The sequence below is a fragment of the Mogibacterium sp. CM50 genome, assembly GCF_000293155.1.
GTDB lineage: Bacteria > Bacillota > Clostridia > Peptostreptococcales > Anaerovoracaceae > Mogibacterium > Mogibacterium timidum.
Window position 1 is genome coordinate 1 of sequence record NZ_ALNL01000011.1, and the last position, 57671, is coordinate 57671.

A 57671-nucleotide genomic window follows, 5' to 3' on the forward strand; every position below is an offset into this window, starting at 1 on the left:
CCCCATAAACTGTCATAGTGTAGAGACTAGGTCTCCTTAGAAAGGAGGTGATCCAGCCGCTCGTTCTCGAACGGCTACCTTGTTACGACTTCACCCCAGTCATTGGTTTTGCCTTAGGCGATAGATTAATTAACCGACTTTGGGCACCCCCAACTTCCATGGTGTGACGGGCGGTGTGTACAAGACCCGGGAACGCATTCACCGCAGCATTCTGATCTGCGATTACTAGCAACTCCGACTTCATGTAGGCGAGTTGCAGCCTACAATCCGAACTGGGATCGGTTTTGGTGTTTCGCTCCACTTCGCAGTATTGCATCTCATTGTACCGACCATTGTAGCACGTGTGTAGCCCAGAACATAAGGGGCATGATGATTTGACGTCATCCCCACCTTCCTCCGAGTTGACCTCGGCAGTCTCGCTAGAGTCCTCAACTGAATGTTAGTAACTAGCGACAAGGGTTGCGCTCGTTGCGGGACTTAACCCAACATCTCACGACACGAGCTGACGACAACCATGCACCACCTGTCTCTGCTGTCCGAAGAAAAAACCGATTAAGGTTCTGTCAGCAGGATGTCAAGCCCTGGTAAGGTTCTTCGCGTTGCTTCGAATTAAACCACATGCTCCGCTGCTTGTGCGGGTCCCCGTCAATTCCTTTGAGTTTTACTCTTGCGAGCGTACTCCCCAGGCGGAGCACTTATTGCGTTAACTGCGGCACTGAGTCCTAACGGACCCAACACCTAGTGCTCATCGTTTACGGCGTGGACTACCAGGGTATCTAATCCTGTTTGCTACCCACGCTTTCGTGCCTCAGTGTCAGTTACAGTCCAGAAAGCCGCCTTCGCCGCCGGTGTTCCTCCTAATATCTACGCATTTCACCGCTACACTAGGAATTCCGCTTTCCCCTCCTGCACTCAAGTAGCCCAGTTCGCAAGGCATGTAGAGGTTGAGCCTCTAATTTAAACCTTGCGCTTAGGTAACCACCTACGCACTCTTTACGCCCAATAATTCCGGATAACGCTTGCCCCCTACGTATTACCGCGGCTGCTGGCACGTAGTTAGCCGGGGCTTGCTCCTAAGGTACCGTCATTTCTTTCTTCCCTTAGAACAGAAGTTTACAACCCGAAGGCCTTCATCCTTCACGCGGCGTTGCTGCATCAGGCTTTCGCCCATTGTGCAAGATTCCCTACTGCTGCCTTCCGTAGAAGTTTGGACCGTGTCTCAGTTCCAATGTGGCCGATCACCCTCTCAGGTCGGCTACTGATCGTCACCTTGGTGAGCCGTTACCTCACCAACCAGTTAATCAGACGCAGGCCCATCCCTGACCGATAAATCTTTGACCGATGTAACATGTGCTACTACGGTGTCATGAGGTTTTAATCATCGTTTCCAATGGCTATCCCTCTGTCAGGGGCAGGTTGCCTACGCGTTACTCACCCGTCCGCCGCTGTCCGCTTGGAAAATCAACCGAAGCGTCATTTCCAAGCTTCTCGCTCGACTTGCATGTATTAGGCACGCCGCCAGCGTTCATCCTGAGCCAGGATCAAACTCTTAATAAATGTTATCTGAAGAATCTTTCGATTCGTCCAAATCCTGTTATGGATGACGCTTTCGCGTCTCGACTCGTTATTTCCGAATCATTGTTGTTTGTGTTTGAATTGTACAGGGACATACGACATATTGTACATCGTTTGTCTCTTATACGATCTTGAGATCTGATCTCCAGCTTTCACTGTGTCGATCTCTTGACCAGTTTCTACACTATGAAGTTGTCATGGTTCTGCTGACTGCGTTTGAGCGATTTTTGCACCCGCTCTCTCGCGACAGCTTAATCATTATAGCGCACCAACTTAGCCTCGTCAAGCACTTTTCACTTCTTTTTTGAAAAAGGCTTGTGCGATCTCCGCTAAGAGGTCTGCTCCCTCGCTACTGCTTGATAGCGAGTGCTGTTATTATAAGAAAATCCCCCCGCCTGTGTCAATAGCTTTTTTGCTTCTTTTGTTCTATACATTTTATTTCTATCGCGCTCTTTTTCATTCATCCTCTTATTGTCTATATATATGTACTTAGTCATTATTTTCTTCTATATCTGTTACTGCATATATTGCTGCCCTTATAATTTCTTTTTTACCTTTATCTTCCTTCGCATCTACTACGGCAATGTCAAGGAGTGTCTGGCTGTTCAATATACTGCCGAATAATATGTGGCAATTCTTTTCCCCGTCCAGCGCCTATGGTGGCTTTTTTTTGTGATGCTTCCGCTTCTGACTATTAACTCCTCAAACTTATGCTTGACTTTTTATTATTAGACTTTCCATATATATGATATTTATTCTTTGGTCTTACCACATCTATTTATTACACGCTTTCCACTTTATTTTTTATTTCTTTTCTACTATTTTTTACTATTCTGCACTGCTCCTTGTTAAGGTTATGAGTCATTATTTAATTGTTGCACTTAGAGTGTAAATTCAAGTTACAAAAAAAGGATGCGAAATACTCCACATCCTCTGTTTTATGACTCTGTCACCTTCGTCTCTTGATATCTATTTCTTATTTCTTCTTAATCTTGAAGAATTCTCTCTGTGAGCTCTCTCCTTTTGGATTTCCTCCTCAAGCTTCTTGATCTTATTTCTCTGCTCTCTAGATCTACGTGTAGCCTCAATAGCTATCCTCGTGTTGCGCTTTTCTTCACGCTTAGCTCTCTCGATCTTCTCTTCGTTCTTGCTTAAGAACTCCGGTTTATTGTAATCCAGGCTCATTCCGATTCTGAATCTATCTACTCCTATCAGAACGGATGCAATACCAATTAATAACATTACGTGAAAGTTAAATGCACTCTTGTTGAAAAACATATAAGCGCCCAGCAATGTCATTGCCGTGCCAAGAAGGAAGGTTCTCTTCTCGCTTGTCGAATTTGACCTTATATCCATGTTAATGCTGGAGTCTGCAGCTAAGCCGTTCGTCATAAGCAGCATAGCGAAGATTGCCGTTACCGCAACATCTTCATTTACCTGCCCTGACAGAAACATTATCCCGAGGAAGGCTCCTATAACAGCCTGCACCACATATGTCTTGGTTATCATATTACCTTCGTATCCGACATTACGGAATACTATCAACTCGATGACTCCCATAGCCAGAAGCGCACCTCCCACGATGAAAGCAACAGAAGTGAATGCTGCCGTAGAATTTGCAATACAAAATGTCCCTACTATTACCATTAACGCACTAGAAACCATTGCTAATGTTCTCATCTAGCACCTCCTCATATAACCAAGTGTTAATTATTGAAAACTCAAGGGTTTCCACCCTGTTTATCTCAGCGAATGAGCCTCAGCTCCTAATTGTTCCTTTAGCTTATCTATACTATCACATAGGCAATTTTGTCGCAATCAGACATTACTGTTCATCTCAAAAGACAGATTTCACATTCTACAGATTGTCAATTCCACGCAGGATGCCAAGTTACGGTCGATTTCCAGGATGCCAGGCTACAGTCGATCGGCGTTGCACTTAGGGCAGCCTTGAACTCTACAAAAGGCGTGCTGACTGATTTTTCAGACGCTATTACCAGGCGTGTGTGCCGGATCATAAGGTTCCTTCACCCTAGTGTAACGGGTCTCGTATTTAACTCGATTTCTACGAGCGGGATCGAAGCACTTACGAAGTACGCAACGCTTATTTTATTGCCGGTAGGGACAATGGTATTTATCGCACTGATTGTGAATCCGCTGATTGTATTTATCGCAATTTATCGCAACTCACCAGACTCCATACCCGCTCGTGATTAAAGGTCTGAGCAGAAGTGGCGTAACCGCGTTCTTTACTCGCAGCTCTGCAGCTAACATTCCTGTCAATCTTGAGCTGTGCGGGGAGCCTATCGACAGACGTACTGTTGGCTATAACTGCAGAGCTGCATGAATATCGCAAGAGGGGGCGAAAGGAAGGTCATTAATATCTAATAGAGACTAAATAGAAACATTTAACAGAGAGCTCTTAATATCGATTTTCATATGAACCAAAAAGCTTGGAACGTCGGCTCCAAGCTTTTTGGTTGGATTTTGGTTTCGTTTTGTTCTTTAATACGATTATCCGATGGTTAAACGGCTAATCTGTTATACGGTAAATAAACTCCTACTTGAGCATTAGAAGCGCAATCTGTCCGCCACGCGCCAGTCCGTCTCTCCTGTGAGAGAAATACTTGTCTCTCTGCTCATATGTACAGGAACCGTCGATCTCGATGTGATCCGCAGGAACTCCTGCACTCATGAGCACAGCCTTGTTGATATCAGGCATTGACACGTTAAACTTGCCTTTCAGCGGATTGTACGTATATGCATGAGGAATATTTCTCACGTTCATGTTGGAGATAGCATCGATCACATCAGAGTCGCATTCAAAATGCTTGATGGAAATGCATGGTCCTATCGCTGCGTATAGATCTACCGGGTCAGACTCAAATTCATCAATCATCCTGTTGACTGTGCGTTCCGCTATTTCGTGGGTAGTGCCTCTCCAGCCCGCATGGCAAAGTCCTATCGCTTCATGAATTGGGTCGTATACGTAAATCGGCGTACAATCCGCATGAGACGTCACTAAAGCAACTCCCCTTGCATCTGTCACCATTCCGTCTATTCCCCTTCTCCGAGGCGAATACAAACCTTCTCCGCAATTCTCTCGGCTGACGCGAATCACCTCGTTACCATGCGTCTGATGCACCATGACGAGCTGACGAGGATCTACGCCGAGAGATCGGCACCAAATTTCGTAATTTGCAAGAATATTTGAAAGGGCATCGTCTGTCGTCAAACTGAGGTTCATCGAATCGTAGCAGCCCGTGCTGACACCGCCAATACGCGTGCTATACTCGCAGATCAGCTTGTCATTGAACCGTTCAAACATCTCAAAAGCAGCTTATTACTTGGAAGCTGCAGCCGCGAATACGATAGAGTAGAATTTCTCATCTGCACCGGAGCCACGGGAAGTCAGAACGATTGGAGCCTTTGCGCCAACTACGAGGCCCGTCATTCTACCGCCTCCCTGAATTACCCAAGCCTTACCTATGAAGTTGCCCGCTGCCATATCAGGAACGAGCAGAACATCCGCATCTCCGGCAACAGGACTCTCGAAGCCCTTGAAGTCAGCGATTTCCTTGCTGAGTGCGATATCGTAAGAGATCGGTCCCTCTACTACGCAACCCTTAAGCTCGTCTTTTTCGTTCATCTCCTTGAGAGCTGCTGCATCAACAGACTCAGGCGCCTTCTGATTGAGCTTCTCTGCTGCGCAAAGTGCCGCAACCTTAGGGTTCTCGTATCCCATATTGCGCAGTGAATCTACAGCGTTCTCGATAATTTGAGCCTTCTGCTCCAGGGTTGGGTGAAGAAGCATTCCGCCGTCTGTCAGAACCACAAGCTTGTGGTAGTTTGGAACCTCAAACAGACCAACGTGTGACATAACCTTGCCCATGTTGAGGCCTGTCTCTTTATTTACAACCTGCTTGAGAAGGTCAGCTGTCTGCATTCTGCCCTTCATGAGGAAATCTCCCTTGCCTTCGTTGATAAGTCTTACTGCGGTCTTAGCTGCCTCAACGTCGTCGTCCTCGTTGTAAATTGTTGCGTTCTCCAGAGTAAATCCGTGTTCCTTGATTATAGCCTTGATTTCCTCTTCCTTACCCACGAGAACTGCTTCAACGATACCTTCCTTAACTGCCTCATTAACAGCCTCCAGGGAGTGCTCGTCATGAGCACAAGCTAACACAATTCTCTTTTTAACCGGATGGCTCTTAACCATTTCAGCCATTTCTGTAAAGTTTTTGAACATACATTACCTCCTTAAAATACATATGATTCCATTGTATGTCTGTCACTGGATTGATTATCCACTAAACTCCTATATTATAGCATACCACGAGCGCAATGCAGCAAATTTAGGGGGCTATACGCAGCATGGCAAAAATATATATGTACTATGTCTGTGGTTCTCCCGGTCTGTGGTTCTCCCGGAGAATAACTATAAAAAGGGAGAGGGCATCACCCTCTCCCAACAGCTTGTTTCATTATCAACAGATATGAATAAACTAAATATAATATCTTACAGATCGTATCCGGCCTTGAATGCCTTCTTGTTGAGCTCGACAAACTTAGGCTTGACATTCTTCTCAATCTGAGCATCCCAGTCTACATCGTCGAGAGTGCCGATAGCCTTAACGAGCGCTCCGAGAAGTACGACGTTCATAGCCTTGGCATTTCCAAGCTCTGTAGCGATTTCGCCAGCCTTTACAGCTGTTACCGGGCACTTTGCCTTGAGATCTTCAAGAATTGCTTCCGGATACTCCGCCTTACCCAGGTTGACCGGAGCAGGGTTGATTTTGAAATTGTTAACTACCATCTTGCCGCCAACCTTGAGGTATTCGAGCCATCTGAGAGCCTCCATAGTCTCGAAAGCAACGATTACGTCAGCCGATCCCTTTCCAACGATTGGAGAATGAACCTCATCACCGTATCTAACCTGAGTGCTTACACTTCCGCCACGCTGTGACATTCCGTGGATCTCACTCATCTTAACATCATATCCGGCTTCCATCAGACCGCTCGTAAGAATCTTACTTGCAAGGATTGTTCCCTGTCCACCTACTCCTACGAGGAGAATATTCTTAACTTCACTCATTATCTCTGCACCTCCTCAATAGCATCAAATGGGCATACCTGCTTGCAGACTGTGCAGCCTACGCAGCTATTAACATCGATAACAACATCATCCTTTGAGGACATGAGAGCCGGGCAGCCTGTTCTTACACAAGCCTTGCAGTTTCTGCACTTATCCTGAATGATGTGACACTGAGTCTTGTGGAGTCCTGTGAACTCTTCGAGATCCTGCTGGCTGAACTTCTTAAGTACGCATGGCCATCTTGTAATAATTACAGTAGGCTCATCCTTCTCGATGCAAGCATCAAGCGCCTTATCGACCTCATCAAGATGAAGAGGATTTACAACGTAAATGTTCTCTTCCTTGATTCCGACAGCCTTAACAAGCGCAGGTATATCAACCTCCGGTGCCGGCTTGCCCATGAGAGTGAAGCCTGTTCCGGGGTTCTGCTGGTGACCAGTCATACCTGTGATTCTGTTGTCGAGGATCACGCTGATGCTGTCGCTCTGATTATATACCGCATCCATTAAGCTTGTAATGCCGCTGTGGAAGAATGTGGAGTCTCCAAGAACACCTACTGCCTTAGTCTTTGCACCGGCTACCTTGTACGCCTGCGATGCACCGTGAGCCATAGACAGGGAAGCTCCCATACAGATTGCTGTATCAAGAGCACTTAGCGGCTCGTTTGCTCCGAGAGTATAGCAACCGATGTCTCCATTGATCATAAGGCCCTTTTTCTTCTTGATAGCCTGGAAGAAGCCTCTGTGCGGGCATCCTGCACAGAGCGTTGGAGGGCGAACAACCGACTTAAGCTCTGACTCATAGGATTCAGGTTTAACTCCTGTGAGTGCCTCTCTAACGATATCCGTGTTGAGCTCATCGAATTTAGGAATCTGCTGGTTGCCAATGCACTCGATTCCGTGTCCCTCGAGGAACTCCTGCAGGTAAGGATCCATCTCTTCGATTACGTATACCTTGTCTACCTTGCTGCAGAAATCCTTGATAAGATCTGTTGGCAGCGGGAAGGTCATCCCAAGGTTGAGATATGAAGCATCCTCGCCAAAGGTTTCCTTTGCGTACTGATACGAAATACCGGATGTAACGACACCAATCTTAGTCGAATGCCATTCAGGCTGGTTGATCTCGATTTCATTTGCATATGCTTCCATATCAGCAAGCTTCTTCTCGAGATTAACTCTCATCTTCTTAGCATTTGCCGGAGCGGAAACATACTTGGCAATCTGCTTCTTATATGGAACGTACTCGTGCTCTTCTCTATCGCCGAGTTCTACGATTCCCTTTGAATGACAGACTCTTGTAGTTACATGGAAAAGAACCGGAGCATCGAATCTCTCGGAAAGACCGAATGCCATCTTCATGTAGTCCTTGCACTCCTGAGAGTTGGATGGTTCCAGCATAAGGAGTCTGGCTGCCTTAGCGTAGTTCCTGTTATCCTGCTCATTCTGGGAGCTGTGCTGACCCGGGTCGTCAGCAGAAACGATTACAAATCCGCCTGTTACTCCTGTGTATGCAACTGTAAAGATTGGGTCTGCAGCTACGTTAACACCTACGTGCTTCATCGCGCAGAAAGATCTGACACCTGCAATAGATGCACCGATAGCAGCCTCTGCAGCGACCTTTTCATTAGGAGCCCACTCTGAGTACACATCATCCTTGTACTGAGGCATATTCTCGAGGATCTCGGTGCTTGGAGTACCGGGATAAGCCGAAGCAAACTGGCAGCCGCCTTCGTATGCGCCGCGAGCAATAGCTTCGTTGCCCGACATAATTACTTTCATCTACTTACCTCCTTAAGTTTAACGGTATTAAACTTGTCATAAATATAATTGAATTATACAAATGAATACATTTCCAGTCAAACAAAGTCTTTTTGTGTATTTTTGCATTTTTTTGACATTAATCACAAACATTTTTAGTTTTGTGGATATTTTTTTGTTACAAACTCCTGTTTATCTTGTTTTTGTGTTATAAATTTATATTTTTTTTATAAATTATTATGAAATAATTGCACTTTCCGCTGCGCACAAACTTGCTGTTTTTTACGCTTATTTTGTTTGATAGGCTATGCATTGTTCCCGCTCCATAAAGAAGTGGATTCCTCTTGATGAATCCTTCCATCTGTCAGGTTCAAATCCGTTTGCAGGCACCATCCACTTACCCTTTTCATAATAGAAATCCGGATCTACTGTCGACTGTGCCCAATCATAACTGATACTTTCGTCTATGCTCTTGATAGAAAGGACTTTGGCCTTATCACATCTGCAGGTCTCCATTGTCGCGGATACTCTTCTGGCATCTGCCGGTACAAGCAGTTGCACTACTCTAAGGTCAGTACAGCATTTCCAAGCTATAAAGGGGCCTTCTTCCGGAGGTACCTGTCTGAACCACTTGGTGTCCGCATCTGATATGACGCCATCGAGATTGGCATCCTCGAGGACAGCGGCGTATAAATTTGCTCCACTGATGTCGCTGTCCGAAAGATCTATATCGCGAAAGATGGTTTCTGTCATATCGGTTCCGACGAAGCGGCAGGCGTGCATCGGGCAATTCAGGAATAACGTACCCGAAATACTGGAGTCGCTGAAGTCGGCACCGGCAAGGATGCAGTCCTCGAAGCGGCATAGTCTGAATGTGGTGTTGGTTAAATCGCAGCCTTCGAGGTCTGCGCCCTTGATTACGCTTTCCTCTATCACTAGCCGTTCTTTTTTATCCCTGTTATTTATTATTTCTGTAATTTCTTCCGCTGTATATTCCTTGATCATTTTGCGCCTCCTTAATGTTTGCAGTCATCCATACAAAAGAACTAGCAGTACCTACGAATATCAATTTGCGCCTGCGCCTTAAGGTAATTATACCATTCGAGCAAATTTTTGTAGAAGCTAATGAATAAAATTGAATGGGTTTTGTGAATTTCCGGGATGATTAGTTTTATTATGTGATGCTGCTGCGCAGATGAAGATTAATGTTAAGGATATTTTTATTTATAGTCTATTTGTGGAATTGTGAAATTGTACAAATTTATTAATTATTTTTGGATTTTACTTGACTTTTTTGTTGAGATATTATTAAATCAATGTAGCTTTTGAATAAGACTGACTCGATAGAGGTCGCGGAGCTCAATAGTATCCTGTAGCTACAGCTTGGGGAAGCTGCTGCTTGAGAAAGGGAAATCCGCCGAAGGTCATATCTACCCCGAGATATTTCCTGGGCCGGTGCATAATATGCGCCGAACTGTCACATCGTAAAATGTGGAGCGCTATCAATGGTATATAGTTGATGCATTTTTGTATTACTAACGTACGAACCATGGATACGTTTCAGACGTTATTCATGGCTATTTTATTTTCACGGAGGTTTTACAAATGATACGCATTAACAGAAACAGAATTTTGTACGTATTCGGACTTGCTGCTCTATTTATCACCGCGATGCCTATTATCGCCATGGCGGCTGACAGTAAACCGGCACTCTACGCTACAGGCTGGGCTGTGCTGCCACCAATCGTCGCTATCGGCTTGGCGCTGATCACCAAGGAAGTATACAGCTCGCTGTTCATCGGAATACTCGCGGGCGGCCTGCTGTATTCGGGCATGGATTTCTCAAAGTTTATGAACCACGTCATGATCGACGGATTTGTAACGTCGCTGTCAACTCCCGGCAACGTGGGAATACTCGTCTTCCTCGTAATCTTGGGAATGCTCGTATCCATGATGAATCTATCCGGCGGCTCGGCTGCGTTTGGCAGCTGGGCTGCTCAGAAAATCAGAACCCGTCGCGGCGCAGAGTACTCTACTGTAGCTCTCGGTCTAATGATTTTCGTTGATGACTATTTCAACTGTCTGACGGTTGGAAGCGTTATGAAGCCGCTCACAGACAAATACAACGTATCGAGAGCTAAGCTCGCTTATCTGATTGACGCGACTGCTGCTCCGGTCTGCATCCTTGCACCTATATCGTCTTGGGCTGCTGCTGTCAGCGGTTTCGTTCAGGGCAAGAACGGTCTATCCGTATTTATCCAGGCTATCCCTTACAACTTCTACGCTCTCCTGACTATCGCTATGATGTTCATGATTATCACGATGAACTTCGACTATGGCAAGATGGCTGTATACGAGAAGAATGCGGCTGAAGAAGGAGATTTATTTACCGTAAAGGATGCTGCAGCTCTCAAAAACGACGACGCTGCCGATACTGTTCATCAGGGCACCGTTATGGATTTGGTATTCCCTGTAATCGTACTAATTATCTCGTGCGTCATCGGAATGCTGTACACCGGCGGCTTCTGGAAGGGTAAGGCATTCGTCGATGCATTTGCCGGCTGTGATGCAGCTACATCGTTAGTGCTCGGAAGCACGGTAGCTCTCGTCATCACTGTAGTTTACTATTTAATCAGAAGAGTGGTTCCATTTGCGGAGCTCATGGAGTGCATACCTGAAGGCTTCAAATCCATGGTATCGCCTATCCTCGTACTCTCGATGGCTTGGACACTCAAGGGTATGACAGACTCGCTCGGACTAGCCAGGTTCGTTGCAAATATGATGGATAAGGTTCCCGGCGGATTCGTCGTTATCATACCTGCGCTGTTCTTCGTAGTATCCTGCGCACTCGGATTCGCATCGGGTACATCGTGGGGAACCTTCGGAATATTGATTCCTATCGCCCTCGCTGTTACATCGAACAGGCCTGACATGATGATTGTTCTCATCTCGGCTTGCATGGCCGGTGGAGTTTGCGGAGATCACTGCTCACCAATCTCAGATACAACTATAATGTCGTCCGCAGGTGCTGCCGTTAGGCACCTCAGCCACGTTGAAACACAGCTGCCTTATGCTGTTACCGTGCTCTGCGTATCCACAGTGTCATACATAATTGCAGGAATCATGGAGTCGCCATGGGTTGCACTCGCTGTTGGACTGGTACTTCTCTACATCGTGCTTCGCTTCTTCAAGAAGAGAGAAGGTTCATATGTTGTGGATGAAGCTAAGGCGATAGAGACGGCTACTTCTCAAACAAATTAGCTCTATTACTTTTAGATATATTTAGATATGGACCGGAAACGAAAAGAGGTGATTCGATTGAAGCACCTCTTTTCGTTATCAAGCTCTGATATGGCTCTAAGTCTCTTCGCTACCACCGTAAAGAAAGCACTCTTATATCGATTGCCGCCATACAGAATGAAGATGGGTGAAGTAAAAGCTTGGATCTTCAGATATGTATTGAGACCGTAACAATTAAGCTACGGTCTCATTTTTTGTATTTTCTTGTAAAGCCACTGGGGGCTATTACTCAATTTATTCTTTTTGAAATCTTTACCCAATTTTGTCCCAGTTGCTCATTCAAACGGGCTATAGCCCTTGAAAATAAGCCATTTTCAGTAAAATATCTTCTATTCAAACTCTATTGTTCTATCCGATTATCTCTTTCTAATTATTCTGTACCAACGCAATCAGAGTTTTGTACGCCACCGGTCCCGCAACCTTGAAGCCCGTGCCGCCATGACGCACCCACGAAACAAACGCATACGGATGCTTTGGATCATCTATAAAGCCCACAAACCAAGCATCCGGATCTCCATCCCCTGTCTCCGCTGTTCCTGACTTGGCATAGATATCCAGTCCTCTGAAGTTACTCTCACCATATGTGACCTTGACGTCGTTCTTCATCATGCTCTTAAGTCTATCTGCAGTCGCTTCGCTGAGGTATTTCCCAAGCGAGTCGCCGCCTGTCACCTTCTTGAGGAAGCTTGATGAGCCGATGAGATATGGATTTACAGCCTTGCCGCCATTTGCAATCGAGCCCATATAGACCATCATTGAAGCCGGGTTGACTAGATCGTCCGCCTGTCCGATTCCCGCCCAGCTGAGTTTGATTGGGTCGTCAGCCGGGAAATTAAACTTACCCTTTGCCGTCTTGATTCCGCTAATGTTGAGGGAATTCGTAAGCCCGACCTTCTTGACGTATTCCTTCATGTTGCTCGCACCAATCTTGCGAGTAATCTCTCCGAAGGCACCGTTGCACGACTTAGCAAGAGCCATCTCAAAGTCCACATGACCGTGAGCCTGACCGTTGGTGCACCTTATAGGCGAACCGTTTACATAGGTAACTCCACTGCACGTATATTCAAAGCTGTCTATATCATCAACATTGTCTATCGCCGCTGCGGCAGTAATCGTCTTGAAGGTCGAGCCCGGCGTCATGCTTCCGGATAGGAATGTGTTGAAATACTCTGACGAATTGGAATTAGGCAGCGTTCCCTTAGGATCTACAGCCGGAGTGCATACCATCGCCACTATCTCTCCGGTCTTGTAGTTGAACACTCCGACCATCCCCTGCCTCTTGCCCAGCGCGTTGTAGGCTGCGAGGTTAGCCTTGGAATCTATCGTCAGCTTAATCTTGCTGCCATCCTTGTTAGTATCGTATGTACCGTTGAGCAAATCGTAGCCGATAAGCTGCGGCTTCCACATATTGATAGCGCCTGTTGCGATGTTGCCCTTTGGATCTCCTACAACATGCACTGTCGCCCTGCGAAGCGACGGGTCAGAGGGATATATGAGTCCATCCTTGGTGCAATTTAAAAGCATAACACCATTGCGATCGTATATCGTCCCTCTGTTAATCTCGCCATTTGTATATATCTGCCTATTGCCATAGAAGCTCGCCCATTCCTGTCCCTTGGTGACGAATCTCCATGTGAATATCAGTATTCCGATAAATAGAGTCGCAGCCAGCAGCAGGCAGATGTTCGCTCTTCGCTCTAATTTGCGCATACGCTACCTCCTTCAGTTAAAACCATGCTACGCCCTCCTCTTGATTGCGAGACTTGCGTCCTTGCGCATATCCGCGGCCTTGAAGTAAGCGAGCATTGCCCACGAGCACATCGCACTCGTGCCTCCCGTCGATATAAACGGGAAGGTGACTCCGGTGAGCGGGAACAAATCAACTGCCCCGAAGATATTCAGCATCGTCTGGAAAATCATCATTGTAGCTGCTCCACACGCTCCGATAGTGTAGAAGGTAGAGCGGCCGGCGATGATCGAGTTGACTGCGAACAGCGAAAGCGTGATGATGCAGAGCACCAGCAGGATGGCAATAACAAGCCCCCATTCCTCAGTTACAAATCCAAAGACAAGGTCGGTATTGGACGCGCCCACAGTCTTGAGCGAGCCGTTACCCGCACCGAGTCCGAGCAGACCACCGCCCGACGCATACGACATGGTTCGAGTTTGCTGGAAGCCCATGCCGTTGACAAAATCCGGTTCCCAGACGTGTCCCCACGCCTTGAAGCGGCTGGCTATATACGGTTTGAATCTGAGAACCATGATGCCCATGATACCCGCAGCGCCAATTGTCAGTATCAGTCTCGAGAAGTCTCCGCTTCTGAGGAACGAAATTACGAGATATGTGACAAAGAATATGAGAGCCGTACCAAAGTCGCCCATCTTGGCCAGACACGCCAGGCAGAATAGAGAGAACAGCATGAATCCGTATAGGTTTTTCTTGTTGAACAGGTTCTCCATAGTTGCTGCACCGATGCAGATGAATGCAAGCTTGACAATCTCGGACGGCTGAATCGATATGCCGCCGAGCGAAACCCAGTTGGCTGCACCGAACTTAGTGGTTCCAAAGACTATGTTAAACAACAGCAGTCCCACCGAGAGAACTGCCAATACCGGCTTGAGCTTCTCAGTTCTCTTGAGATCACGCATATAGATGCACATAAACATAAAGATAAAAATTCCCACAAGTGTCGCTATATACTGCTTCATCGTCAGAGCAGGATTGGTCGAGGTTGTAACCGCCAGCCCAATCGTCGACATGAAAAAGGCAATCAGCTCCATCTCGAAGCCCTTACTTCCCATAGCTCTAAACAGTATGACATAAATCCACATGGTTAACGAAAGCAGCGGAATTGAAAGAAGCGCCCCCGGAGTCAGAGCCGTACCCATGCCAATAATCAGTTGAATCATCGTTAGAAACTGAAACGCTGTGATTGCAACCATCAGTGGCCATGGCGAGACAGGCTTCTTGTCCATCGAGCGCATAGCGTCATTGTTTTTCTCCTCTTCGACACTAATCGCCGCGAGCGTGCATTTAGCTCCGCCCATGACAATCTCGTCTCCGGGATTTATAATATATTTTTTGCGTGGAATGAGCTGGATTCCGTTGATGATAGTCCCGTTCTTGGAGTTGAGGTCCTTGAACATCCACTTGCCGTCTTTGCGGCGAATTAAAAGCGCCTGCGTATTGGAAATCGTATCCAGCTGAATGCGCAGGTCGACCGATGATGACCGCCCGATAATATTCTCCCAGTGTGTGATCGGGAGTGATACACCGTTATCGACATAGAGATAGCCCCAGACCTCCGGAGTTACCCGCGTCGAAAGCAGGGACATGATGGACTTCATAAGGATGAACACTGCCAAAATTACGAAGATCCACCTTGAACCCGTAGTTATGTATTTTGCAAAAATCGGATTATTCTCAACAAATGCCAGTACGGATGTAAATAAGCTATCTATCGTTACCACCCCATTTACAGTAATTTCTATTTTCTCCAGGAGCTTTTGAGACTCACGATGCTGTTAAACACCTTCTCGTCGTCCGTTGTCAGCTCGCTGTCGGTAATGTAGTAGCCCTTGCGGAAGAACTGGAATCTCTCGCCAGCCTTGGCATCAGCTGCTGATGGCTCCGCATAGCCCCATGTCTCAGTGAGCGAATCCGGGTTGAGTTCGAGCTCACCTTTATCATTCTCAAGCATCAGCGACCGATACTCGCGAATCTTGATTCTAACTGCCGTCGATGCCTCTACAAAGTGAATCGTGCCCTTGACCTTACGGTTTCCGCCTTCTGTACCGCTCTTGGTATTAGGATCGTATGTGCAATGCAGTTCCTTGATAGAACCGTCCTCATTCTTGATAACCTCATCGCAAGTGATGAAGTAGCCGCCCTTGAGCCTGACTTCGTTACCCGGGAAGAGTCTAAAGTACTTTTTCACAGGTACTTCCATGAAATCTTCTCCGTCAATCCACAGCTCACGACTGAACGGAAGCTCTCGTTCACCGAGCTCCGGAGCATTTCTGTTGTTCTCAACTGCACACATCTCAATCTGATCCTCCGGGTAGTTGGTGATTACCACCTTGATCGGATTCATTACTACATTGCGTGCTGCGACCTTGAACTGCAGATCGTCACGAACGCATGCCTCGAGCTGAGCAAAATCGACTGTAGAATTGGCCTTTGCCACACCGATGTCGTCACAAAAGCTTCTGATAGCCTCCGGTGTGTATCCACGCCTTCTGATGCCGGCAATTGTAGGCATACGCGGATCATCCCAGCCGGAAACAGTGCCCTCATCAACGAGCTTCTTGAGATATCTCTTGCTCATGAGCGTGTTGGTGATATTAAGTCTGGCAAACTCAATCTGCCTTGGCTGCGGATCCCAGAATCCGACTTCGTCGAGAACCCAGTCATACAGCGGTCTGTGATCCTCGAACTCAAGCGTACATATGGAGTGCGAGATGCCTTCTATAGCATCCTCGATTGGATGTGCGAAGTCATACATAGGATAAATGCACCACTTGTCGCCGGTATTGTGATGAGTAGCGTGAGCAACCCTGTAAATGATCGGATCCCTCATGTTGATGTTAGGAGAGCTCATGTCAATCTTGGCACGCAGCACTGCCTCGCCATCTCCATACTTTCCGTCTCTCATATCCTCGAATAGAGTAAGGTTTTCCTCTACAGTTCTATTTCTATAAGGGCTCTCCTTACCCGGCTCGGTAAGTGTCCCCCTGTACTCTTTGATCTCCTCCGCTGTGAGGTTGCAGACATATGCCTTGCCCTTATTGATCAGTTCAATCGCTGCATCATACATAGTGTCGAAGTAATCGGAAGCCCATCTCTTCTCATCCCACTCGAACCCGAGCCAGTGCACGTCAGCCTCGATTGATTTTACGTACTCGAGATCTTCCTTTACCGGATTGGTATCGTCGTATCTGAGATTGCACTTGCCGCCGTATTTCTTGGCCGTTCCGAAGTTAAGGCAAATGGATTTAGCGTGGCCTATATGCAAATACCCATTGGGCTCCGGCGGAAATCTCGTATACACGTCTTGATACTTTCCCTCCGCCAGGTCTTCATCTATCATGTTGTGAATGAAATTACTTCTCATTGCGGTTTCTTGTGAATTATCTCTATCGCTAGCCATCATTGCCCTCCTCGGCTTGGATTAATACATACTCGCCAAGCTGAGAACACTTGTCCTGTCATCGGAACCTGAAGCGTCCACAACTTGGCGAATGCACTGAATTTTTTAAAATTATACCATAATCAAAGCTCTTTCAAAAGGCACAGCCTTTTCTGAACAGCAGCATTGTATGCGCCGCAGGTACCGGGTATCAGCACAATGATAAAAGATCTTAGATGTCTGTCCTTGCCAGTATCGCGGCAGGCGTCTTGCGCATAGTCCTGATAACCGGTATCAACCCCGCTACCAGGTTGAAGATGAGCAACAGCGCGAACGTCAGAAGCGCTACCCAAGGAGCTATCAGAAACTTGGAGCCAAATATCTCGGCGGTATTGCCCAGCACATAATATGCCGCTGCTATGCCCGGTATTGCCGTGATCAACGTTATCACGATAATTTCTCCCATGAACATCCTGTAGACATCCCTCTTCTTAAGACCTATCGCTCTCATCGTTCCCACCTCCTTGATTCTGGATAGGAAGGATGATCTGAGCATAAGATACATCTCTATCAGAGCTATCAATATCATCAGACCGGCTGCTGTCATCGTCTTGCGGAAATTCTTGGTCTCGGACTTTATGTAATTCTCCCGATCACGATCGTAATTGTTCTGAGCTGAATAGCCTGCATCCTGAAGCTTCATGACTAACGCATCAGGATCATGCGAGTATACGGAGACACTGCGCTGCTTCGAGATATAATTCAGCAGAAGCGTATTGTTAGTCGTGAAGACAGCGTCGTCATCCTGAAAATCTGTCGTATAATATCCGACAACCTTGAGCTTATGACCGTTCACCTTGGTGGCTATTTCCTTGCCGAGAGGCATCTCCTCCTCGTGAGTATCGCGGACTACTGCTTCGTAATCATTTGCAGGCGCATTACCCTTCTTGATCTTGGTTGAAGCCGGCGCATACGCGTAATCGATGATTGGATTTGCAGAATTCTGATTGCCGCCGTCACCGTCCGAGCTATCGTTACCATCCGGGTCTGCCGGCAGACTCTCCGGGCCTTCCAGAGTAGAACCGTTTGCGCTGTACATAAGCACGTCCTGGCAAAGCTTGTCGGCGAAGAAGGCAGATGGCGAGTTGACATTGGAAATACCTGTGATCGTAAATTCTCCCAGATTCTTGACCTTGAGCTTGCGCCCGATGAAATCTTTCTCCTTGATAATTCCAACCTGCTGCACCGTCCTGGACTTAAAGAGCTTACGAGTCAGCATCCTATCTATGACCACGCCTCGCTCGTCTGCAGGCAGCTTGCCACTGACCAGCTCGGATTGCTTGAGCGTGCCGACCGGCGTGACTGAAGCGTTGAATTTCAGCTCATAATCAGAGCTCTGCAGATACTCTGTATAGGGCATCACAAGCTTCGCCTGCGTGTCACCGGGAAAAGCTGCATATGCACCCGATACACCCCGCAGTTTCCCGAGCAGAGCCGGATCCTTCTTGGTATTGTTGACGGTCACGTAATTGCTGTTAGTGGTCAGGAAGTCCTGCTCCTTGATGTTGAGCACCCCGAACACGTTGCTGATTGAAACAAACGTGAATATTGATGCAAACACAAATCCGATGAGCAACAGCTTCTTGAGCTTGTTGAAGCGAGCTATAGTACGAAATCCGTTCGCAAACATCCTGAATGGTGTGTAGAGCGAGGTGTACCTTGCCTCGTAGCCCGCCGGGAGGTATTTATCGTACTCAAAGCTATTCTTCTCATAAATGCTTGAATCCATCGCTGAATAGTGCTCATCTATAAGCTCAATGTTACCGTTCTCGTCGACTACGTTGTATCTGCCGCCTGTGTCGATATATAGATTGCCTGCTCTAAGCACTATCTTGATATCTGCTTCGGACAAGCCGTCGCTGTACACATCCAACTGCATATCCTGATTGGTATAAGCGTCGTGCTTAGGCATGTCCTTGAGGTATATCCTGTTTTCAAGCTGATAATCCAGGAAATTTTCGGTATCGTTGTTGCGATCACCTGTTATCCTGCCATCCCTCATGTCTATGATTCGTGATGAGTAGAATTCGGCGATCTTTTTCTCGTGTGTTACGAGCAGAACCAGTCTGTCCTTGGAGATTGTCTTGATGATGTTCATGACCTCAATGGTGTTGGCACTATCGAGGTTGCCGGTTGGCTCATCGGCTATGATGATACGCGGATTCTTGACAATGGCACGCGCGATGGCGACACGCTGCCTTTGTCCTCCGGAGAGCGCATCTGTCGTCTTGTTCCTAAACTGATAGATTCCAACCGACTTAAGACAATAATTGACACGCTCCTTGATGACCTGTTTATCCTTGATTCCGATCATGCGGAGTGCTATCGCAACGTTCTCGAATACTGTCATCCTGTCGAGCAGGTTGAAGTTCTGAAATATATACCCAATCTTGGCATTGCGGAGCGCATCTACCTTTGCCGGTCTCATCTTGGATATGTTGGCATCATCTATAAATATCTGTCCCGAATTCACCTTGTCGAGACCCCCGATTGCATTTAGGAGTGTAGTCTTACCGCAGCCCGAAGGTCCCAGCAGCGCTACTACGCCGTTTTCAGGCAGCTCCAGAGAGGTATCGTTGATTACGTGTATTTCGTTGGCCTTTCGCTTGTTGAAATACTTATTTACATGCTGCAATTTAATCATTTCTATTCCTCCTCCCTGTATACATTCATGGCTGATCTGCCGAATATCTTGCGTGAATACCTGTTAGCGATGAGTAGTGACATCAGCAGCAACGCCGCAGTCAGGATGATATAGTCCTTGAAATCGAGGAACATCATCGCAGACTTGAGCACCTTGATATTTACTAAGCCGGCCTTCATCAGTAATATGCCTGTGAAGTCGATTGCCAGTGCTATCACCATCATTATGAGGAGCTCAATTCTGAGTATGGCGCTGGTATTCTTACGTGTACCGCCGAGGATTCTGAGAGTTGCATAGTACGAGTTCCTCGATCTCATGATGAGACGAATTATCATGTACGCTATAAAGAACAGCACCACGAGAGCAACTGCAGTAAATATTATTGCCATTGTCCTGCTTAAGAACATCTGCGGTGTCGGATTCTTCTTGTCCACCATTTTCTTCATGGCAAATTGCTTATACAGCCCCGTCTTGTTAATCGCAGTCACCAGCTCGTCAATGTTGAGATCGTTGTCTGCAAAGACACTAACCTGATAGGTACCCTTATTGAACAGCTCTGCTGAATCCTCAGGATTGATATATACCTTAGCTGTCTTGTTCTCATAGTCATCCTTGGATATGCCGAGCAGCTTGGTAGCGTTACTCTTCGTCACGCTCTTTGTCGTCTTGAGTGACACTGATGAAGAGAAATAAATGTTTGAAATTGAGATTCCCAGCGGTTGATTCTGCCACTTTTCATCCTTATAGTTCTTGTTCTGATCTTCAAAGATGTATGCTTCACCCTTGGGAACATTTGCATTCGGTTCGACGAATGCCCCTACATTGGTCTGCTTAACCTTCTGACCGTTATAATCGATAACTGCCTTGGACTTGTTGCTCAACGAGTTGATAACGACTTTCCTTGCGAACGCGTCGGAACAATAGTACTTAACGGTTCCCGACATCGGGTTAATCTCCGAGCCTTCCCCGTCGCTGTAAATAATGATGCCTGTAATTCTAACCTTGCCTGCCGGCAGTGTTGCACCGGTTGCATCGTCTCCGAAATCAAACTCCTTGCCGATAATCGCATCCTTGTTGGCTACGATATCCTGATACGACTGAGTCGTCTTATCTGTCACAAGCACGATGTCGTTATCTGCCTTCGGTAATGTGCCATAGGTGAGATCAGATTGCTTAATCTTGTGATCCGGGTGCAGCGACCCTGCTGCATAGAAATCCGCATTGATCGAGAATATCGAATCAACCACAGGATCTTCCTTAACTATACTCTTTACATGCTTCATGCGAGACAGTCTGACATAATCCTCATCTGTAAATGCAGAATTATCCGCCTTCTTGACGATTATTCGCTCTGGGCTCGTATTCGTGAAGAACTGATTGTTGAGGCCGCTAATCTCCATGTTGTGAAGCGAGCTCTTGTTAGATGCGTACAGACTCAGCACCGATGTCGCTACAAATACATAGATAAAAAACAGCAATATAAACTTGGCCGGCAGGTTGAAGGTGTTTCTCGCACCTAGCCTAAGCTCGTTGCCAACACCCATATCGTCTCGACAAGTCACTGTCGCCGCAGTTCTCTTCCTTCTCTCTGTGCGTTTGTCCGCATGCTCGCTCTTGCCATTGTCTGCACGCTTGCTTATGTCAAAAATAGGCTTCGCCGGCTCCCTCCCGGCATTTCTCGCCACCCTGCTCATGCGAGCCGGAGCAGCCGTTGCTTGCCCTTCCTCGGCTTCCTCATGTGCAATCCTATCAGCAACGTCCGCATACTCCGCTGTTATCGAAGCAGTTGCCGTGTCTCCAGCAGCTGTTCCTGCTTCTGCCTCTGATGGAGACTCGTTCACTGTTCTGTCGCTGTCCGCTAACTGTTCATCTTCTTCGTCGAACACAATTCCCGGCAACACAAGCTCGGACTCGTCAATACTCTGATGCGCCCTTATCTCCTTGTCTTCCATAATCTTGCCGTCGTGCACAGTTATCTTGCGTGTCACAAACGGCTCTGCCTGCTCGTAGTTGTGAGTAACTATGACAACCAGCTTATCCTTGGAGATCCGGTGCAGAGTCTCCATTACCTTGGCTGCCGAAACTGAGTCGAGATTGCCGGTCGGCTCGTCGGCTACGATTATAGGAGCATCCTTGGCCAGCGCTCTCGCAATCGCCACCCTCTGCTTCTGACCACCGGAAAGCCTCGAAGCTTTAGTCCTCCTATATTCTCCGAGATCTACGAGGTCGATAAGCTCATTGACACGATCACGGCATTCACTCCGCTTCATGCCGCACATAAGCATCGACAGCTCGATATTCTGGTACACAGTGTAGCTGTTTACCAGGTTGAAGTCCTGGAAAATATTGCCAATATAAGTTTTTCTATATCGTTCATAATCTACAGTCTTGAAGGCACTGGTATCCTGCCCTCCGACAAACATCTCACCTTCCTCATAGGTATCGAGGCCGGAAATGACGTTGAGCAAGGTGGATTTGCCGCTGCCGCTCTCACCGGTGATGGCGACAAACTCTCCCATGTCCAAGTTGAGGCTTACTTTGGAAAGCCCCGTACTGACAGTATCCCTGTTGGTGTAATATTTGGATACTCGATTCAGCTCAATCATGTGTGACATATGTTCCTCCCGTGTTCATTACTAGTTGCGAACACTATTTCGTATGAATTGATTGTAAAGGGGAAGTGAATTGTTTTCAATATAAGACAATATTTATTAATATGCTCATAATAGATTATTAATAATTAGACGGGATTCTTAATTCATATGGCACGAAATACGGACATATTGAGAGCCGGACATTTGCAGGTAGATAAATAGGACATTATCCCTACGGTATCACACCGGGCTTTATCAAGTTCATTTGAGCTTTGCTTGGGTTGTTCCGGTCTTTCCCTATACGTCTCTCTAATCTGTCACCTATTTGATCTGCCTTAATCTATATTAAACGATTAAAATTAAGCGATTAAATGTCGATTTAATTGACCAACCTCGCCGTTAGGTTTATAATGTAAAAGCTGAATTCAATATCTGCGCAGGTGTAGTTTAATGGTAAAATTCGAGCTTCCCAAGCTTGCGTCGAGGGTTCGATTCCCTTCACCTGCTCCAAAGAAAGAGCATAGCACACTAAAAAAGTGTGATATGCTCTTTTCATGATCAACAGTGTTTTTTGTTTCACTGTCTCTCATAAAGGGAGCATATCAGTGTGCCGCCCTTAAATAATGCGGATAATATATTGAATAATGATCAATTTGGTGCTATAAGTGTCAACGTAAATATATTAGAGTGTGGTTTACGTTAGGAGCTGTGTGTAATGATAAAAAGAAGTTCTTCTATACTGATTTTAATTTGTATTATTCTATTCAATCTAAGTCCAATTGCAATGGCTGCGGACTATGCGGACATCGGAGATATCAGCACAGGAACGGGAGTATTAGAGGTATCGGATTCTCAGGAGAGCAGTTCTTCCCTAATGCCATCGGCAACTCTATATCGGTTCTGTATAATAACGCTAACAACATTTCTATAAACTACAGAATAGTGGAACACGGCACTACGAACGAGCAATCCGTAGTGCTCAGCTTCATATCTTATGACATAGATACCGCACAAGGTGTAGCAACCGACCTCGCCAATCTCGTGGAATTAATTCCGGAGTCGTCTAATTTAGCAAAACAAGACGGTATTATCTATGATACTACGCTGGGAATGGTAGGGTTAAACGGTTCACGGGATCTACCAAGAGGCGGATACCTTGGAGCGGGATTCTTGTCGGGCTTCAATTATACCTTCTATATGTATTTACGGGAAAAGAAAAGTTTTTAATGTAAATTTACAGATAGTGAACGAGTTATCATAAATTACAATACTGCAGAGAAAAAAAGTCGCTATATTTATTATGATGTCATGGATAAAAGCTACTATTTCAATGAAGCATTTAAAATAAAATATGGTTATGATAGCTCAACAGGCCTAGATGAAATAGACGTCAAAACCATAGATCAAGAATCTCTTTACAAAAAGATTTATAGGTACTTCGGGTTCATCGTAGAAGCCAATGTCAATCGTAAACCGCCGATCACCATGCAGAAGCGTTTTAACGGGAAGTACTACAAACGATTCAACTGACAGTGAAGTGTGAGTGAAGCTCGATGAAGAAGCTACTGATTGCAGGTGCTATCCAGTGCTGCATAATCGGCACATTTTATTCACCGAGTGTATGAGATGCTTTGAGGTGGGGGATTTTTTCTGTAAATTAGCCCTCTATGGCAGTTAGAGAAGAGTCTCACCGAAATTGGCGACCCTATTGACAGTCTCAATATAGAATATCATTCAAGATATTCGCCCCATATCTTATTTCAAAACGATGCAACCGCTGAAGTCATTGAAATTTCAACGATTGCAGCGGCTTTGCCAACGCCTTTCGGACAGATAGCTCGATAGCTCATTTTTGCCCTATAAGCTAAGCCTATTTTGCAGCAAACTTTCTGCGCAAATCCCCGTGCACCTTTTTAATCATCTCACCATAAGGCCCAAGTATATCGTCGATATCAAATTTATCATAAGGCAACAAGCAGTAGTATTCATTTACAGGCTTAGGTTCCGTCGCGCCCTTTCTAGTCTGTGCTGTCACCTCGCCCTTTCCGATAATATGCAGCACTTGAAAATCTTCATCGTACACGATTTCATCGATGTCGCTATCTGCTATAAAATAAGTGTATACAGTGAGCCTCTCCTGATAGATATAATAAATCCCCTCATCGCTCATCTCATATCTAACATTGAGCAATCCCTTAAAGGGAGGGTTACTCTCTGCGTTACGGCGTCTTCCTGACAAATAGATTAACAGCGCCGCAATCCAAATTGAGATGTGCAGGTACCACTGTGAAGCATTCGGATTCTTAATTAAATAGTACAGCACTACTAAAATCAGTCCGAATCCGAGTATAATTGCTGCAAGCACTGTGCGATTAGCACGCTTGCGGTTTGGATGCGCCTCTGCCCACTTGCTGCACAGCATCTTGACCAGCGGCAGCTGGCAGTAATAAATATCACGTTCGTTATTATCCATTCTCTCTTCTCCCTATTTATCAATTCCTGCCATCTCTGCCAGATTTACCCATTCGCTATACTCTTCAGCTGTAAATAGCCCCAGCAAAACTCCCGCTTCGCAGAGCGTCGAGTTATCTGCATATGCCTTCTTGGCAACCTTTGCGGCGTTTTCATACCCTATATACAGATTGAGGGCTGCTGCTACCATCAATGAGCGACTCGCGTTTTCATTCATCTTGTCCTCGTTAACTGTTATCCCGCAAACACAATGTTCGTCTAGCGAAATCAGCGAATCAGCCAGCAAATTTGCCGATTCAATAAAGGCATCGATAAGTACAGGCATAAATATATTTAGTTCAAAATTACCCTGTGAAGCTGCCATGCCAACTACCGTATCGTTGCCCATAACCCTTACGGCAACCATAGTCGCTGATTCAGTCTGTGTCGGATTAACCTTGCCCGGCATGATTGAGCTTCCAGGTTCGTTCTCCGGGATATGAATCTCCCCCAATCCGCACCTAGGCCCACTGGACAGCCATCTTATATCGTTAGCCATCTTCATCAGATCTGCTGCCAAACCCTTGAGCGCGCCGTGTGCAAATACGTATGCGTCCTTGGAGCTGAGTGTATGGAATTTGTTGTGCGCAGTCACAAATGCCTTCCCTGTCAGGTCAGACAACGCACCGGCAGCTCGTTCTGCAAATCCGGGAGGTGCGTTGAGCCCTGTACCGATGGCTGTTCCTCCTAGAGCAATCTCGCGCAACCCGGCAAGGGAATTCTCAAGATTGCAGTAATCGTGCTCAAACATTGAACGCCAGCCGCTGACCTCCTGTCCAAAGGTCATAGGAACAGCATCCTGCAGATGAGTCCTGCCGGTTTTAATTACATTCATGTATTTTTCTTCCAGCCCCTTGAGCGTCTCAATCATCTGAGACAGTGCCGGCAAAACTCTATCCTCCATAACAAACACCGCCGCAATGCTCATGGCTGTCGGGAAAGTATCGTTGGAACTCTGAGACATATTTACATCGTCATTTGGATGGAGCACCGCCATGCCGGCCATCTCTCTCGCTCTTCCGGCAATGACCTCGTTGACATTCATATTGGTTTGTGTGCCGCTGCCAGTCTGGTATACTACGAGCGGGAATTGGTCGTCAAGCTCACCGTTAAGTATCTGATCACAGATAATCATTATGTATGAAGCCTTCTCCGGCGCCAGCTTTCCAAGCTCCATATTGGCGCAGGCTGCTGCATTCTTGAGATACGCAAAAGCACGTATAATCTCGACAGGCATGTGCCTGCCTACCTTGAAATTCATGGAGCTGCGCTGCGTCTGAGCGCCCCACAGCTTATCTGACGGCACCTTGACCTCGCCCATAGTATCTCGCTCAATCCTGTATTCCATGTTGTTTCTCCCTGAATTGCTCTCAATAAAAATAAAGGATACGGCACGGTCACTCGACCTGGTCTTTGACCCCACACTCGCCTTAACCCGAGTTTCTCGGAGGACTTACTTCTAAACTACGCCATGATCACTGCCGTCCCCGCAGCAGCTTACGTGGATCCCTTTGCCCGTAGCTGGCTTGGACTTTCAACCACGAACATGACCTTGCATATCCTTATGCTTTAGAATATCATTTTTGACCTCGTATTTACAATCAGATAGCCTCTTCCTTAATCATGTCCGCGCCCGCCGCAAAGGTCATCACATCGACCCGCGTCGCGCCCGCCCCCTTGAGAAGCCTCGCCATAGAGTCAACAGTAGCTCCAGTCGTATAGATGTCATCAACTACACAGATATTTTTGCCGGAAATATATCGTCGGGTTCCTTCGTACAGCTCAAACGCCGACCTCACATTGTTCAGTCTTTCCTCCGGCGATAGCCTCTTCATCACCCTTGTGCTTTTGCTGCGCAGGACGAGATCTCCCCTGTATTCCATACCTTCTAGGCGCGCAAAAGCCTTGGCAATCAATGCAGCCTGATTGAATCCGCGCCTCCGCTCCTTGTTAACATGCATCGGAACCGGAATTATCACATCCGGATACTCTTCCATCACGACGGCGTCCATCCTGTCGTGCATGATTTCCGCTATAATCGGCGCAATATGAGTCTTATGCCTGTACTTGAGATTGAAAATTATCTCCTTCTCGTACATCCCATACTCCGCGCATGTATATCCTCTGTCAAATGAATGTCCGTGTTCCCTGCAGCTATAGCAGATCGACATCGGATTATGGTCTCCTAGGATTTTACCGCACTTGTCGCAGGTCCTGGAATTAGCCCATCGCAGCTTACTGAGGCAAGTGCTGCACAGACTGTATGGCATGGATTCATCGACAAATCGGTGGCAGCAGATACAATAGAGTGATACCGGGTACACCAAGTCAAGTATTATGTGCTTCAAATCAAAACCTCCTGTGACATCACTTAATACAATGATATCGCAGGAGATTTTCCCTTCAGCACACATTTTGTGCTTGACCTATGTCAGGCCGCGCCCCAGATCTATCTCACGCAGCCTGTCTTCAAGTCCCGTATAGCGCTCATCTATTCTGTTGTTATCTATCATCCTCTGCATGCGCTCCTCGGAGCCAACCAGGATTACCAGCTTTTTGCCTCTGGTAATCGCTGTATATAGAAGATTTCTCGTAGCCAGCATCGGCGGAAATCCTGATATGGGGATGATTACAGCGGGAAATTCGCAGCCTTGGCTCTTATGCACGGTTACAGCGTAAGCCAGTTCGAGCTCGTCCAATTCCTCGTTGTCGTACGTCACGAATTTGCCGTCAAAATCAACAATTACCTTAGCGTTGTCGGTATCTATGGTGTCGATGACGCCCATATCTCCGTTGAAAATCCCGCGTCCGCTCTGTCTGCCAAGCTGCCGCCACTCCATCCGGTAATTGTTTCTTATCTGCATGACCTTGTCACCCTCTCGTAAGGTCTTGCTGCCGAATTTTCTCTCATTTCTGGCAGGCATCGCCGGGTTAATCACGCTCTGCAGCAGTTCGTTGAGACTGGCCGTCCCAAGTCCGCCCTTTCTGGTAGGTGTAAGAACCTGTACATCGCTGCTGTCCTTGACGAAATCGTAGTAGCTTGCAAGTCTGCCTGTTACGAGCTCTTCAATCGTGTCCCTGATATCCGCTTCACCGCTCCTATGCATAAAGAAAAAATCGCTGTCCTTACCATTGAACTCAGGGTATTCTCCGTTATTTATAGAGTGAGCATTGACAACTATATGACTCTCGCCGGCCTGTCTGAATATTTCCTCAAGCCTGATCGTAGGCACATATTCACTGTTAATCATATCGTGGAGGATGTTGCCTGCCCCCACTGAAGGCAGCTGATCCGCATCACCGACGATGATGAGTCTGCTGTCATTGTCCAGCGCCTGCAGGAATCCGTCCATCAGCATCAAGTCGATCATGGACGCCTCGTCAACAATAAACGCGTCCTCTTCAAGCGGATTGTCTTCGTTTCTGCCAAACTCCATCTGGTTATCATCCTCGGAGTACACGTATTCAAGCAGCCTGTGAATCGTCATCGCTTCAACGCCCGCAGTCTCGGTTATACGTTTAGCCGCACGGCCGGTCGGAGCAGCAAGGGCAACCGAAATACCCATTTGCTTGAAAATCTTGACGATGAGATTAATTATAGTCGTTTTTCCGGTACCCGGACCTCCGGTGATGATGGTGATTTTGTTGGTCAGCGCAGCGCGTATCGCCTTGCGCTGATCTCCGGATAGTCGGATTCGTTCACCTGCCTCGGCAGCGTTGATGAGGTTGTCGACATTCGCAGCCGTCGGTGGCATGAAGCCGTTCATTATCCTCTTGATGTGGAAGGTGACGCTCTGCTCTGCCCGGTAGAAGAAGTGTTGATACACAACCGGCACTCCGTCCAGCGAGTCAGTCTCTATTTGACCGGAAAAAGCCAGCGCCACCAGGTTCTCCTCGATTAGCTCACCGGATACATCCAGCAGCCTGATAGAGCTCTCAATCAGCACGTCTTTGGGTACATGCGTACTGCCATTGCCGGCAAATACTGACAGCGCGTACTTGATACCGCTCTGTACACGGAATTCGCTCTCCTGCTCTATTCCGATCTTACCGGCGATCTCATCCGCCTTGCTGAAGCTGATTCCATAAATATCTTCCACCAGTGTGTACGGGTTCTGTCTCACCACCTCAAGTGACTTATCCACATAGAGCTTGTAAATCCTGACCGCCTGAGACGGCATGACGCCATACTCTCCGAGCCCCAGCGAAATCTTGGTAAATTCGCGCGACTCCCGATAAGACTTGACTATCTTATCCACCGTCTTGGGACCCAGACCGTTGATGCAGAGCAACGCATCAGGGTCTTCATCGATTATGTCGAGTGACGCCTTGCCAAACTTATCTACAATTCTCCCGGCCATATTGGGCCCGATACCACGAATCGCCCCGGATGCAAGGAATATTCTGATTCCCTCTGCGTCGTCCGGCATCTGCTCCTCATATCCGGACACGTTAAACTGCTCACCGTAGCGCGGGTGATTTTTGAAATAGCCCTCCAGCTTATACGTTATCTCCCTGTTGATCGCATGGAACGTCCCGGAGATTTTAAATTGTTCGTCCTCCGTCTCGAACAGGCAGATTGCGAAGCCGTTGGATTCATTATTGTAGATAACTTGTGTAATCTTGCCGATCTTGGTTTCAGTCATTGCCATCAGTAATAAACTTTCCGATCAGTCGGGCTAGAACGTACGCTTGTACAGCCTTCTGTTGTCCAGCGGCCATACGCGGTCTCCGAACTCTCCGTCCTCTACTCCCTTTAGCCCCTCCTCCATGTCGAACATCCTGGCATCGACAATATCCAGATAGTGAAGCATTTCCGCCTCCGGGAACAACGGCTTCTTGGGGCTTCCAAATTCAGGTTCGTAGTGATGAGAGAGTATCATGTGCTCGAGCAATACAGCCTTCTCCTCGCCGATGCCGAACTCCTTACACAGATCATTTATAAGAGTGATGCCCTGCACGATGTGGCCGAGCATCTGCCCCTTGAACGAATATCCCGGCGACACTCCGTTCTTATCAGACAGGATCTCATTGAGCTTCTCGATATCGTGAATCGCAACCCCGGCTAACAGAAGATCTCTGGATAGATTGGTGTATACCTCGCACAAGCGATTTGCGCTCATCATCATGCGCTTGATGTGATACAGCAGCCCACCGTATTCAGCGTGATGGTTGGACATAGCTGCCGGATAATACAGGAGCTTCTCTCTATTACCCTCATACAGGTGCAGACAAAGCTTTTTGAGCTCTTCATCCTGCATAGCGTTAATCTCGCCGATGATGTAATCGTACATATCGGTCGGCTTCTCCGGTGCAGACTTAACGAAATTGCTCATCACGAGATTGTCAGCCTCTGTAGCCAGTCTAATCTGTCCTATCCTAAGCTGAGTCTGCCCCTTCCAATCGGTTACTGTTCCTCTGACCTTAATCACATCGCCAACCTTGAGTGACTTGAGGAACTCCACGTTGCTCTCATCGACATCCCACTTCTTGGCGGAGAGATCCCCCGTCGCATCGGTGAGTGTAAGATCATGATACTCCTTGCCGTTAGAACCGACCTTTATCGATGTCGCCTTAATCATGAAAAAATCAGTGATATTGGAGCCCGGTTTAATATCTATTACATTCACATTTTTCATGTGCTTACCTCCTCATGCGTCTATTGATTATACACCACTTCACAGGGCACTGCCACACCATACAGCCCTCCGTTGAGGGCACTTTGCACATGTGATAAAATTAAATATATTATGATGAAAGGTCTTGAAAATGGGATTAAACGATACTCCTTCAGGAAATAGATTTACAATCGGGCTTTTTGGCCCACGCAATGCCGGTAAATCTTCACTCGTTAATAAACTTCTCGGGCAGGAATTAGTGCTGACATCCGAGGTTGCCGGCACCACAACCGATCCGGTCTACAAGAGCATGGAGCTGCTGCCGCTCGGGCCGGTTCTGTTCATAGATACGGCCGGGCTTGATGACGAGGGTGAGCTCGGGCTCAAGAGAGTTGACAAGTCATACGAGATCCTGCGAAAATGTGATCTCGCCGTATTCGTGCTCGACGCAACCAGGCACGAATCGCAATTTCCCGAGATGGCACGGGAGTTTTTGGCGGAAGCCGGAAAGCGCAAGCTCCCTGCTGTAGTAGCTATTAACAAATATGAGGGCGGTGCTGAAGAGGCCGAGATTCGCAGTCAGTTCGATCTGCCCGCGGACATCGCACCGGTCTGTACAAACGCACTAAACGGTACCGGTATAGACAGACTCAAGCAAGCCATCGTCAGCGCCGCCCGGTTCGAAGAGCCTGAGATTGGACTGACTGACGGGATTGTAAACGCCGGAGACGTAGTACTGCTGGTGACTCCAATCGATTCAGCTGCACCAAAGGGCAGGCTCATCCTCCCACAGCAACAGGTAATCCGCGACATACTGGATAAGGGCGCAATGGCACTGGTGTCCAAGGAAGCAGAGGTAAAGTCTGCGCTGGCTGCACTCGGGAGATCTCCGGATATCGTGATAACTGATTCACAGGCGTTCAAGTCAGTGGCAAATGACATCCCGGCAGACATGCCGCTTACGTCGTTTTCGATTATATTTTCAAGACAAAAGGGCAACCTGGAGCTGCAGCTCCGCGGGGCGCTTGCCCTCGGTACTCTGGCAGCGGGCGACAAGGTACTCATCAGCGAAGGCTGCACGCACCACCGCCAGTGCAACGACATCGGAACTGTCAAGATTCCAAAGCTGGTGCGCAAGGTGCAGCCGGATGTGGAATTTGACTGGACCTCCGGCGGCGAATACCCCGGGGATCTCAGCAAATACAAGCTGATCATCCACTGCGGCGCCTGCATGCTTAATAGGCGTGAGATGCAGTATAGGCTCAGAGAAGCGGATGCGCAGGGTGTCCCTATTGCGAACTACGGAATGGTCATCGCATACTGCAACGGCATACTGGAACGGGCGATACGCCCATTTGGTTTACGGAGGATCGACAATGGATTTTGATGCAAGCAAAGCTGTAGAAGCAACGGTAAAATGGATTCAGGATTGGTTCGCTGAAAACGGACCTGACTGCAACGCTATTATCGGCATAAGCGGAGGCAAGGACAGCTCGATTACCGCCGCACTTCTGGTAGAGGCTCTCGGTAAGGACAGAGTAATCGGTATCATGATGCCTAACGGCGAGCAGAGCGACATGGATATGGCACTGCTCCTCGTCAATCACCTGGGCATCAATCACTACGTGATCAATATAGCGGCCGCATACAACGGCGCCGTAAAGGACATCGAGTGCGCAATCGGTGAACTGAGCAAGGATTCGCTGATCAACCTCGCTCCACGCCTCAGAATGGCTACACTCTACGCTGTCGGACAATCCAGGAACGGCAGAGTAGCGAACACCTGCAACCTCTCCGAGGACTGGGTCGGATATTCGACGAGGTACGGAGATGCGGCAGGAGATTTCAGCCCTATTTCTTCATTTACAACCGCAGAAATTCGTGCCATGGGCAGAGTGCTTGGTGTACCTGATATTCTGATTGAAAAGGTTCCATCAGACGGATTGAGCGGAATGTCCGATGAGGACAAGCTCGGATTCACTTACGAGGTACTCGACCGCTACATACGCACCGGTGAAATCGAGGATGCGACAGCTAAGGAGCGCATCGATACGCTTCATGAGCGCAATCTCTTTAAGTTGAGATATATGGACAGCTTTAAGTATGAAGGATAGTTATCAGTCCTGTTACCAAAGATCTGCAAATATTTTGAAGAGCTAACAAATGCTTAGCTCTTCGTTCATTTTCTTATTAATTTTATGCTATAAGCAAATAAGTCGCGTTTACAGACTGATAACTCTACTTGCGTATTTTAGCAGCTCCATATCATGCGTAACCATTATTATGGTGCTTCCCTCTTCCTTAAGTTTTCTATGCATCCTGTTCAATATCTAATTTTGCTCGTCTTTTGAATATATTAGAGTATCCTCATCCGATAACCTCTGACATCACGGCTATAAGCTCATCCATCTGTGGTTTTGTGCCGATGGTAACCCTGATATAATCGTCTATCCTCGGCTTAGCAAAGTGACGCACGAGCACCCCGCGTTCCTTGAGCCTCTCGTACAGCTCCCGCCCTCCGAAGCCTTCCAGCTTGATGTAAAGGAAGTTTGCCTTAGACGGCAGCACCGCGAAGCCCAGCTCACGCAATCTCTCCGCTGTATACTCTCTCGATTCTATGATCGATTGCAGGTTCTCCTGATAGTAGAGGTCCGCATCGACCGCCACCTCCGCCAATATGAGTGACATCGCATTGACTGCATACGGGTTCGTGGAATACTGCATCTTGGTTAGATCCTGAATTAACGCCTCGTCTCCTACTGCAAGACCAAGCCGTCCTCCGGCAAAGCTCCTCGACTTGGAGAAGGTCTGCACCACCAGCAGGTTGTCGTACTTCACCGTCAGAGGAACTGCGGACTCCGCGCCAAAGCCGGCGTACGCCTCGTCGATGACGATCACGTTGTCAGGATTTGAGTTGACGATTGCCTCTATCTGAACGCGGGTAAGTGCGATGCCGGTAGGAGCATTTGGATTTGGAAGAATGAGGTTCTTCCCGATCCCGATGTAGCCTTGCCAGTCCACTGTCAAGTCCTCCTTGAGCGGCTTGATCTCGTAATTCACTTCGTGCAGCTTCGCAGCAACCTCGTAAAAGCTGTATGTGACGTCAGGTATTACCAAGGTGTCCGCTGAATCGTTCCAAGCCATGAAGGCGAAGTTGAGTATGTCGTCCGAACCGTTTGACAGAAAGATATTCCCGGGCTGCACCTTGTATAGCTGCGCCAGCTTGCCCTTGAGCTTGCTCCCCGTCGGATCCGGATACAACCTCATCTGCTCCATGTCTGCATCACGCATCGCCTGATAGACCTCGGGAGCCGGCGGAAATGGCGACTCGTTGGTATTGAGCTTGAGGTATTTGCGATCCTTAGGCTGCTCGCCCGGCATATATGATTTGAAATCCTTATATAATTCTCTAATAAATCTGCTCATTTTTATCTCGATCTTGTTACTAATATTACTATCAGCCTATCGTTACTTGGATGCTATCGTTCTTCTGTTACCTCTCCATCTGCAAAATTTCCATTTTTCTCAAGTACAGTTTTGTAGCCGCCCGCACCATATACGAGGCACTTGTTGACTCTGGTGATGGTCGCCGAGCTGGCACCTGTGAGTTTGCTGATCTCGTTGAAGACCTTGCCTTCAGATAGCAGCCGAGCGACCTCAAGTCTGTGAGTCAAATCCTGAAACTCCTTGATAGTGCATATATCTTCAAAGAAATTCTCGCACTCTTCCTCAGTCTCCAGGGATAGGATTGCAGTAACAAAATTATGCAGCCATTTTGATTCGGTTTTATTCATATGACACCTCTGAATTCTTAAGCGTAATATATGTGTTCATGTTACCACTTTAGCGTATTAAATTCAAACAGCATATTCTCTCGTACCATGAGGCATATTTGCATAATACTATTATCGACATATGTCATAATTGTTGACTTTAAATGCAGACTGCTGTAACATAATAATGACATATGTCAATAATTGTGGATGGAGAATAATATGCCCGGAAGAAAAACCAAATCAAGACAGGTTGAAACTATGCCTGAATACACGCAATTCGAGCCACAAGGCATAACTTATGGAGAACAGATTGTTCTATCTGTAGATGAATTTGAGACCATAAGGCTGATTGATCTTGAGCATCTGAATCAAGAGCTGGCAGCAAATAGGATGAATGTGGCCAGAACTACAGTTACGGCTATCTATGAAAGAGCCAGAACAAAGCTGGCTGACGCAATTGTAAACGGCAAGCTTCTGCTGATCGAAGGGGGGCATGTGCATCTGCAGTATGACGTTGTTGATTACAACATAGGAACAAGAACAGATAAAGGAGATCAAATTATGAGAATTGCAGTAACGTATGACAACGGAAATATTTTTCAGCACTTCGGTAAAACTTCACAATTCAAGCTTTACGATGTGGAAGACGGTAAGGTTATTACATCTCGGGTTGTCGATACCAAAGGTGCAGGTCACGGCGCACTTGCAGGATTTCTGACTGCTAATAAGGTCGATACACTTATATGCGGAGGAATCGGCGGCGGTGCACAACAGGCTTTGAGAGATGCAGACATCAAGCTGTTCGGCGGAGTTTCAGGGAATACGGACGAGGCTGTCGAGATGCTGCTCAAGGATGAACTGGAATTCAATCCGGATGTTCAGTGCAACCACCACGGAGAACATCATCACCATGAAGGAGGATGCGGAAACCACGGTTGTCATAACCTGTAAAACTATGAATGCGGCAGGGATGCACCCTGCCGCATTCAGTCTTTTGATCTCTGTTTAATTAATCTTCATACTCGGAAAACATATCCTTGCTAACTTCGCAAAGCGGGCAAACCCAGTCATCCGGTAAATCCTCGAAAGCTGTTCCCGGCTCGATTCCGTTATCCGGATCACCAACTGCCGGATCATAAACGTATCCGCAAACGTCACATACATACTTCTGCATAGTAATGCCCTCCTCTAAATTAAATCTTAATTTTGCAATCAATTGTTTGTAAATCAATTGTATCATATCCAATTTAATTGTAAAGCATATTCTCTGCTTTTGCATATAATTATTTAATTGTCATATTACAGCATCTTTTAGCTATATGACGGCCTCTGCCTGTCGGTAAGTATTGATTCACCGAGCAGCGTTCAATTTGAGCTGTCAACACTGAATCTGCGAAACAATCTCGGCACTACCCTGTATTCGGTAATTACAATTATTGAGATGTTCCGATTTACTTGTAGAAATGCGCAGATAATGATAGATTTAATTGACGGGAAGAAAGGAAATTAGGATTTGAAACTCAGACTAATTACTATCATTTGTGCTTTGGCCTTCATGACAACAGCTCTGTTCACCGCCGCAGACATTGCTGTATACCATATTCCGGGGTATTATCAGCATCAGTTTGAAGAAAATGAAGTACAGGGCAATCTGAATCGTGAAATAGACATGCAAAACATAATGACCGCCTTTAACGGTATGCTGGAATATCTGCGAGGAAATCGAAATACTCTTAATAATATTAAGATTGTAGCCGATTCTCGCTTACAGGAATTTTATACAGAGCGTGAAAAGCTTCACCTCAGTGATGTCAAAAGAATCTTTCTGAGATCTTATAGAATTAGAAGACTGTCTGCGCTTATATTCGCAATCAGCAGTGCATATTTGATTGCTACCGGAATTTTTTATAATTCAAAACCTAAGGATCACCGTCCTTCCATAACAGCTTCGTTATGCAAACTTTTCGTCTTCACCTGCGTTATTACGAATATCGTTTTCGCATCTCTGATAGGGATAATATCTATAAATTTTGACAAAGCATTTACCATATTTCATCATTTACTGTTTAAAAATGATTACTGGCTGCTGGATCCAAATACCGATGATCTCATTAATCTGCTGCCGGAGTCGTTTTTCATACATATGGCATTGACTATCGTTGGAATATATTCTGTAATTGTCATATCCGTTAATCTGATTGTCGGCGTATTACAAAACTCCTGCTGCAAATAAGATAGGAATTAAAGCAAATTGCCTTGTCCTTATCGCCTATAAAAACAATTAATATGCCATGTGAGATAAAGAAGCTCTATCGTCTGCGTTTATCGTTACGATCCTGCGGATCCTCGATGCGTTGCTGAATGATAGAAACAACTTCATCATTGGTCGGCAGATCAGAGTGTTGAGCATCTTCACCGGTAACCGTCGTTTCAGTATAATGTGCAACCTGTCCCTGATAGATGTACTTTCCGGCACTCACACTGCTGTCAGGCACCAGTTCGTCTGAATCATATGTAATGGTACCTGCCACTGAATACATAGACATGCCTGTGGGTATATTCCCCCGATTAGCTATGAAATCCGCTAACATCTGGGATTTATTGTTGATATTTGTTTCAGAAAAATTATATGGAGTTCCGATGGTCATCAGCCGCTTGAGCTCCACATCATAATTCCCTAAATATTTTTCAATAAATGCAGTATAAATCAGACCTCCGTTGGAATGACCCAACCCCTTAAAGTTATTAAAGCTATATTTATTCTGCAGGTCATTGAAAGCTGAGTTGAACATGGACGCCTGCTTCTTTATATTCCCATATCCGTCATTGTTGTTCTCAAAGCCGACGACAATGACAGGCTCATTATCATTAGGGCTGATGCTGCCTGAATATGTAATCCTCCCGTTATTCCAGACCTTGACCTTGAGCAGGCTGTGTTTGTCTTCCTGCCTGTTCATATTCAGCTTGTCAACCAGACTGTCAAATCGATCTTCAGTCGCCGAGCTTCCCGGAATCATGATAATAGGCGATAAACGGGAATTGTAGAAGGTCTCAATATTCTTAACATTACTCTTTGTCCATGTAAACGACGGGATAGTGAGCACTGTAACAAACAGGAGTATACCGAGCAAGGTGCGCTTAATCGATTTCTTCATCCCGATTTTCCTTTCCATCCATATCCTCCTTCAAAAGCATCTCATGCACACGATTATCCAGCTTGACGAACTGAACATAAATCAATATATCCAAGACAAACAGCGCTATGGAAGCCGTCAATGCACGTATGCTCCCTGCGGTTCCTACAAACGCATACAGTATATTAGGTGTACCCGCCGGTACGGGATAAACCGCCGGAGGGACTATTTTGAAATACAACAAAACTGCTGCCAGCAGCACATTGACGAGCGGTACAACAATAAACGGAACCAGGTATATTAAATTTAAAAAGACCGGAATTCCTACCATCGCCGGAACACCATGGTTAAACAGAGCCGGGAAAATGCTTCTTATCCCGATATTCTGGTCTTTATCACTTGCAGATTTCCATAGAATAGCCACGATCAGGGCCAGAGTGCCGCCAAGCCCCGCCAGGCCTCCATATGCCGCGTAAAGGTTCGTATCTGTAAAAAGCTTTGGTATAGAGCTTGTCGTTCCGCTTCCCAGTGCAGAATTCAGATTGATGATGGCGTCCGGATCACTGATAAAACCGATTTCGTTATACACTGAGCTGTTGCCGACCCACGCGGACACACTCCTCAGCACAGTATCGACCGCTACCTGACGCACGCCTGAACCTATCTTGAAGAAATTACTGAACACTGTGCCGATATAAGAAAACACGTTATAACGTGTTCCAAGTGATATCAAAGAATTACACAGTACAGCTACAGCAATCGATACAAAAACCGGGCGGCCGGTTCGTGGATGATAAACGTAATTGTCATCGACAATCCGGTGACCGGCAGGACTGAGCAGGCGGAAGATCTGACCGATCAGATAGCCAATGCATATCGCAATAAACAGATTAAAGTTGACAGGTAAATTAATCCTTGTGAGTTCACCATCATTTATAAATTTAGCAAAGAGCTCTCTCGAGTTGACGATCAAGCTGAAAATCAGTGCAGTGATCCCCGCAGTTCCTGCACTTCGTTCATATGCTCTCGCTGTGTATTTTGCAGCGAAATAAGCGGTAATCGTAGCTGTTAGACCTCCCAGCAACGATATCAGATTGGATGTAACCCGGTCTATTAGATTGAAGCGAGGGAACCAGCTTGAGACTTTAAACAGGTTATTGATATATCCGCCTTCATTGAAGACCGCCTCAGAAATCACTAAAACGATTGTCGCGATAAGCAGGAACGGGAAGATAGAAACCAGCGTTTTTTGTGCAATCATGACAATTCGGCGTCTTCTTGTTGATAGAATTATGTTAATAAGTTTCTGCTGCATAATAACTCGGATTGTATCCTATACTCCTTCGGTTCACGTGCATGCCACATGCATGCTTAGACAAAGCCGCTACTATATCTCGTATCATATCACACATGATATTGATTCTTTGATAGACAACAAATGATTACTGATATTTTCGGTGAACTTCTCTGACAACGCTTGCGACTGCATCTATTTACCTAAAATCACTCATTCAGCATCATCCTCAGCGAATCATCCGCAAAAAAGGTATTTGCGTTATACAGAAACAGCACATCCGTAATTCCCTCAGCACCAATTAAATCATCCACATTATCAAAATAGTACCGCGGATCGATAACCACAATTTCTCTGTAATGCTGAGCAAGCATCGGAATCACACTGTTTGCATATGAATCCTTGATCAACAGCAGTCTTTTATTGGATTCGGTAGGGGTCTTGACCGTATACATCGGATGATTGCTGCCGCCAAAAACAGTATAGGCATCCTTTTTACCCAGATTGCCGAGTAGATAGAATTTCGTCGTCTTTTTCTTGGTATCAGCATAGTAAATAACCGAAGGCTTTGCACTCTTCTCATCCTTTGGAATATTAATCTTGATGCTGTCATATCTGCCGCCCGTAAATCCACTCTTTGAATACAGCGTCCCGGCAAAATCGTTCTTGACAATCCTGCTCCTGAAGTCAATCGGTGCTCCGATACCCAGAGCCGGCACCAGCTCCCTGTACGCCAGGTACGCCCCATCGCTTGTCCAATGGTGATCAGTTCTGTAATAGATCTGAACATCGTTTTTCTTCTTCTTGAAAATATTCCTCACATCAACTGTATTAATCCCGAACGCTTTGATATTTTCGTAAAATGAGTTCATGCTCTTATTCTGATCCGCTAATCTGACAGTTGCAGGAAGCTTATCCTTCAATACGTTACCTGCATTTGGAGCAAGTAAGAATGTCATATTTATATTAGGATATCTCGCCTTAAAGTCCTTCAGGGCTGCTTCGGCACCATCAATTGTTTCCTTTCTTGGGATAACAATATCCTCAATCAGGTATCCGGCTCCGGCTCTGTATACCCCATTCGCCTTAAGCTCACCCTCTGTTGTATCAATTGCAGATTTCACCTTGATAAAGGCTCCCCGCATCAGGAACTGGTCATTGACGTAGCTCTCCATCTTAGACTCCAGTCTGCCTCCCAAATAGCTTGATGCGGATACATGGGGAAATTCCTGCAGCATCCGATTTTCTGCTGCTGAAAACGACTTGTCCGGAATTACAATATTGATCAGAAAAACAGCTACCAGTGTAATCACAAAGAATACACCGGTATACGCTGCCGTCTTGTTCTCGGAGCTTTGCCCCTGCTCACCCGTAATTTTATTTATATAACTCTTAAGCTTCTTCAAAATTCACTCCTTCGACGGCGGCCAAACAGGTCCGACGACCGGCTGTCATCTTTGCTGCTATTTAGCGGTCAGAATCTGAAATAAAGGAAAGGATTATATGATCCGTATACCAGATAGGCAACCGATGCTATCAGCACAGCAAATACAAGCGCTGTCCCTGCTGCCGATTTTTGACTGCAGAATTTCCGGAATCGTTCAATTGGGTATGGTGTAGCGCATACCGCTCCTATGACCAATATTATGAAATTTGTCCTGATGTAGTATAATGCCGTTATGTTGATAAATGGCACCTTCCCCAGTCCAAACATAATCGCCAAATACGACAGCGCCTTACTTATATCTGTTATGCTGAAGAACACCCAGCTTATCATGACCACAACGATGGCATAGACATGTCTACACCATGTCGGAATCTTCTCTAAGTATTTCCCGTATACGTATTTTTCGAAGATCAGCAGCACTCCGAAATAAGCGCCCCACAGCACGAAGTTCCAGCTCGCGCCATGCCATAATCCTGTCAGTGACCACACTATCAACAGGTTAAGAATATGTCTGTAAACCTTAACTCTGTTTCCACCAAGAGGAATATACACATATTCGCGGAACCATGTGCTGAGCGACATATGCCATCTACGCCAGAATTCTGTGATTGTGGATGCAATATATGGATAGTTGAAATTTTCATCAAACACGAATCCAAACATCCTGCCCAGTCCGATCGCCATGTCGGAATAACCGCTGAAGTCAAAATATATTTGCAGGGTATATGCAGCTATGCCTATCCAGTATAGAACAACCGAAGACTGTCCATGTGGCAAAGCTGAAATCTCCGTGTACAGAGAGCCAAACGTATTTGCAAGTATGACCTTCTTGCCCAGACCGAGAATAAATCTCGATGCACCCTCTCCAAACTTTACCGGATCAGTATCACGATTATCTATCTGTAATTCAACATCCCTGTACTTTACAATCGGTCCCGCAATAAGCTGCGGAAAGAACGAAAGATACAGCGAGAATTTAAGAAGGTTGTACTGCGGCGTCACCTTACCCTTGTATACGTCGAATATATACGACATTGCCTGAAAGGTGTAGAACGAAATTCCAATCGGCAAGGCCAGTGTTGTGTAACGGATGTGAAATCCTGTCAGGGATGTCACTATTTCCATCAGGAACCCGAAGTACTTGAAGAATCCGAGTATTAAAAGATTCACAATCACTGCAAATACGAGGTTGCGCTTCCCCGACCCTCCGTGCCTCTGCTCGTTATTAATCTGTATCGCCATAAAATAGTTGAAAAAAGCACTATAAAGCATCAGGAATAAGTATACAGGCTCTCCCCAGCTGTAGAAAAACAAGCTGGCAGCAAGAAGCACAATGTTGCGAGCCCCTATCTTCTCCTTCGGTATCACGTAGTACAGAAGCATCGTAATCGGCAAGAAATAAAATATGAAGATAATACTGCTAAATAACACTTAATAGCACCTCCTCATACTTATCAGGATCCTTTGCAACTCCATAGAACACGTACCTGCCCCTTGAAGTGATAATGGCGTTCTTGAGCTCCCTGACCTGTTCAGGTCCGTAGTTATCAAAAGCTTCAATCTGACTGTTGATGCGCTTTTCAATTGCGTCCTGTACAGCTTTGATATCAGATTTATTCCTGACCTTGATAATCAAAACCTCATCAACTGAAAGCGCTTCCTTGCTCTTGTAGTACAGGAAGGAATCATAATTATTGGCGTCCAATCCGATAAACTGCACCAGGTCACGTGATTTCTGCTTGCCCAGCTTATCTATTTCAGTCTTCTTGATAAGCTGCGCTTCGATTTGCTTCATCGGTACATCCTTGGCATTCTCATGGTTGTAAACAACGGCGAGAAATGCCAACAGCACGATGATGAGTGCACATTTGAGTATTCTGCCGTATCTTACAGTCTCTCGATGCGTCCTTACCCTCATTACAGTCCGGCCTCCTCAATCATTCTATTAAGCCAATATGGATAATATGTCGTTTGCGCATGAATACCGTCCCCTGCATACAGCTCGGGATGCTCATGCAGAATATCAGCAGTCGGGATATATATGTATCCCTCTTGTACACACATTTTCTTAATCGCCTTGTTGAACTTCCTGTAATGACTGATGGATTTGTTTTTCTCCATTGCTGCCTCGGTAGGTGCTGAAATGCCGCATACACAAATATTTGTCTTTGGTGAAGCCTTATGAAAAGCCTTAAGTCTGGCGGCATATTTCTTGATAAATGCCTTTTCATCTCCACGATAATTGCCCATGTCGTTCATTCCAAAAGCAAAGAACGCTGTGCTAGGATACGTTCCGGCAGCACTTGCAAACAGGTCATCCCCGGTCATCACACTTGTTCCGATCTTACTGAATACCTGATCGGAACTGAGCCATCCGTATACGCTCAGCCCCTCCGTAACAGAATCTCCAATTACCACGCTTCCCTTGAATTTTCTCATGTATCTGGCCTTGCTGCTCTGTCCGCCCGAGGAAGCATCCCCACCAAGAGCGGAAACTGCTTCTTCAACGTCGGCTACCGAGGTGCTCTGTATTGCCTCAACACTTTTACGATTCTTCTCTATCTCATTGCTGCGAATCGACACCTTGCGGTTGAATTTGAGCAGGTTAAACAGAAATACGACAAGAAAAAGCAGCAGAATCAGAATTGCTACTCTATGTCTGTTCATATCCTTAAAATAATCGGCAACTGCTTCTGCAACCGATTTAAACTTCTTGTTATCAGTCATTTCTTCTCTTCCGGATAAAACTACATATCGTACAGTATATCATCTATACATCATACTGTAAGTTGCTTATTCGAATTAATGCGAACCCGGCATCTAGGACTTCTTAAGCATACCGTAAAATATCACACTGTACTTATTGATAATCTCTACCACCATAAAGCCCATCGCAATGCCGAGACAATTGAGCACAAGCTGTTTCCCTTCGCTTGCAGTATCCTTTGGCATATCCATCACGAGCGCATACATCATAAAGTACAGGTTGTTTCCCGGTACTAGCGGGAAAGCGCAGACACTCTGGAAAATTGTAGCCGGCGCTTTATTTACTCTGGCCATTATCTGTGCATAGCCGGCAACAAATATTGCGCCAATCAGAGTGGCAAAAAAGTAATTGTGCAGCAATCCGTCTGCAAGAACGTACACGCCCCACGTACAGAACGCTCCCATCCCGCAGAACAGCACCTGCTTACCTCTGACGTTGAACCACAGTGCAAAGCCCACGCAAGCGGCGGTGCAGGATATAAACTGAATCATGATATTAGAGTTTAGCTCAGTCATCTTATAACACCCCCTTGAATAATAAAATTGCTGAAGCTATACCAAAGGCAATCCCTGCAGCTCCGATTATCGAATTAGATATATTCAGTATTCCCGCTAAGGTTTCCCTGTGCATAAAATCGCTTATCCCGTTAGTAAATCCGAGCGCACTGATAAGCAGCATAACTACACCTACGGTAATATTACCTGACTTGTTTGCAAATCCAACGTATACCGACAGAATTATAAAAGTCTCAACAATAAATGACTGTATGAAATTCGATATCAGAGGGTTATTCTCGTTGCGCGACAATCTTCTTCCGAGAAATACAATGATTACAGATGCCATCACAGCGACTACGGTATCGGTAAATCCACAGTTGAAGAACACACCAAAGCCTGCTCCGCCAAGAATTCCGGCTAGGTATTCGAGATATGCCGGCTGAGGATTTCTATTCAGAACCTCATGGAGCATACGCTTAACCTCTTCGGGCGGAGGCGTTGTGGCACATATGCACCTTGACAGATTATTCAGATAATCCAGTTTATCAAAATTAATCGATGTCGTGGGAATATGTCTAATCTGCGTGATAATATCCCCGTCTTCAGTCTCAACTGTTGCTTGAATATTGCTGTAAATCACCCAGACGTCTGAATGCTTGAAGCCGTAGCTCTCACACATTCTGTACATACTGTCCTCAACTCTGCCTACTTCAGCACCGGCACGAAGCATTTCCATACCGATATTAAGTATGTTCTTTAGTAGCCTCTTGTAATCCATTTTGAACCTTTCTTTCAATTTATGTTAATATACGTTCTGAATCGCGTCCATAAATGCAGGAATAAGCTGCTTCTTCCTGGACAACAATCCTTCTACCGCAAATCCGCCATCGGTCTCAGATACATCTCCAAAGGCATTAATGATTAACTCTCTTGCATTATCACCGGCATATAGCATCTCCGATGACGATTCTCTGATATTTGTAAGCAGGAAGAATACCATTGAAACGTTGCTCTTTCCACACTCGTGTTCCATGAGAGGCAGAAGTCTTGACTTAATTTTATTAAGTTCACCTTCATTCATGGAGCTAATCTGCCCAACACCGAAGCTTGTACCGCCAAATGTGAATTTCTTGTAATCCTGATAGAAAATTTCTTCCGCGGATTTATCTCCGAGATCTGAACCTGCTTCAAACATCTCTGATGCGAATTTCTCTATATCTATTCCCGCTATCAGCGCAAGTGCCCCCGCCGCCATCTTGTCCTGTGTCGTGCAGGTTGGCGACCTGAACATCAATGTATCCGACACAATTGCAGCGCATAGAAGTCCGGCGATATGCTTTGGCACATCTATTCCTTTCTCAATATACATCTGGTATAAAATCGTTGCCGTGCACCCTACAGGCTGCAGGTTAAAATATATCGGCTGCAGGGTCTGGATAGTCCCCAGCCTGTGGTGGTCAACGATCTCCAGAATATCGGCATCGTCAATATTATCCACTGCCTGAGACTTCTCATTGTGATCGACCAGAATAACCTGTTTCCTGCGAATATTCAACAGATTTCGTCTTGATACCGTTCCGATATAATGTCCCCTGCTGTCTGTAACCGGAAACGCCCTGTGCCTTGTTGCTCCCATCGCTGATTTTACATCATCTGTGTAATCATCTAATTTGAAGCTCCGGATTGAATCATGCGTCATAAACGCTCCAAGTGGAACACTTTTGTTGATCTCGCGGGATACTGAAAAGGTGTCAAGCTCTGTTTCGATTATGACGGCATCTTTTTCCCCGGCCAATTCAATCACATCTGCCGCGGCCTTCGCTCCGAGACACAGTATAATACAGTCAGCGCCGGAATTAAGAGCGCCTATCTGATTCTCTCTTCTATCCACTAGGATTACGAGATCGTGAGGCTGAACAGCACCCCGCATTCTTTCGACAAGAGCAGCACCCACGAGCACCTTGCCCTTGCTGAATAATCTATCGCCTTCTCCCGATACTATCCTACCGTCTATAGTTGCCGCAATATCATTGAATCTCGGAGAGGTAGTCGATAAGAACGAACTGCTTTCCGCATCCATAAATGTTCTGGCAATATCGCCCTTGGTTATAAGGCCTATGACCTTATCATTCTCCGTAATCGGCTGCGTAACGGCCTCGCTCTTGCCCATGATATCCCAGGCTTCCTTGATGGTCATCTCCTTAGGGACGCCGGGCGTGCGGCGGATCTCCATATCCCTGACCTGAGTAGCCACGTTGTCGACGTACTCAGGGACATCGACACCAAATTTTTCAAGGACGAACTTGGTCTCACCGTTAATTTCACCCGCGCGTCGAGCCACATAGTTGTCAGTATTGGTAATCCTATTCTTGATCTCGGCATAAGCAAGAGCCGAGCAGATTGAATCTGTGTCCGGATTCTTGTGTCCTGTTATTATTATCTTCTTGTCACTATCCATGTCATCCTCCCGGATATCTTATAAATTGGCAACGCCACACTCATACGAGTGCGGCGAAACTATGCATATAACAGACTGTAGCTGCTCCGGCACCTACATCCGAGGGTGAATGAGCTACTTGATGGTGATTGTCCTGATAACCTGATCTTCGTTAGGCTTATCCATCATATTGCGAGGTACTCCTACGATGCGATCCGCCTCGTCCATTCCCTCTGTGACCTTGCCAAATGCTGCATACTGTCCGTCCAGATGTGGCGAATCTGCTACCATGATGAAGAACTGTGAACCAGCCGAATCAGGATCCATAGAGCGTGCCATGGACAGAACACCTCTAGTGTGTTTGAGGTCATTCTTAAATCCGTTTGCTGTAAACTCTCCCGGGATGCTGTATCCGGGGCCGCCCATACCGGTTCCGTCCGGGCACCCGCCCTGGATCATGAATCCCGGAATTACCCTATGGAAAATAAGGCCGTCGTAAAAGCCCTTCTCGCACAGCTCTACAAAATTCTCAACTGACTTGGGTGCGATATCCTCGTATAATTCGCCACTCATACGCGCGCCGTTTTCCATCTCAATTACGAAATTCTTCATCGGTTTCTCCTTTATCTCTATACAAATCTCTATACAAAATTCTTCGGATTATTCGTCTCACTTATCTGATTCTACATCATGAATTTGGTTGTAGCAATAACTGTAAACCTTAATTTTCGATTAATCTATGCCGATTCTTTCACGTAACTCCAGTCTATACCTCGCACGTAAAGCCGGCACATCTAAGAGCGTTTATTCAGCACATCTTTCGAGCTCAATCAGAAAGCAGCCTTGTACACCATGATCAGAAAATCAAATTGATGAGTCCCAACAGGAACCCTATCAGAGCCCCCAGATTGACGATGGTGTTGAGCTCCTTTCGCATGACCTCCATCACCATATCCTCGAGCTGCTCCACCTCCATATCATCAATCTTCCGCCTAACCATTCCTGCGATGTCGAGCTTAGAGATCACTTCCGGCACAACTGCCCTTACTGTTTTCCTATAAATCTCTCTTATCTTAGCGCGCAGTTCATCATCACTCACACCGGCGCCCGTCATGATGTTGTACACATTATCACGGCGCAGCTTCCCCATATTGATGCTGACCTCCGGCGCCAGAAATTTATAGCAGTGTTCGCTTATATACACGCCCATGTTATCTGAGATAGAGCCGAGCAGTCCGCGAACGGTTTCCGGGTTGAGGAACATTCCGATCATTGAACCCCCGAGCTGTTCATTTATAATCTGTCCACCCTTCTCCTTGATGATGTCAGCAAAGTTGATGCTCCTGACAGCATCAGAAATCCGCTCTGTCACTATGTCGTCCAGCTTGCCCATAAGCGCCTCATACTCCTCTTCAGAGTTGGTAGCTGCTCTAAATCCACTGTCTATATCGGCATGCAGCAGCTCCATAGCCCTGTCTACGATTGCGTCTTCAGTCTCCCCGGCGAGCGCTCTGCTCTCGATATCCTTGTCTGTAACCAGATAGGTGGAAATTACTTCTCCCACGGCTCTAGCCAGCCTCGACTTGCCCTTTGGAATAGCTCCCGGCGTCAGCGGTATTCGGTGTCCCAGGATGTATTTCTCGCGACGCGGTCTGAACAGCATCTTGACCGCAATATAATTCGTACAATATCCTATAAGCGCTCCAATCAGCGGAGCAACGATATATCTAAACATCTAAAAGCCTCCCCTACGCATGCACGAAATTATACCACTAACTGGACGAAAATTGCATAATAATGTAAGATATTCCGGTAATTTACTATAATATTTATGTTTTAAAATTCTGCCCACACGACAGCTTCAAAAGCACCACAGCCATTGCATTTCGACGTCAGGCTATTTGGGATGGGGCGCTGTGTCCCATTGATAATGACCGCGATGTTGAAAGTATACGAAGTGCAATGTTGACGGTATGCTGCCTTGCTGCACGGCAAAAGGGGTGCAAGTCCCTGATATGGATGCTCAATCAATTTTCAAGAAGTGAATTAATATATGGAAGAGAGGCTATAGAACGTCTCAATCGTAGTAGAGTAGCTGTATTCGGCGTCGGCGGTGTCGGGGGCTATGTAGTCGAAGCCCTAGCCAGGTCAGGCGTCGGAACCCTTGATATTATCGATAACGATGACGTCAGTCTGACCAATATCAACAGACAGCTTATCGCAACTCACGAGACTATCGGTATGAGCAAGGTCGATATATGCGAGACTAGAATTCATCAGATCAATCCTGACTGCATCGTCAACAAACATAAGGTGTTCTATCTTCCCGAAACATCCGAGACCTTTGACTTTGGCGATTACGATTATGTGGTTGACGCTATTGACACGGTATCTGCCAAGCTCGATATTATAGAGAAATGCAAGACATTCAACATACCTATAATATCCAGCATGGGCTGTGGCAACCGCATCGATCCTACCAGACTGGCGATTGCAGATATCTCCAAGACGCACATGGATCCGCTTGCCAAGGTCATCCGCAAAGGCCTCAAAGGCAAGCGTATCAAACACGTCAAGGTGGTTTTCTCCACGGAAGCGCCGATTGTCCCTATCGTTTCGGATGGTGAACAGACAGGAAGCACCGGAGCTGCCGGCAGACAAACTCCGGGCTCAACGCCATTCGTGCCGGCCGCTGCCGGTCTCATCATAGCAAGTGAGGTAGTGCGCGACCTCACGGACTACCAAACGATTAATCATTTAAAAGGTCCGGCGAAACGGTAATCCATTTCGCCGGACCTTTTCCAATTACCTTAATTGCATATCTTAATTGAACATGATATTTATCATATTCATCGACTTTGAAATAAAAGGCACAAGTGTATTTCGGCACACCGTCGCTCCTGTTCGGCAGTTAATTGCTGCACTCTCAGGGGCAGGGATAATGCAGTCACTCCTCTCTTCTTCTGAATTTCACAAGCACAACTGTTAAAGCAGCGCTCATAACAAGGAGAAGTGTAAATCCGATGAAATTCCGGGAATCCCCGGTCTTAACCGTTGAATTTACAGATTTTGTGTGCTTAATATGTATAGTACCGCTCTTTGATGTAATATTCTCATACGGTTTATTAGCAGTTACATCATCCTCTCTGATGAGAATTCTCGCATGCAAATTCCCTTTCCCTGTAGAAATTGCAATATCGTGATTTCCTGCCTTAAGTGAATCAAGATAAGTTTTCTTGAAGCCGATTATTATACTTCCTGAGCGCAGCGTATATGCGTTCCCATCAGCTACTGTTTGTCCATCCACCATAACTCTGATGTTATTGCTATCATTGTCGAAGTTCAGACCTATTATCTTGAATTCGGCGCCTTTAGACTTACCCTTCGTATATATGATTTGATTACCCTTGGCAACAACTCCGTTATTGATGTTGATCGATGGGTCATCTGCAGTGATGCGTATCTGCGGCTGTGGGATTGGCTCCTCTTCCTGCACCTTGCTAAGTGCATTTCTAATAGCCTCGTGAATGCCGACACTGCTTATAGTAGCTCCTGATATCGCATCAATTCCCAAATCCTTACTGCTGCTGCTATTCTTGACGTCAGACACCTTCTTGCCCTTATATTTTGAAAGGTTCTCGACAGCTTGCTTGAAATACCCTCCGTTATGTTCCTCGTCATCGTTAGGGTCATCTGTAACCGTTCCGTTATTGATAACATGAACGATAATTCCATTTTTGACCCATACCTTTACCTTAATAGTATAAGGTTCGATATAATGGGTCTTTTTAACTCTGAACTCACCTTCATATGCTTTAGCATCCTTAAGCTCGTCTGTATCCTCGTCAAGTGCCTTAAGTGCGACAGATAAGGTATTTATAAGATGTGCTACCTTCTCATCGGAAATATTAATATAGAAAAGATTTTCCTTGGCCTCCTTGTAGGCGGTTTCTACATTTGCCCACTTGTCAGCATCATATTTGTTCTTTTGCGGTTCCAGTTCTTCTTTCTTGAACATCAATTTGCTTAATTCGGATCTTCTCACAATCCAGCGGATCGACTTGATGCTGCCCCTTACACTTGCCTGAGATGCCTCGCTGTCAGCATAGATATTCTTACCCTCCTGCAGCGTCTCATCAAACATTTCTTTGAACTTGGATGTCAGCTTCGTACTGTCTATTTTTTCCGCCTCATCTATAGCCTTCTTAAGCTCTGCCTTGTCAGCGTGATCGGCCTTTTTCTTAGGATCGATAACGAAGGTCTTACCCTGATCATCTGTAAGCCCGTTCGGATTCTTACCTTCAGGAGTGTTCACGACTACGGGTGCGGGATTTTTCTTGCTCGGATTATTTACAAAAGCTTGAAACCCTATATTTTTGAGCGAGGCCGGTGCATCAAGCTCCTTGAACTGATTATCACCGAAGGCTTGACTGCCTATGGATTCCAAACCATCGGGAAGCGTAATTTCCTTTAGCTTGTTATCAGCAAAGGCTAAGCTCTCGATAGTTTTCAGCTTACTGCCTTTAGCAAACTTTACCTCTGTAAGATTGCAGCGTCTGAAGGATGCGTTCATTACAGTTCTCACCGAAGCCGGTATCTCCAATTTGCCCAGTTCGCACATGAAGAAGCACGCCTGATCAATATATTCGATTTTATCGTTCCATTCTATCTTCGTTACATTTGACATCATGAAAACACCCATGCCCAACTTCTTCAGATCACGAGGCATTTTAAACTTGTCGATATTGTTGAACTGGAAAGCATAATCTTCAATTACCGTAACGGTTTCAGGCAATCTGATGCTCTCTATGTCATAGCCTTTATTGAGGTTCCTAAATGCATCTATGCCTATTGTCAGTACTGGTTTTCCGTCAGGAGTTTTATCCGGAATTACCAAATTCTTGTTCTTCTTGATTTTAAGCTGTCCCTGTTCAGAAAAGCCTTTTACTGTTGTATCGTCATATTCAAAATCATCTACAGTCCACTTCTTATAATCAATACCCGGATTTACCCCCGGCTCCTTAGGATCTATCAGATAGTTCTCTGCGTCCTTCAGCTTATTAGGATTTTTACCCGACGCAGTATGGATGATCAGCTTGCCCTTATAATTATCGGAACCGGTATTTGTCGTAAAGGCCTGAGCACCTATTGACTTTAAAGAATCCGGAACAGTGATCTCCTCAAGTCTGTTTTCAGCAAATGCCAGCCTACCTATTGATACAAGATTATTACCCTTGAAGATAATCCTGCTGAGTCTGTTTCCTCTCATCATTGCAGATGAAATCTCATCCATACCGGCAGGCACAACAAGACCGGTGAATTCGTTTCTGAAGAAAGCAGCCGGTCCTACATATTCCATGCTGTCCGGAAGAACCAACTCGCCTCCGCAGCCATTAAATGCAAACGCAGTGCTTCCGATATATACATACCCTTCAGGTATTTTCAGCGTATTCAAACGCTTAGTACCAAATGATCCCGCAAAAGCTCTGTCATCAACTGCCTCAACATTCTTCCCCTTGGTGTCTATATTGGGCAACACCAAATCTTTGTTAGTCTTGACCTTCTCTCTTCCCTTATCGGAAAATCCGGCAACACTATTCAATTCAACAGGAACCTTTTTCCCGTTCTCAAGCTTATTGAGCTTGAGTGTCTTGTATATAAAATCATCCGCTTGCCACTTTTCTTCGTCCTGCTGCGGCAGCTTAGGATCGACTATATAATTACCTCTGTTGACCAGCTTATTCGGATTATCCTTATTAGGAGTCCATAGAATTACTTTGTTTTCATTCGGCTTAAGAGGATTCCTTTTGCCCGGATTGTTATCAAATGCATCCGCCTTAATCCCGTCAATGCCGTTCTCCCTGTTCTTGAGGCTCTTAGGTATGTTTACCTCTGTAAGCTTGTTGCCGGCAAAGGCTTTTGAATAAATATGCCTTACCTTTGAACCCATCTCCACACTTTCGAGGCTATTGTTCATAAAGCTCTCAGGTCCGATCGATTCACAAACCTCCGGCAGCTTTATGTGCTTGAGATTGTTCCCTTTAAATGCTGCTTTTGACGGATATTTGAAGCTGTTAGGTAATGACAACTCGCTTAATCTGTTATCCTCAAATGCAGAATCATTTGCATAGAGCAGCCCTTCGTGTAACACAGCCTTTTTCAAGCCGCAGCTTTTAAATGAATTATTCTGGATATGCGTATAGTTCCCGGGAACCTCAACGCTATCCATCTTTATTCCTTTAAATGCATCTTCATATACCCAAACAGGGATATTGCCCTTTGTATCACGCGATGGGAGAATTACGGATTTAAGGGATTTGAGCTTTTCCTTTCCTTTTTCAGAAAACCCTTTGACTGAATACTCGTAAAGGTAGAAATCATCGTCCGGTGTTCCAAGCTCATAATATCCGTATTCAAAATCTTCAGCACACCATTTATCAAGTGTATATTTGTCCTTTAATCTAACCTCTACGGTCACCGCCTTTTTAGGCATAACAAAGCTGTTGTCCTTCACGGGAACCGTGCTGTATTCACCACTCTTTACCTTGATATCCAGCAGCTCTTTGCTATTGTCGGTGATGGAATAGTTGATCTTTACTTTATCGCCGTCATTAGCCTTGTCTTTCGGATCAGTCGTGACAGTGACTCCCGCATCAGCCTTGACGGTAATATTATACGACTCTTTGACTCTAAGGTATTTAGGCTTTACGTTATTCCCGAATGCCTGAAAATCGACGCTAACGCGACCCTTGTAGTTATCAATCTCGACACTTGTCAATGGATTTCCGCCAAACGCATTGAGAGCAATCACTCTTACCGAATTCGGAATGAAAAGCTCTGTTATATCGTTATAGCAGAATGCATTTGGTTCAATTATCTGTAAAGTCGTCGGAAGTGTAACGGCTGTTAATGCATTGCCCGCAAATGCGCTGTCCTCGATTTTGAGGATGTTCTTAGGAAGTGTTACCGATACAAGCTTTGACGTTGATGATAAATTTCTCTCCAGAAATGCATTTTTACCTATAACCCCAACTTTATTTCCCTTTATAGCATCGGGAATAATCAGATTAAGATTTTTCTTGCGTTTTTCTTTACCGGAATCTGTCAGACCGGTCACCTTGCACACATTTCTCTGAAGTTCATGATCCCACCCGATCTCATACTCGAAATCCTCTTCCTTGTACTTTTCAGAGGGTGAATTCTGCGCTACTATATCATATTTATCCTTGTCTTTCGGATCTATTGCAAGGGTTTCAGGATTCTCAGCCACAAGCTTCAGCTTTCCGTTAGGGTTGCCTGACTTGTTGTTTTCAAACGCATTGAAGCTAATCTTGGTAATATTGGCAGGAACAACAACTTCATCCAGATAGTTGTTTGCAAATGTAAATCCCCATATTGTTTTCATACCCTTAGACAATATGAGTTTCTTTATTTTATTCTTGCTAAAAGCTCCATAGCCTATATTTTGTATTGTGTCCGGGAGCCTAAGCTCGCTAATTTCATTATTATAGAAAGCTTGAGGATCTATTTCCGTCACTGCCGACGGAAAACTCACAGCCTTGATACCTAAGTCTTTAAACCCATTGCTGCCAATTCGGCTTATAGGTGATCCGTGCTGTGTCTTGAGTGCAGGAAAATCAAGTACGCCGTTTTTTGCTTTGAGCTTGGCTTTACCGGACTCTGTCAGGCCGTTGAAATTGACACCGGAGATATAGAAATCATCTTCGTTAAACGGCTGACTTCTCAGGTTCGCAGCACCCTTCTTTATCTCGGTCTTACTCTCTGTGCCTGTCCTGCCATCCGAAGAGATTTGTTTGTCAACATCTTTCCGGACAGCTGTTCTGTCAGTTGAATCTGAAACAACAGGCTCCTTTTTTTCGGGTGCCGCTACAGCATTTTCTGTCACTGGCTGTTCGCTCTTGTCTGCAATCTGTCCGGTCTCGGCAAAAGTGAAGGTTGGACCGAAGCTAAGCGACAGCATTATCACAGTGAGGATTAAGCTGACATTCTTCTTGAAATTTTTCATACCTTATCCTTTCTTAAATTAATAAATAGTGACTGCTACTTACGCCACCCGCACTCCCAATTGGTTGATATGATTAGAAAATCAACGTTTAGAGCTCCGCAGGCGCGTATTAATTAATGCTTAAAGCTTGAGTGATAAAAACTAAAACTACAGTTGGGTTAGAGTTCTCTAACCCAACTGTAGTTTTAGTCTACCATAGCAATAGATATATAATCAAGCATTCTATCTGAAATAAACGACAGGCATATCTTCTAAGTTTTCCATGCCGGTCTGATCCTTTTGTTGAAGCTATTCTCTACATATTTGTTTCCGGATTTATTTCTGGCAATGACGACAATACACGCTGCTTCTGCCGGCGATAGTCGTCCGTTCCAGAGGCCTTCCACACCTAATGCAAGGCTCCCCCGCACGATTGTATACCTGCAGGAATGGAGTGTTGCGATATTCTATCCCTCTTCCTGCCAGATAGTCTGCCGGTGATATCTGATTCTTGTCTATCATAAATCTCATCATCTGAGGTATCTCCCTCGCCAACCTCCTCCACTCATCATATGTGAGCGAGCTGCAAGGCCTAGTAGGAATAATGCCGCTTCGGAACAGGACTTCGTCGGTGTAAATATTTCCGAGCCCTGCGATAACGTGCTGATCGAGGAGTCCCGTCTTGATTGCCGTCCCTCGTTTGGCAAGCCGCTCACGCAAATAATCCGCACTCAAAGTGTCATCCGTCGCTTCAGCTCCGAGCTCGCCTATGCCGGTCGCTGCAAATTCTGTTCCGGTTCTCACTATCCAGATGCCGCCAAAGCGACGCTGGTCGATATAACGCAGTTCCCGCTTGTCGCCGGCTGCACCCGAGAGCTTGAACACAACATGCGTATGTTTGATCTGCTCGTATCCGGGCAGAGTTATGAGCAGCACACCGGTCATGCGAAAATGAACAACGAATTTGAGCTCCGCATCCTCCGAAGTTATCATGTTGAATATCAGGAATTTGCCGCGTCTCAGCACTGTGTCGAACCGGCTTCCAATAGCACATCGACGGAACTCCTCCGGGGCACAGTTCCTGATGACCTTGGCCAGCCCTATCTCCACATCGTCAATCATACAGCCACTCAGCTGCGGTTCCAATATTCTCTTGGCAGTTTCGACCTCAACCAGCTCCGGCACTATCTCCACATCCTTTCTCTCACATAAAAAGCTGCCGCACGGCGTAAACCCGTGCACAGCAGCTATGGTCTATATCTCTCTTCTTCCTTCCATCGCCTTGAGCAGTGTCACCTCGTCTGCATACTCCAGATCCCCTCCGACAGGAATACCGTGTGCAATCCTCGTCACCTTGATTCCGGACGGTTTGAGCAGACGCGCAATATACATCGCAGTCGCCTCACCCTCGATGTTAGGATTGGTCGCCACGATTATCTCGTCCACCTCATCATGCTGCTGAAGACGCGTAATCATAGATTTGAGATTAATATCGTTTGGTCCGATTCCCTCCACCGGAGAAATAGTGCCGTGGAGCACATGATAGAGTCCTTTAAATTCCCGAATCCTCTCCATCGCTATCACATCCTGCGGGCTTTCGACCACACAGATTTTCGTGTGATCGCGCGACTCGCCACTGCAAATCTCGCATGGATCGGTATCTGTCAAGTTACCGCAGATTGAGCAGTAATGCAAGCTCTTTTTGGCATTAACTATAGAATTTGCAAGAGCCTCTGCCTCATGTTCGTCGAGAGCCAGTATGTGAAATGCCAGCCTCTGTGCCGTCTTGCCTCCGATGCCGGGAAGCTTAGATAGCTCATTTATTAACTTGTTCAGTGGCTTAGGATACTGCCTCATCTCTGCACCGGTCCTGCCTATAGTCCCAGTCCCGGGATGTCGAGTCCGCCCGTTACCTTGCTCATCTCGCTCTCTGCGATAGCGTCAATCTGACGCATACCCTCATTGACAGCTGCCATGATGAGATCCTGCAGCATTTCTACATCCTCCGGATCCACTACATCCTTGTCGATGACGAGCTTGGTAACTTCCTTGTTTCCGTTTACTGTCACCTCAACTGCACCGCCTCCGGCAGTCGCAGTAGTCTCCTGCTCGGAGATAGAAGCCTGTGCAGCCTCCATGTCGCGCTGCATAGCCTGCAGCTGTTTCATCTGCTGCTGCATATTGCCGGCTCCTCCACCTGCCTTCTTCTTCTTTCCTGCTCTCATTCCTTTGCCCATGATTTAGTCCTTTCCGGTTATATAATTACCTCTATTTTATCTCTATCTCGGACACTCCGAAATATTCCGCAATATCCTTTGCCGTCTCCTCGACTACCTCATCCTTCGTCTCCGTTTCCTCGACGATATCCTCTGCAAAGGCAGCCTCATGAGGCTCATCTGACTGGCTCAATTCCCTCGCATCCGCAGGGTTGTAGTCAACCGGTTTAAGGTTGATGTAGAAATTCCCTCCATACAGTCCCTTTGTTATCGAGTTGAGTCTGTCAAGCGCTTCATCTGCCATCATCAGCTTAGTTCTCTTGACTTCCACGGTCAGCTCACCGTTATACACGTCCACCAGACGGGTGTATTTAACAACCATCGCCTTGAACATCCTGTCCTCGCTCGGCATCCGGTCGCTTATCCTATCCCACATCTCGTCCAGGTTAGGATTCATCTCATACTCTACTATATGTCTGTCCTCCGTTGCTCCCTCCAGCGGATTAAACTTCGGTTCAAACAGAGGCTTCGGTTCCTCGCCCGGCTTCTGCCCTGATTCGGCTTCTGTGAATTGAACATCGTACTCCCCGTCTGCACAGGTTGGCACCCCCGTCTTTTTCGCTGCGCGCTGCTCCGTTCCCGGCTCTGTCCGGTGCGATGCTGAGTGTGCTGCCGGGCGAGCGTCCTGCCTTGCGGTCGTCCCGGTCGATATCCGCGAGTTAATCACTCTCGGCTCCACCCTAATCTCTGAGCTCTCACCGACTATCAGTTTGATAACTGACGTTTCAAGCAATATCCTCGGCATAGTCGAGTACTTAGCCTTGTTGACCGCATCGGAGAGCAACCTAATACCATAATTTATGTCTTGATCGCTGAACGATTTTGCCTGAATAGCGATACGGGCGGTATTTTCGTTAGAAGCATTTACAAGCTCCGACGGATCCTGCACATATTTGCAGATCATCAGATTTCTATAGTGCATGAGCCAGTCCGCCAGCAGCTGCTTGGCATCCTTTCCAATTCTGACCATGCTGTCTATATCTGCCAACGCGTTGCCGGCCTCTCCATTTCTAATCGCGTCCGTCAGCCGGAGATAAAAATCGTTGCCTACGCCGCCGGTATACTCAAGCACAAGGTCTCCGGTAATCAGCTCATCACCGGCGTTGATGCACTGCTCAAGCAAGCTAAGCGCATCTCTAACCGAACCGTCTGCCTTGCGAGCTATCATCGATAGAGCGTCGGTATCAATCGCTATGTCCTTCTCGTTGCAAATCCTGCCCATACCCTCTACCAGATCATTTTCCGACACGTGCCTAAAATTGAGTGTAAGACAACGTGACTTAATAGTTGGTTTGATCTTCTCCGGATTAGTTGTCGCAAGTATGAATATCACGTGCTCCGGCGGTTCTTCAAGCGTCTTGAGGAAGGCGTTCTCAGCTGAGTCCGTGAGCATATGCGCCTCGTCAATTATATACACTTTGTATTCACCGACTGTTGGCGGATACTGCACCGATTCCGTAATCTGCCTCAGGCTCTCAACTCCGTTGTTGGAAGCTGCATCAAGCTCTACTACGTCAAGGAATCTACCTGCAGTAATTGCTCTGCAATTGGCGCACTCACCACACGGCAGAGCAATGCTTGGGTCATCGCAAGTACAGTTAACAGCTTTTGCAAGGATTCTTGCTGTAGTTGTTTTACCCGTGCCTCTGGTTCCTGCAAATAGGTAAGCCTGGCTGACTGTGCCTTTCTTGATCTGGTTGCGGAGGATCTTGACGATATGCTTCTGCCCTATGATTTCCTCAAAGCGCTCCGGCCTTT

General features: G+C 46.2%; 45 protein-coding genes, 1 tRNA gene, 1 rRNA gene and 1 riboswitch (1 of these 48 running past the window's edge). Of the genes, 10 read left to right on the forward strand and 37 right to left on the reverse strand.

The features are described 5' to 3' along the window. Nucleotides 1–40: 40 nt before the first annotated feature. From HMPREF1152_RS01040 to HMPREF1152_RS01045, 3 genes are all read right to left on the reverse strand, one after another. Nucleotides 41–1557 (reverse strand): 16S ribosomal RNA (locus HMPREF1152_RS01040). Nucleotides 1558–1904: 347 nt separating this feature from the next. Beyond that, the gene (locus HMPREF1152_RS09920) at nt 1905–2039 is read right to left on the reverse strand and encodes a hypothetical protein (RefSeq protein WP_255348589.1); all 135 of its coding nucleotides are present in this window, start codon (nt 2037–2039) and stop codon (nt 1905–1907) included. A 505-nt stretch (nt 2040–2544) separates the two neighbouring features. Beyond that, entirely contained in the window at nt 2545–3255 is a 711-nt protein-coding gene (locus tag HMPREF1152_RS01045) for an HdeD family acid-resistance protein (RefSeq protein ID WP_009643323.1), read from the reverse strand. Between the two features lie 270 nt (nt 3256–3525). Here HMPREF1152_RS01045 and HMPREF1152_RS09495 point away from each other — a divergent pair, with 270 nt between their 5' ends. Further along, entirely contained in the window at nt 3526–3792 is a 267-nt protein-coding gene (locus tag HMPREF1152_RS09495) for a hypothetical protein (protein WP_207634896.1), read from the forward strand. A gap of 343 nt (nt 3793–4135) precedes the next feature. On the opposite strand, the gene pgeF is transcribed toward HMPREF1152_RS09495, so the two are convergent. The 5 genes from pgeF to HMPREF1152_RS01070 all read right to left on the reverse strand — a co-directional run bounded on the left by pgeF (nt 4136) and on the right by HMPREF1152_RS01070 (nt 9429). Further along, the gene (gene pgeF, locus HMPREF1152_RS01050; protein ID WP_009643310.1) at nt 4136–4903 is read right to left on the reverse strand and encodes a peptidoglycan editing factor PgeF; all 768 of its coding nucleotides are present in this window, start codon (nt 4901–4903) and stop codon (nt 4136–4138) included. A gap of 15 nt (nt 4904–4918) precedes the next feature. Then, nucleotides 4919–5821 (reverse strand): phosphate acyltransferase, encoded by a 903-nt coding sequence (locus HMPREF1152_RS01055; RefSeq protein WP_009643330.1) that lies wholly within the window; start codon nt 5819–5821, stop codon nt 4919–4921. A gap of 270 nt (nt 5822–6091) precedes the next feature. Then, entirely contained in the window at nt 6092–6667 is a 576-nt protein-coding gene (locus HMPREF1152_RS01060) for an indolepyruvate oxidoreductase subunit beta (RefSeq protein ID WP_009643326.1), read from the reverse strand. After that, nucleotides 6667–8445 (reverse strand): indolepyruvate ferredoxin oxidoreductase subunit alpha, encoded by a 1779-nt coding sequence (gene iorA / locus HMPREF1152_RS01065; RefSeq protein ID WP_009643334.1) that lies wholly within the window; start codon nt 8443–8445, stop codon nt 6667–6669. The genes HMPREF1152_RS01060 and iorA overlap by 1 nt, the downstream gene beginning before the upstream one ends. 267 nt (nt 8446–8712) lie before the next feature. Continuing rightward, nucleotides 8713–9429 (reverse strand): pentapeptide repeat-containing protein, encoded by a 717-nt coding sequence (locus HMPREF1152_RS01070; RefSeq protein ID WP_009643321.1) that lies wholly within the window; start codon nt 9427–9429, stop codon nt 8713–8715. A gap of 331 nt (nt 9430–9760) precedes the next feature. Further along, nucleotides 9761–9934, forward strand: a riboswitch (Lysine riboswitch). 95 nt (nt 9935–10029) lie between these two features. Here HMPREF1152_RS01070 and HMPREF1152_RS01075 point away from each other — a divergent pair. Beyond that, nucleotides 10030–11685 carry a Na+/H+ antiporter NhaC family protein gene (locus tag HMPREF1152_RS01075; protein ID WP_009643317.1) on the forward strand — a complete coding sequence of 552 codons (1656 nt, stop codon included), beginning with the start codon at nt 10030–10032 and terminating at the stop codon, nt 11683–11685. A 405-nt stretch (nt 11686–12090) separates the two neighbouring features. Here the strand turns inward: HMPREF1152_RS01075 and HMPREF1152_RS01080 are convergent, their stop codons facing one another. From HMPREF1152_RS01080 to HMPREF1152_RS01100, 5 genes are all read right to left on the reverse strand, one after another. After that, nucleotides 12091–13434, reverse strand: coding sequence for a penicillin-binding transpeptidase domain-containing protein (locus HMPREF1152_RS01080; protein WP_009643325.1), 1344 nt, complete (start codon nt 13432–13434; stop codon nt 12091–12093). Between the two features lie 27 nt (nt 13435–13461). Then, a complete protein-coding gene (locus HMPREF1152_RS01085; protein WP_009643296.1) occupies nt 13462–15195 on the reverse strand; it encodes an FtsW/RodA/SpoVE family cell cycle protein in 1734 nt (577 codons plus the stop codon). Nucleotides 15196–15212: 17 nt separating this feature from the next. Then, the gene (locus tag HMPREF1152_RS01090; protein WP_009643327.1) at nt 15213–16874 is read right to left on the reverse strand and encodes a glutamine--tRNA ligase/YqeY domain fusion protein; all 1662 of its coding nucleotides are present in this window, start codon (nt 16872–16874) and stop codon (nt 15213–15215) included. Between the two features lie 211 nt (nt 16875–17085). Then, on the reverse strand, nt 17086–19557 hold the full coding sequence (locus tag HMPREF1152_RS08825) for an ABC transporter ATP-binding protein/permease (protein WP_009643288.1): 2472 nt from the start codon (nt 19555–19557) through the stop codon (nt 17086–17088). Nucleotides 19558–19559: 2 nt separating this feature from the next. After that, nucleotides 19560–22172, reverse strand: coding sequence for an ABC transporter ATP-binding protein/permease (locus tag HMPREF1152_RS01100; RefSeq protein ID WP_009643332.1), 2613 nt, complete (start codon nt 22170–22172; stop codon nt 19560–19562). Nucleotides 22173–22587: 415 nt separating this feature from the next. On the opposite strand from HMPREF1152_RS01100, the gene HMPREF1152_RS01105 reads away from it, so the two are divergent. The 3 genes from HMPREF1152_RS01105 to HMPREF1152_RS09770 all read left to right on the forward strand — a co-directional run bounded on the left by HMPREF1152_RS01105 (nt 22588) and on the right by HMPREF1152_RS09770 (nt 23681). Further along, a tRNA-Gly gene (locus HMPREF1152_RS01105) sits at nt 22588–22661 on the forward strand. Between the two features lie 198 nt (nt 22662–22859). Then, on the forward strand, nt 22860–23378 hold the full coding sequence (locus HMPREF1152_RS01110; RefSeq protein ID WP_009643293.1) for a hypothetical protein: 519 nt from the start codon (nt 22860–22862) through the stop codon (nt 23376–23378). A gap of 81 nt (nt 23379–23459) precedes the next feature. Beyond that, entirely contained in the window at nt 23460–23681 is a 222-nt protein-coding gene (locus HMPREF1152_RS09770) for a hypothetical protein (protein WP_009643304.1), read from the forward strand. 340 nt (nt 23682–24021) lie between these two features. Here HMPREF1152_RS09770 and HMPREF1152_RS01120 read toward each other — a convergent pair whose 3' ends face one another. The 5 genes from HMPREF1152_RS01120 to HMPREF1152_RS01140 form a co-directional block, all read right to left on the reverse strand. Then, nucleotides 24022–24624 (reverse strand): hypothetical protein, encoded by a 603-nt coding sequence (locus tag HMPREF1152_RS01120; RefSeq protein ID WP_009643316.1) that lies wholly within the window; start codon nt 24622–24624, stop codon nt 24022–24024. A gap of 12 nt (nt 24625–24636) precedes the next feature. Further along, nucleotides 24637–26010, reverse strand: a complete 1374-nt coding sequence (locus HMPREF1152_RS01125) for a class II fumarate hydratase (RefSeq protein WP_009643314.1) — start codon at nt 26008–26010, stop codon at nt 24637–24639. A gap of 253 nt (nt 26011–26263) precedes the next feature. Then, nucleotides 26264–27076 (reverse strand): ComF family protein, encoded by an 813-nt coding sequence (locus tag HMPREF1152_RS01130; protein WP_156791930.1) that lies wholly within the window; start codon nt 27074–27076, stop codon nt 26264–26266. 12 nt (nt 27077–27088) lie between these two features. After that, complete coding sequence (recD2, locus tag HMPREF1152_RS01135; protein ID WP_009643329.1) at nt 27089–29314, reverse strand: SF1B family DNA helicase RecD2; 2226 nt, start codon at nt 29312–29314, stop codon at nt 27089–27091. Nucleotides 29315–29341: 27 nt separating this feature from the next. After that, the gene (locus HMPREF1152_RS01140; protein ID WP_009643289.1) at nt 29342–30301 is read right to left on the reverse strand and encodes a 3'-5' exoribonuclease YhaM family protein; all 960 of its coding nucleotides are present in this window, start codon (nt 30299–30301) and stop codon (nt 29342–29344) included. Nucleotides 30302–30431: 130 nt separating this feature from the next. Here HMPREF1152_RS01140 and hydF point away from each other — a divergent pair, with 130 nt between their 5' ends. Together hydF and nadE are read left to right on the forward strand one after the other, a co-directional pair. Continuing rightward, nucleotides 30432–31667, forward strand: coding sequence for a [FeFe] hydrogenase H-cluster maturation GTPase HydF (gene hydF, locus HMPREF1152_RS01145; protein ID WP_036381375.1), 1236 nt, complete (start codon nt 30432–30434; stop codon nt 31665–31667). Next, nucleotides 31657–32394 carry an NAD(+) synthase gene (gene nadE / locus HMPREF1152_RS01150; RefSeq protein WP_009643287.1) on the forward strand — a complete coding sequence of 246 codons (738 nt, stop codon included), beginning with the start codon at nt 31657–31659 and terminating at the stop codon, nt 32392–32394. The genes hydF and nadE overlap by 11 nt, the downstream gene beginning before the upstream one ends. Nucleotides 32395–32647: 253 nt before the next feature. Here nadE and hisC read toward each other — a convergent pair whose 3' ends face one another. Together hisC and HMPREF1152_RS01160 are read right to left on the reverse strand one after the other, a co-directional pair. Further along, nucleotides 32648–33706, reverse strand: a complete 1059-nt coding sequence (gene hisC, locus HMPREF1152_RS01155) for a histidinol-phosphate transaminase (RefSeq protein WP_009643315.1) — start codon at nt 33704–33706, stop codon at nt 32648–32650. Between the two features lie 53 nt (nt 33707–33759). Continuing rightward, nucleotides 33760–34074 carry a YerC/YecD family TrpR-related protein gene (locus HMPREF1152_RS01160; RefSeq protein WP_009643302.1) on the reverse strand — a complete coding sequence of 105 codons (315 nt, stop codon included), beginning with the start codon at nt 34072–34074 and terminating at the stop codon, nt 33760–33762. Between the two features lie 189 nt (nt 34075–34263). Between HMPREF1152_RS01160 and HMPREF1152_RS01165 the strand changes: the two genes are divergently transcribed. Beyond that, nucleotides 34264–35007: a DUF134 domain-containing protein gene (locus HMPREF1152_RS01165; RefSeq protein ID WP_242822259.1), complete on the forward strand. Its 744-nt coding sequence runs from the start codon at nt 34264–34266 to the stop codon at nt 35005–35007. 58 nt (nt 35008–35065) lie between these two features. Here the strand turns inward: HMPREF1152_RS01165 and rd are convergent, their stop codons facing one another. Then, nucleotides 35066–35230, reverse strand: a complete 165-nt coding sequence (gene rd, locus HMPREF1152_RS01170) for a rubredoxin (protein ID WP_009643306.1) — start codon at nt 35228–35230, stop codon at nt 35066–35068. A gap of 339 nt (nt 35231–35569) precedes the next feature. On the opposite strand from rd, the gene HMPREF1152_RS08830 reads away from it, so the two are divergent. Further along, complete coding sequence (locus tag HMPREF1152_RS08830) at nt 35570–36289, forward strand: TIGR01906 family membrane protein (protein WP_050992588.1); 720 nt, start codon at nt 35570–35572, stop codon at nt 36287–36289. 76 nt (nt 36290–36365) lie between these two features. Here the strand turns inward: HMPREF1152_RS08830 and HMPREF1152_RS01180 are convergent, their stop codons facing one another. The 11 genes from HMPREF1152_RS01180 to HMPREF1152_RS01230 form a co-directional block, all read right to left on the reverse strand. Continuing rightward, nucleotides 36366–37229 carry an alpha/beta hydrolase gene (locus HMPREF1152_RS01180; protein WP_009643318.1) on the reverse strand — a complete coding sequence of 288 codons (864 nt, stop codon included), beginning with the start codon at nt 37227–37229 and terminating at the stop codon, nt 36366–36368. Then, nucleotides 37195–38451: a PTS sugar transporter subunit IIC gene (locus tag HMPREF1152_RS01185; RefSeq protein WP_009643320.1), complete on the reverse strand. Its 1257-nt coding sequence runs from the start codon at nt 38449–38451 to the stop codon at nt 37195–37197. Before HMPREF1152_RS01185 ends, HMPREF1152_RS01180 begins: the two co-directional genes overlap by 35 nt. Before the next feature lie 242 nt (nt 38452–38693). Next, nucleotides 38694–39890 carry a DHHW family protein gene (locus tag HMPREF1152_RS01190; RefSeq protein ID WP_009643285.1) on the reverse strand — a complete coding sequence of 399 codons (1197 nt, stop codon included), beginning with the start codon at nt 39888–39890 and terminating at the stop codon, nt 38694–38696. A gap of 68 nt (nt 39891–39958) precedes the next feature. Beyond that, a complete protein-coding gene (locus HMPREF1152_RS01195; protein WP_009643286.1) occupies nt 39959–41362 on the reverse strand; it encodes an MBOAT family O-acyltransferase in 1404 nt (467 codons plus the stop codon). Next, entirely contained in the window at nt 41352–41849 is a 498-nt protein-coding gene (locus tag HMPREF1152_RS01200; RefSeq protein WP_009643308.1) for a DUF4358 domain-containing protein, read from the reverse strand. Before HMPREF1152_RS01200 ends, HMPREF1152_RS01195 begins: the two co-directional genes overlap by 11 nt. After that, nucleotides 41849–42658, reverse strand: a complete 810-nt coding sequence (locus tag HMPREF1152_RS01205) for a GDSL-type esterase/lipase family protein (protein ID WP_009643292.1) — start codon at nt 42656–42658, stop codon at nt 41849–41851. The genes HMPREF1152_RS01200 and HMPREF1152_RS01205 overlap by 1 nt, the downstream gene beginning before the upstream one ends. A gap of 93 nt (nt 42659–42751) precedes the next feature. Continuing rightward, nucleotides 42752–43213: a threonine/serine exporter family protein gene (locus tag HMPREF1152_RS09795; RefSeq protein WP_009643300.1), complete on the reverse strand. Its 462-nt coding sequence runs from the start codon at nt 43211–43213 to the stop codon at nt 42752–42754. Nucleotide 43214: 1 nt separating this feature from the next. Further along, nucleotides 43215–43973 carry a threonine/serine ThrE exporter family protein gene (locus tag HMPREF1152_RS09800; protein WP_009643324.1) on the reverse strand — a complete coding sequence of 253 codons (759 nt, stop codon included), beginning with the start codon at nt 43971–43973 and terminating at the stop codon, nt 43215–43217. Between the two features lie 24 nt (nt 43974–43997). Beyond that, nucleotides 43998–45653 (reverse strand): putative manganese-dependent inorganic diphosphatase, encoded by a 1656-nt coding sequence (locus HMPREF1152_RS01220; RefSeq protein WP_009643295.1) that lies wholly within the window; start codon nt 45651–45653, stop codon nt 43998–44000. Between the two features lie 114 nt (nt 45654–45767). Further along, the gene (locus HMPREF1152_RS01225; protein ID WP_009643297.1) at nt 45768–46244 is read right to left on the reverse strand and encodes a peptidylprolyl isomerase; all 477 of its coding nucleotides are present in this window, start codon (nt 46242–46244) and stop codon (nt 45768–45770) included. Nucleotides 46245–46488: 244 nt separating this feature from the next. Continuing rightward, nucleotides 46489–47367 carry a DUF445 domain-containing protein gene (locus tag HMPREF1152_RS01230; protein WP_009643331.1) on the reverse strand — a complete coding sequence of 293 codons (879 nt, stop codon included), beginning with the start codon at nt 47365–47367 and terminating at the stop codon, nt 46489–46491. Nucleotides 47368–47651: 284 nt separating this feature from the next. Here HMPREF1152_RS01230 and HMPREF1152_RS01235 point away from each other — a divergent pair, with 284 nt between their 5' ends. Beyond that, nucleotides 47652–48413, forward strand: a complete 762-nt coding sequence (locus tag HMPREF1152_RS01235) for a tRNA threonylcarbamoyladenosine dehydratase (protein ID WP_009643301.1) — start codon at nt 47652–47654, stop codon at nt 48411–48413. A 166-nt stretch (nt 48414–48579) separates the two neighbouring features. On the opposite strand, the gene HMPREF1152_RS01240 is transcribed toward HMPREF1152_RS01235, so the two are convergent. The 5 genes from HMPREF1152_RS01240 to dnaX form a co-directional block, all read right to left on the reverse strand. Then, nucleotides 48580–53658, reverse strand: coding sequence for a leucine-rich repeat protein (locus HMPREF1152_RS01240; protein ID WP_009643333.1), 5079 nt, complete (start codon nt 53656–53658; stop codon nt 48580–48582). Between the two features lie 315 nt (nt 53659–53973). Next, nucleotides 53974–54879 carry a bifunctional DNA-formamidopyrimidine glycosylase/DNA-(apurinic or apyrimidinic site) lyase gene (gene mutM, locus HMPREF1152_RS01245; protein WP_198004061.1) on the reverse strand — a complete coding sequence of 302 codons (906 nt, stop codon included), beginning with the start codon at nt 54877–54879 and terminating at the stop codon, nt 53974–53976. 12 nt (nt 54880–54891) lie between these two features. Further along, entirely contained in the window at nt 54892–55494 is a 603-nt protein-coding gene (recR, locus tag HMPREF1152_RS01250) for a recombination mediator RecR (RefSeq protein WP_009643307.1), read from the reverse strand. Nucleotides 55495–55511: 17 nt separating this feature from the next. After that, nucleotides 55512–55874: a YbaB/EbfC family nucleoid-associated protein gene (locus HMPREF1152_RS01255; protein WP_009643313.1), complete on the reverse strand. Its 363-nt coding sequence runs from the start codon at nt 55872–55874 to the stop codon at nt 55512–55514. A gap of 31 nt (nt 55875–55905) precedes the next feature. Then, a protein-coding gene (gene dnaX / locus HMPREF1152_RS08840) for a DNA polymerase III subunit gamma/tau (protein ID WP_009643305.1) crosses the window boundary here: on the reverse strand, nt 55906–57671 show its 3' portion. The gene runs 25 nt beyond the window's last position; only the last 1766 of its 1791 coding nucleotides appear in the window; its start codon lies off the right edge, out of view; it ends in the stop codon at nt 55906–55908.

Bases quoted from the DNA above. Each gene is read 5' to 3' on its own strand.
- HMPREF1152_RS09920 (WP_255348589.1), bottom strand. From the start codon at position 2,039: ATGAATGAAAAAGAGCGCGATAGAAATAAAATGTATAGAACAAAAGAA.
- HMPREF1152_RS01045 (WP_009643323.1), bottom strand. From the start codon at position 3,255: ATGAGAACATTAGCAATGGTTTCTAGTGCGTTAATGGTAATAGTAGGG.
- pgeF (WP_009643310.1), bottom strand. From the start codon at position 4,903: ATGTTTGAACGGTTCAATGACAAGCTGATCTGCGAGTATAGCACGCGT.
- HMPREF1152_RS01055 (WP_009643330.1), bottom strand. From the start codon at position 5,821: ATGTTCAAAAACTTTACAGAAATGGCTGAAATGGTTAAGAGCCATCCG.
- HMPREF1152_RS01060 (WP_009643326.1), bottom strand. From the start codon at position 6,667: ATGAGTGAAGTTAAGAATATTCTCCTCGTAGGAGTAGGTGGACAGGGA.
- iorA (WP_009643334.1), bottom strand. From the start codon at position 8,445: ATGAAAGTAATTATGTCGGGCAACGAAGCTATTGCTCGCGGCGCATAC.
- HMPREF1152_RS01070 (WP_009643321.1), bottom strand. From the start codon at position 9,429: ATGATCAAGGAATATACAGCGGAAGAAATTACAGAAATAATAAATAAC.
- HMPREF1152_RS01075 (WP_009643317.1), top strand. From the start codon at position 10,030: ATGATACGCATTAACAGAAACAGAATTTTGTACGTATTCGGACTTGCT.
- HMPREF1152_RS01080 (WP_009643325.1), bottom strand. From the start codon at position 13,434: ATGCGCAAATTAGAGCGAAGAGCGAACATCTGCCTGCTGCTGGCTGCG.
- HMPREF1152_RS01090 (WP_009643327.1), bottom strand. From the start codon at position 16,874: ATGGCTAGCGATAGAGATAATTCACAAGAAACCGCAATGAGAAGTAAT.
- HMPREF1152_RS08825 (WP_009643288.1), bottom strand. From the start codon at position 19,557: ATGATTAAATTGCAGCATGTAAATAAGTATTTCAACAAGCGAAAGGCC.
- HMPREF1152_RS01100 (WP_009643332.1), bottom strand. From the start codon at position 22,172: ATGTCACACATGATTGAGCTGAATCGAGTATCCAAATATTACACCAAC.
- HMPREF1152_RS09770 (WP_009643304.1), top strand. From the start codon at position 23,460: ATGGATAAAAGCTACTATTTCAATGAAGCATTTAAAATAAAATATGGT.
- HMPREF1152_RS01120 (WP_009643316.1), bottom strand. From the start codon at position 24,624: ATGGATAATAACGAACGTGATATTTATTACTGCCAGCTGCCGCTGGTC.
- HMPREF1152_RS01125 (WP_009643314.1), bottom strand. From the start codon at position 26,010: ATGGAATACAGGATTGAGCGAGATACTATGGGCGAGGTCAAGGTGCCG.
- HMPREF1152_RS01130 (WP_156791930.1), bottom strand. From the start codon at position 27,076: ATGTGTGCTGAAGGGAAAATCTCCTGCGATATCATTGTATTAAGTGAT.
- recD2 (WP_009643329.1), bottom strand. From the start codon at position 29,314: ATGGCAATGACTGAAACCAAGATCGGCAAGATTACACAAGTTATCTAC.
- HMPREF1152_RS01140 (WP_009643289.1), bottom strand. From the start codon at position 30,301: ATGAAAAATGTGAATGTAATAGATATTAAACCGGGCTCCAATATCACT.
- hydF (WP_036381375.1), top strand. From the start codon at position 30,432: ATGGGATTAAACGATACTCCTTCAGGAAATAGATTTACAATCGGGCTT.
- nadE (WP_009643287.1), top strand. From the start codon at position 31,657: ATGGATTTTGATGCAAGCAAAGCTGTAGAAGCAACGGTAAAATGGATT.
- hisC (WP_009643315.1), bottom strand. From the start codon at position 33,706: ATGAGCAGATTTATTAGAGAATTATATAAGGATTTCAAATCATATATG.
- HMPREF1152_RS01160 (WP_009643302.1), bottom strand. From the start codon at position 34,074: ATGAATAAAACCGAATCAAAATGGCTGCATAATTTTGTTACTGCAATC.
- HMPREF1152_RS01165 (WP_242822259.1), top strand. From the start codon at position 34,264: ATGGAGAATAATATGCCCGGAAGAAAAACCAAATCAAGACAGGTTGAA.
- rd (WP_009643306.1), bottom strand. From the start codon at position 35,230: ATGCAGAAGTATGTATGTGACGTTTGCGGATACGTTTATGATCCGGCA.
- HMPREF1152_RS01180 (WP_009643318.1), bottom strand. From the start codon at position 37,229: ATGGAAAGGAAAATCGGGATGAAGAAATCGATTAAGCGCACCTTGCTC.
- HMPREF1152_RS01185 (WP_009643320.1), bottom strand. From the start codon at position 38,451: ATGATTGCACAAAAAACGCTGGTTTCTATCTTCCCGTTCCTGCTTATC.
- HMPREF1152_RS01200 (WP_009643308.1), bottom strand. From the start codon at position 41,849: ATGAGGGTAAGGACGCATCGAGAGACTGTAAGATACGGCAGAATACTC.
- HMPREF1152_RS01205 (WP_009643292.1), bottom strand. From the start codon at position 42,658: ATGACTGATAACAAGAAGTTTAAATCGGTTGCAGAAGCAGTTGCCGAT.
- HMPREF1152_RS09795 (WP_009643300.1), bottom strand. From the start codon at position 43,213: ATGACTGAGCTAAACTCTAATATCATGATTCAGTTTATATCCTGCACC.
- HMPREF1152_RS09800 (WP_009643324.1), bottom strand. From the start codon at position 43,973: ATGGATTACAAGAGGCTACTAAAGAACATACTTAATATCGGTATGGAA.
- HMPREF1152_RS01220 (WP_009643295.1), bottom strand. From the start codon at position 45,653: ATGGATAGTGACAAGAAGATAATAATAACAGGACACAAGAATCCGGAC.
- HMPREF1152_RS01225 (WP_009643297.1), bottom strand. From the start codon at position 46,244: ATGAAGAATTTCGTAATTGAGATGGAAAACGGCGCGCGTATGAGTGGC.
- HMPREF1152_RS01230 (WP_009643331.1), bottom strand. From the start codon at position 47,367: ATGTTTAGATATATCGTTGCTCCGCTGATTGGAGCGCTTATAGGATAT.
- HMPREF1152_RS01235 (WP_009643301.1), top strand. From the start codon at position 47,652: ATGCTCAATCAATTTTCAAGAAGTGAATTAATATATGGAAGAGAGGCT.
- HMPREF1152_RS01240 (WP_009643333.1), bottom strand. From the start codon at position 53,658: ATGAAAAATTTCAAGAAGAATGTCAGCTTAATCCTCACTGTGATAATG.
- recR (WP_009643307.1), bottom strand. From the start codon at position 55,494: ATGAGGCAGTATCCTAAGCCACTGAACAAGTTAATAAATGAGCTATCT.
- HMPREF1152_RS01255 (WP_009643313.1), bottom strand. From the start codon at position 55,874: ATGGGCAAAGGAATGAGAGCAGGAAAGAAGAAGAAGGCAGGTGGAGGA.